The organism is Pseudomonas sp. BN606 (genome assembly GCF_029873115.1).
GTDB lineage: Bacteria > Pseudomonadota > Gammaproteobacteria > Pseudomonadales > Pseudomonadaceae > Metapseudomonas.
In genome coordinates this window covers 1-45,946 of sequence record NZ_SSOF01000056.1, presented here as the reverse complement: position 1 = coordinate 45,946, position 45,946 = coordinate 1, and the positions used below count along the sequence as shown (strand labels likewise).

At 63.7% G+C, this 45,946-nt stretch carries 36 protein-coding genes; 20 read left to right on the top strand and 16 right to left on the bottom strand.

What is annotated here, in order from left to right; all coding sequences use genetic code 11:
- Positions 1–1,325: L-serine ammonia-lyase (locus E8E75_RS09390; RefSeq protein ID WP_280358601.1), on the bottom strand; the 1,325-nt coding region annotated here is incomplete at its 3' end.
- 514 nt (positions 1,326–1,839) lie between these two features.
- Here E8E75_RS09390 and E8E75_RS09385 point away from each other — a divergent pair.
- The 3 genes from E8E75_RS09385 to E8E75_RS09375 are packed head-to-tail and all read left to right on the top strand — an operon-like array spanning position 1,840 to position 3,574.
- Positions 1,840–2,238 (top strand): thioesterase family protein, encoded by a 399-nt coding sequence (locus E8E75_RS09385; protein ID WP_120653455.1) that lies wholly within the window; start codon positions 1,840–1,842, stop codon positions 2,236–2,238.
- A gap of 12 nt (positions 2,239–2,250) precedes the next feature.
- On the top strand, positions 2,251–3,153 hold the full coding sequence (locus tag E8E75_RS09380) for an alpha/beta hydrolase (RefSeq protein WP_153917535.1): 903 nt from the start codon (positions 2,251–2,253) through the stop codon (positions 3,151–3,153).
- A 1-nt stretch (position 3,154) separates the two neighbouring features.
- A complete protein-coding gene (locus E8E75_RS09375; RefSeq protein WP_120653457.1) occupies positions 3,155–3,574 on the top strand; it encodes a thioesterase family protein in 420 nt (139 codons plus the stop codon).
- A gap of 101 nt (positions 3,575–3,675) precedes the next feature.
- Here the strand turns inward: E8E75_RS09375 and E8E75_RS09370 are convergent, their stop codons facing one another.
- Entirely contained in the window at positions 3,676–3,978 is a 303-nt protein-coding gene (locus E8E75_RS09370) for a hypothetical protein (protein ID WP_120653458.1), read from the bottom strand.
- A 207-nt stretch (positions 3,979–4,185) separates the two neighbouring features.
- Here E8E75_RS09370 and E8E75_RS09365 point away from each other — a divergent pair, with 207 nt between their 5' ends.
- Together E8E75_RS09365 and fusA are read left to right on the top strand one after the other, a co-directional pair.
- Positions 4,186–5,226, top strand: coding sequence for a low specificity L-threonine aldolase (locus tag E8E75_RS09365; RefSeq protein ID WP_120653459.1), 1,041 nt, complete (start codon positions 4,186–4,188; stop codon positions 5,224–5,226).
- A gap of 877 nt (positions 5,227–6,103) precedes the next feature.
- Positions 6,104–8,149, top strand: a complete 2,046-nt coding sequence (fusA, locus tag E8E75_RS09360) for an elongation factor G (RefSeq protein ID WP_153917537.1) — start codon at positions 6,104–6,106, stop codon at positions 8,147–8,149.
- A gap of 119 nt (positions 8,150–8,268) precedes the next feature.
- On the opposite strand, the gene gstA is transcribed toward fusA, so the two are convergent.
- Positions 8,269–8,874: a glutathione transferase GstA gene (gene gstA, locus E8E75_RS09355; RefSeq protein WP_120653461.1), complete on the bottom strand. Its 606-nt coding sequence runs from the start codon at positions 8,872–8,874 to the stop codon at positions 8,269–8,271.
- A 293-nt stretch (positions 8,875–9,167) separates the two neighbouring features.
- Positions 9,168–10,271, bottom strand: coding sequence for a glycine-betaine demethylase subunit GbcB (gene gbcB / locus E8E75_RS09350; protein ID WP_153917539.1), 1,104 nt, complete (start codon positions 10,269–10,271; stop codon positions 9,168–9,170).
- 364 nt (positions 10,272–10,635) lie between these two features.
- On the opposite strand from gbcB, the gene gbcA reads away from it, so the two are divergent.
- The 5 genes from gbcA (at position 10,636) to E8E75_RS09325 (ending at position 17,295) form a co-directional block, all read left to right on the top strand.
- The gene (gbcA, locus tag E8E75_RS09345) at positions 10,636–11,925 is read left to right on the top strand and encodes a glycine-betaine demethylase subunit GbcA (protein ID WP_120653463.1); all 1,290 of its coding nucleotides are present in this window, start codon (positions 10,636–10,638) and stop codon (positions 11,923–11,925) included.
- Positions 11,926–12,416: 491 nt separating this feature from the next.
- A complete protein-coding gene (locus tag E8E75_RS09340; protein WP_120653464.1) occupies positions 12,417–12,737 on the top strand; it encodes a hypothetical protein in 321 nt (106 codons plus the stop codon).
- Positions 12,738–13,229: 492 nt separating this feature from the next.
- On the top strand, positions 13,230–13,799 hold the full coding sequence (locus tag E8E75_RS09335; RefSeq protein ID WP_120653465.1) for a fimbrial protein: 570 nt from the start codon (positions 13,230–13,232) through the stop codon (positions 13,797–13,799).
- 74 nt (positions 13,800–13,873) lie between these two features.
- On the top strand, positions 13,874–14,614 hold the full coding sequence (locus E8E75_RS09330; RefSeq protein WP_120653466.1) for a molecular chaperone: 741 nt from the start codon (positions 13,874–13,876) through the stop codon (positions 14,612–14,614).
- Positions 14,615–14,844: 230 nt separating this feature from the next.
- Positions 14,845–17,295 carry a fimbria/pilus outer membrane usher protein gene (locus E8E75_RS09325; RefSeq protein ID WP_256672594.1) on the top strand — a complete coding sequence of 817 codons (2,451 nt, stop codon included), beginning with the start codon at positions 14,845–14,847 and terminating at the stop codon, positions 17,293–17,295.
- Positions 17,296–17,306: 11 nt separating this feature from the next.
- Here the strand turns inward: E8E75_RS09325 and E8E75_RS09320 are convergent, their stop codons facing one another.
- A complete protein-coding gene (locus tag E8E75_RS09320; RefSeq protein WP_120653468.1) occupies positions 17,307–17,942 on the bottom strand; it encodes a response regulator transcription factor in 636 nt (211 codons plus the stop codon).
- Between the two features lie 163 nt (positions 17,943–18,105).
- On the opposite strand from E8E75_RS09320, the gene E8E75_RS09315 reads away from it, so the two are divergent.
- The gene (locus E8E75_RS09315) at positions 18,106–19,302 is read left to right on the top strand and encodes an EAL domain-containing response regulator (RefSeq protein WP_120653469.1); all 1,197 of its coding nucleotides are present in this window, start codon (positions 18,106–18,108) and stop codon (positions 19,300–19,302) included.
- Here E8E75_RS09315 and E8E75_RS09310 read toward each other — a convergent pair.
- Positions 19,296–22,949, bottom strand: a complete 3,654-nt coding sequence (locus E8E75_RS09310) for a transporter substrate-binding domain-containing protein (RefSeq protein WP_280358593.1) — start codon at positions 22,947–22,949, stop codon at positions 19,296–19,298. The two genes, E8E75_RS09315 and E8E75_RS09310, sit on opposite strands and share 7 nt — an antisense overlap.
- A 452-nt stretch (positions 22,950–23,401) precedes the next feature.
- Between E8E75_RS09310 and E8E75_RS09305 the strand changes: the two genes are divergently transcribed.
- On the top strand, positions 23,402–24,034 hold the full coding sequence (locus tag E8E75_RS09305; protein WP_120655299.1) for a response regulator transcription factor: 633 nt from the start codon (positions 23,402–23,404) through the stop codon (positions 24,032–24,034).
- Between the two features lie 30 nt (positions 24,035–24,064).
- On the opposite strand, the gene E8E75_RS09300 is transcribed toward E8E75_RS09305, so the two are convergent.
- The 4 genes from E8E75_RS09300 to choX form a co-directional block, all read right to left on the bottom strand.
- Positions 24,065–24,544, bottom strand: a complete 480-nt coding sequence (locus E8E75_RS09300; RefSeq protein WP_120653471.1) for a thioesterase family protein — start codon at positions 24,542–24,544, stop codon at positions 24,065–24,067.
- A 99-nt stretch (positions 24,545–24,643) separates the two neighbouring features.
- A complete protein-coding gene (locus E8E75_RS09295; protein ID WP_120653472.1) occupies positions 24,644–25,609 on the bottom strand; it encodes an L-carnitine dehydrogenase in 966 nt (321 codons plus the stop codon).
- A 123-nt stretch (positions 25,610–25,732) separates the two neighbouring features.
- Positions 25,733–26,617: a 3-keto-5-aminohexanoate cleavage protein gene (locus tag E8E75_RS09290; RefSeq protein ID WP_120653473.1), complete on the bottom strand. Its 885-nt coding sequence runs from the start codon at positions 26,615–26,617 to the stop codon at positions 25,733–25,735.
- Positions 26,618–26,690: 73 nt separating this feature from the next.
- Positions 26,691–27,629 (bottom strand): choline ABC transporter substrate-binding protein, encoded by a 939-nt coding sequence (gene choX / locus E8E75_RS09285; RefSeq protein WP_120653474.1) that lies wholly within the window; start codon positions 27,627–27,629, stop codon positions 26,691–26,693.
- Between the two features lie 225 nt (positions 27,630–27,854).
- On the opposite strand from choX, the gene E8E75_RS09280 reads away from it, so the two are divergent.
- Complete coding sequence (locus E8E75_RS09280; RefSeq protein WP_120653475.1) at positions 27,855–28,850, top strand: GlxA family transcriptional regulator; 996 nt, start codon at positions 27,855–27,857, stop codon at positions 28,848–28,850.
- 68 nt (positions 28,851–28,918) lie between these two features.
- On the opposite strand, the gene E8E75_RS09275 is transcribed toward E8E75_RS09280, so the two are convergent.
- Genes E8E75_RS09275 through E8E75_RS09260 form a run of 4 tightly spaced genes read right to left on the bottom strand, consistent with a single transcriptional unit; the run spans position 28,919 to position 34,045 of the window.
- Positions 28,919–29,140 carry a formate dehydrogenase subunit delta gene (locus tag E8E75_RS09275; RefSeq protein WP_120653476.1) on the bottom strand — a complete coding sequence of 74 codons (222 nt, stop codon included), beginning with the start codon at positions 29,138–29,140 and terminating at the stop codon, positions 28,919–28,921.
- Positions 29,137–32,013, bottom strand: coding sequence for a formate dehydrogenase subunit alpha (gene fdhF, locus E8E75_RS09270; RefSeq protein ID WP_153917545.1), 2,877 nt, complete (start codon positions 32,011–32,013; stop codon positions 29,137–29,139). The genes E8E75_RS09275 and fdhF overlap by 4 nt, the downstream gene beginning before the upstream one ends.
- Positions 32,010–33,569: an NADH-quinone oxidoreductase subunit NuoF gene (locus tag E8E75_RS09265; protein ID WP_153917547.1), complete on the bottom strand. Its 1,560-nt coding sequence runs from the start codon at positions 33,567–33,569 to the stop codon at positions 32,010–32,012. The genes fdhF and E8E75_RS09265 overlap by 4 nt, the downstream gene beginning before the upstream one ends.
- On the bottom strand, positions 33,563–34,045 hold the full coding sequence (locus tag E8E75_RS09260) for a formate dehydrogenase subunit gamma (RefSeq protein ID WP_153917549.1): 483 nt from the start codon (positions 34,043–34,045) through the stop codon (positions 33,563–33,565). Before E8E75_RS09260 ends, E8E75_RS09265 begins: the two co-directional genes overlap by 7 nt.
- A 599-nt stretch (positions 34,046–34,644) precedes the next feature.
- On the opposite strand from E8E75_RS09260, the gene E8E75_RS09255 reads away from it, so the two are divergent.
- The 7 genes from E8E75_RS09255 to E8E75_RS09225 all read left to right on the top strand — a co-directional run bounded on the left by E8E75_RS09255 (position 34,645) and on the right by E8E75_RS09225 (position 42,915).
- The gene (locus tag E8E75_RS09255; protein WP_120653481.1) at positions 34,645–35,622 is read left to right on the top strand and encodes a dipeptidase; all 978 of its coding nucleotides are present in this window, start codon (positions 34,645–34,647) and stop codon (positions 35,620–35,622) included.
- Between the two features lie 159 nt (positions 35,623–35,781).
- Complete coding sequence (locus tag E8E75_RS09250; protein WP_044871140.1) at positions 35,782–36,312, top strand: 4-vinyl reductase; 531 nt, start codon at positions 35,782–35,784, stop codon at positions 36,310–36,312.
- A 15-nt stretch (positions 36,313–36,327) separates the two neighbouring features.
- Positions 36,328–38,388 (top strand): dimethylglycine demethylation protein DgcA, encoded by a 2,061-nt coding sequence (dgcA, locus tag E8E75_RS09245; RefSeq protein ID WP_120653482.1) that lies wholly within the window; start codon positions 36,328–36,330, stop codon positions 38,386–38,388.
- Positions 38,389–38,546: 158 nt separating this feature from the next.
- The gene (gene dgcB / locus E8E75_RS09240; protein WP_153917551.1) at positions 38,547–40,505 is read left to right on the top strand and encodes a dimethylglycine demethylation protein DgcB; all 1,959 of its coding nucleotides are present in this window, start codon (positions 38,547–38,549) and stop codon (positions 40,503–40,505) included.
- A gap of 130 nt (positions 40,506–40,635) precedes the next feature.
- Positions 40,636–41,868: an electron transfer flavoprotein subunit alpha/FixB family protein gene (locus E8E75_RS09235; RefSeq protein ID WP_153917553.1), complete on the top strand. Its 1,233-nt coding sequence runs from the start codon at positions 40,636–40,638 to the stop codon at positions 41,866–41,868.
- On the top strand, positions 41,858–42,637 hold the full coding sequence (locus E8E75_RS09230; RefSeq protein ID WP_120653485.1) for an electron transfer flavoprotein subunit beta: 780 nt from the start codon (positions 41,858–41,860) through the stop codon (positions 42,635–42,637). Before E8E75_RS09235 ends, E8E75_RS09230 begins: the two co-directional genes overlap by 11 nt.
- 32 nt (positions 42,638–42,669) lie before the next feature.
- Positions 42,670–42,915, top strand: coding sequence for a hypothetical protein (locus E8E75_RS09225; RefSeq protein WP_120653486.1), 246 nt, complete (start codon positions 42,670–42,672; stop codon positions 42,913–42,915).
- Positions 42,916–43,070: 155 nt separating this feature from the next.
- On the opposite strand, the gene E8E75_RS09220 is transcribed toward E8E75_RS09225, so the two are convergent.
- Entirely contained in the window at positions 43,071–44,174 is a 1,104-nt protein-coding gene (locus tag E8E75_RS09220; RefSeq protein WP_120653487.1) for a GlxA family transcriptional regulator, read from the bottom strand.
- Between the two features lie 396 nt (positions 44,175–44,570).
- Positions 44,571–45,946: L-serine ammonia-lyase (locus E8E75_RS09215; protein WP_280358586.1), on the bottom strand; the 1,376-nt coding region annotated here is incomplete at its 5' end.

Genomic DNA, 45,946 nt, shown 5'->3' with positions numbered 1-45,946 from the left:
TTGTCGTGCATGTCGGCGCCGGTGTCGCGCATGGTGCGGATCACCCGGTCCAGCGAGATGAAGTGCTCGCCATCGCCGCGCAGCGCCATCTGCGCCGCGTTGATCGCCTTCACCGCGGCAATCGCGTTGCGCTCGATGCACGGCACCTGCACCAGCCCGCCCACCGGGTCGCAGGTCAGCCCGAGGTTGTGCTCCAGGCCGATCTCGGCGGCATTCTCCAGCTGCGCCGGGGTCGCCCCCAGCACTTCCGCCAGCCCCGCCGCCGCCATCGCGCAGGCCGAGCCGACTTCGCCCTGGCAGCCCACTTCGGCACCCGAGATGGACGCGTTCTTCTTGCACAGGATGCCCACCGCCGCCGCGCCGAGGAAGAAGTTCACCACGTCGTCCTCGGTGGCCTCGGGGTTGAAGCGCATGTAGTAGTGCAGCACCGCCGGGATGATCCCCGCCGCGCCGTTGGTGGGCGCGGTGACCATGCGCCCGCCGGCGGCGTTTTCCTCGTTCACCGCCAGGGCGTAGAGGTTCACCCATTCCATGGCGCTCATGGTGCTGCCGATCACGTTCGGCTTGCCCAGTTCCTGCAGGCTGCGGTGCAGCTTGGCGGCACGCCGGCGCACGTTCAGCCCGCCGGGCAGGATGCCTTCGTGGCCAAGACCATTGCTCACGCATTCCTGCATGGCGTCCCAGAGTTTCAGCAGTCCGGCGCGGATCTCCGCTTCGCTGCGCCAGGCCTTCTCGTTGGCCAGCATCAGCTCGGCGATACGCAGGTTGTGGCGCTGGCAGAGTTCCAGCAGCTCTTCGGCGCTGGAGAAGTCGTAAGGCAGCTCGGTGGTGTCCTGGTCGAGCTGGCCGGAGCGGGCCTGGGCCTCGTCGACCACGAAGCCGCCACCGATGGAGTAGTAGGTGTCGCGGTGCAGCTCACCCGCCTCGCCTTCGACGATCAGCGTCATGGCGTTGGGGTGGTACGGCAAGTTTTCCTCGAGCAGCAGCAGGTCGCGCTGCCAGTCGAAGGCCACCGGGTGGCTGCCGCCCAACAGCAGTTCGCAGGACGCCTGCAGCGCCTCGATGCGCGGGGCGATCTGCTTCGGGTCGACCCGATCCGGCCATTCGCCCATCAGCCCGACCAGGGTCGCGCGGTCGGTGCCGTGGCCGACGCCGGTGGCCGACAGCGAGCCGTACAGGCGCACCTCGACCCGCGTCACCTGCTCCAGCAGGCCGCGCTCGCGCAGCGCCGTGGCAAACAGCGCCGCCGCCCGCATCGGGCCCACGGTGTGCGAGCTGGAAGGGCCGATACCGATCTTGAACAGGTCGAACACGCTGATAGCCATGCCGGTTCCCCGAATACATCTGTGGGAGCGATTTCAATCGCGATTGCAGGCCGCAGGCCTGCCCTTCCCTACAGGATTCTCCCGATCCGGCATCAGCAGAATCTGTCCGTATCCGACCCGAAAATGTACGGGGGCACCGCCCTCGCCCACAGAAACCGGGGATCATGCTGTGGATAAGCTGTAGAGCCACCGCCCAGCCCCAGGCACTGCGCCACTTCCAGCCAAATGGTCAATTCTTGAACCATTTCAGCCACTTGTAGAAAGAGCTGCCCCCAGAATCTGTGCAGGGGCTTGTGGATAAGGTGTGAGCGTCCGGCCAGGGGCCCGGTGGCCGGGGCCTTTGCCGGAACTGATCAGTAAATGCACAGCCCAGGGAAAATTAAACGCACGCTTAAATTTTGTAACCCGCGCCACCCCCGGCTTTGGCTGCTGGTATAAAAGTTTCCGTTCAAATTATGAGCAGCCCGAGACCCAGGCTAACGTTCAAGTCACAAGAACAACGGAGAACCGCCCCATGAATCCCGGCACCCAGGTAGAGGCTGATTTCATCGTCCTGCCCAGCGACACCGCCAAGGCCCTGCCCCTCTCCCCTGACGACGATTTCCCCGAGGTGTTCGCCACCTCACGCATGATCGCCCTGATGGAGCTGGCCGCATCGCGCTGCATGCGTCCCCTGCTGCAGGACGGCCAGCTCTCGGTGGGCGTCGGTGTGGATATCCGCCACCTCGGCGCCACCCCGGTGGGCGTCCGCGTATCGGCCCGCGCCACCTTCCTCGGTCAGGAAGGCAAACTCTACCTGTTCAAGGTCGAAGCCTTTGACGAGGGCGGCCTGATTGGCGAGGGCCAGCACAGCCGCGCCATCGTCGCCACCGACCGGCTGCTTGCCGGGGCCCATGCCCGCAACCAACGCTGAACCGAATTCCCCATGACACGACCCGATGCCCGGCCCCGGCGCTTGCGGCTGCCAGACGGCCGCACCCTGGCCTACCAGCTCTACGGCGCCAGCGAAGGCCGCCCGCTCTACTACTTCCACGGTTTTCCCGGCAGCCGCCTGCAAGCCGCGCTGCACCATGAACAAGCCCTGGCGGCCGACGTCTGCCTGGTAGCGCCGGATCGGCCCGGTTTCGGCTGGTCCGACTACCAGGCTGGTCGCAGCATCCTCGACTGGGCCGACGACGTGGCCTTCATGGCCGATACCCTTAGCCATCGGCGCTTCGGCGTGGTCGGCGTGTCTTGCGGTGGCCCCTATGCGCTGGCCTGTGCCCATCAGATGGGTCAGCGCCTGGACTACGTCGGGCTGCTGGCCGGCATGGGACCAATGGACATCCCCGAACTGCGTACGGCGCAATTGCCGGCTCTCAAGGTGATGTTCGGCCTTGCCCGCCTCCATCCCCGCTTGGCCAGCCCGCTGCTGTCACTGGATCGACTGATGTTCCTGCACACCCCGGAGCGCGCACTGAAAGGCCTCGCTGGCCTTCTGGCAGAGCCGGATCGCCAGTTGCTGACAGATGATCCACTGGCTGCGCAAGACTTCGCGACCTTTCTGGCCGAGGCCTATCGCCAAGGCATTCGCGGTGCCTGCCTGGAAGCTGGGCTGATCGCCGCGCCCCGTCCCTACGCGCTGGAAGATATCCAGGCGCCCGTGCACCTCTACCAGAGCGGCCTCGACCGCCACGTACCGGAGGCCATGGGGCGCTATCTCCAGGCGCGCTTGCCCCGCGCGAGCCTGCGCCTTTACCCACAAGAGGGGCATCTTTCCATCGTGATCAACCAGTTCCCCCAGGTGCTGGCGGACTTTGAACATTCCCGGCAGAACGAGGCAGCCTGACATGAGTGATTCCCTGACCTACCGCGGTGCCGTCTATCCCTGGCATTGCGATCACATGGGTCACATGAACGTGATGTGGTACGTCGGCAAGTTCGACGAAGCGACCTGGCAGCTCTTCACGCTGTTGGGCCTGGCCCCTTCGCGCCTGCGCGGGGAGAACGCCGGGATGGCGGCGGTGGAACAGCGGATCGAGTACCGCCGCGAGCTGCATGCCGGGGATGTGGTGTCCATTCACTCGCGGGTGCTGGAAGTGAAGGACAAGTCGATCCGCTTCTGCCACGAGATGCGCAATGACGAGACCGGCGAGATCGCCGCCGTCACGACCCTGGTGGGCGTGCACCTGGACACCTTGGCACGCAAGGCCCGGGCATTTCCGGAAGATGTCCGCACGCGGGCGTTGGCCTGGCAGCCCGTCGACTGACGGCTATCCCCACAAAGCGTGGACGTTCCTGTGGACAAACTGTGGGAGCGGCCACGCAGCCCGCGAAATGCCTGGGCTGCAGCCGATCGATCAGATTGTGTTCAGCCGTTCAGCTGACTCAGGCAGGACTGGGACACCTTGATCAGGCGTTGGTGAGTCTGTTCGGGCAAGGGGGTTTTCTGGGTCTTCAACACTTCGAGTTCGGTGGTGCTGAACTCGCTGCTGACGCGGTCGGCGGCGCAACTGCAATAACGCTGTAGCTTGTCGCCGGGGACATTGGCCTGGGCACTGGTCTTGCACTCCTGAATGAAGTGGTCGCGCTCGCCGCTCGGCCATTCGGCGGCTACGGCCGGCAGGCCGACCAGCACGGGGATGAACAGGGCAATCAGGGTCGGGTAACGCATGTCGGTTCCTCCTTCCTGGGCAGGGCGTCGCCGTGAGGCGGGCTCTTGGTTTCTGAGGGTTGGATGGCCTCGGGAGTTCCCCTTGCCTGACCAGGCGCCAGCCATGGAAAAGGATGTCGCCTCTAACGAATCCCAAGCGTCCAACCTGGCGTAAAGTTAGGCCCCATACGCCTGTGCCTGCAGGCGAACGGACAGAAGGACCAGGACATGACCGACCAGACCCAGCAATTCGCCAGCGACAACTACTCCGGTATCTGCCCGGAAGCGTGGGCCGCGATGGCCGAGGCCAATCGTGGCCATGAACGCGCCTATGGCGATGACCAGTGGACCGCGCGGGCCGCCGACCATTTCCGGGACTTGTTCGAAACCGACTGCGAAGTCTTCTTCGCCTTCAACGGCACCGCGGCCAACTCCCTCGCCCTTGCCTCTCTGTGCCAGAGCTACCACAGCGTGATCTGCTCCGAGACCGCCCACGTCGAGACCGACGAATGCGGCGCGCCGGAATTCTTCTCCAACGGGTCCAAGCTGCTGCTGGCCAAGACCACCGACGGCAAGTTGACCCCCGAGGCAATCCGCGAGATCGCCCTGAAACGCCAGGATATCCACTACCCCAAACCCCGCGTGGTCACCCTCACTCAGGCCACCGAGGTGGGCACCGTCTACCGCCCTGAGGAAGTCCGCGCCATCAGCCAGGTGTGCAAGGAGCTTGGCCTGAACCTGCACATGGACGGAGCGCGCTTCTCCAATGCCTGTGCCTTCCTCGGCTGCTCGCCGGCTGACCTGACCTGGAAGGCCGGGGTGGACGTACTCTGCTTTGGCGGTACCAAGAACGGCATGGCAGTAGGCGAGGCCATCCTCTTCTTCAATCGCGAGCTGGCCGAAGATTTCGACTACCGCTGCAAACAGGCCGGCCAGCTGGCTTCGAAAATGCGCTTCCTCGCCGCTCCCTGGGTTGGCCTGCTGCAGGACGATGCCTGGCTGCACTACGGCAAGCACGCCAACGCCTGCGCCCAGCTGCTGGCCGAACTGGTTGCCGACGTACCGGGCGTGAGCCTGATGTTCCCGGTGGAAGCCAACGGCGTGTTCCTGCAGATGTCCGAGCCGGCGCTGGACTACCTGCGCGCCAAGGGCTGGCGTTTCTATACCTTCATTGGCGCCGGTGGTGCCCGCTTCATGTGCTCCTGGGACACCGAGATGGATCGCGTGCGTGAATTGGCCGCGGATATCCGTGCGGCGATGGGGGCCTGATCCACGCCTCCCGCTTCCTTCCCCTGTGGGGGCGAATTCATTCGCTAAGGGCCGCGCAGTTGCGCCCTTGTCGCTCCGGCGGGCAGGCCTGCGGCCTGCATAGCGATTGAAATCGCCCCCACAAGTTTCTCCCACAGACGTGCGCCCCGCCCTTTTCCCGCCTTACCCCCGTTTTCCGTGGATCACGCTGTGGACAATCTGTAGAGCCAAGGCTGCAGCCCGCGCCAGCCGTGGCATCCCAGTACTTGGATATTTTCTGATCTATTTCAAGAACTTGCGATTTATTCCACACAAAATCTGTGCAGCGAAAGGTACACAAACTGTGGAAAACTTCCTGAAGCCCTAGTCTCGCCTGCGATACACCGAATTGTTCATCTTTTGACCAAGCAACATCAGCGGGCCGATTACCCCCAGATCATGTGGATAAGACTGTGGAAAATCTGTTGATGCCGCTGTATAGCTAAAGCCCCGTCTTTTCTGGCCTTCAGCCTTTTTCACACAAAATAGATCCCGCTCGCCGAAAACTTTCACACAAAAGTCGTGAAGAACCCTGTGGAAAAACTCTTTGCAAGTCACCCAAAGCCAGCATTCGCGGGCTGTACAGCCTGTCGATCAATTACCGATCAGTCGAACTTTTTTGCTTCCGAACGCCCCTGATCGCACCTTGAACGGTGGAAAACCCTGCTCTTACTCACAAAGCCGGTGGAGCCTTCTGTGGACAAGCTGTACAGACACTTGCCGGGACCAGGAATGGCGCGGCCTGCAGTGATTCGTACATTTTTCAAGCAATATCAACAGGTTGCGGAAAGCGCCGGACATCCGGGGCAGGCATGGGGCGCCTGCCTATACTGGAAACACCCAGTGTGCGGAGGTACTCATGGCGAACTACTCGGTGGAATCCATTCGAACGGTCGCCCTGGTCGGCCATGGCGACAGCGGCAAGACCAGCCTGACCGAAGCCCTGCTGCAGAGCAGCGGCGCGATTGCCAGCGCCGGCAGTCTGGAGCGCGGCGACACGGTTTGTGACTTCGATCCACTGGAGCGTGAGTACCGCCACTCCCTCGCCTCGGCCCTGGCGCACTGCAGCCACGCGGGTGCCGAACTCAATCTGATCGACACGCCCGGCTACCCGGACTTCATCGGCCAGTCCATTGCCGCCCTGGCGGCGGTGGAAACCGCACTGGTGGTGGTCAATGCTCAGAGCGGCATCGAGCTGACCACGCGCCGCATGATGGCTATGGCCGCCGAACGCGGGCTGTGCCGGATGCTGGTGGTGAACAAGATCGACGCCGATCGGGTCGATCTCCCCGCCTTGCTGGCCAACCTGCGGGAAGTCTTCGGTAAGGAGGTGCTGCCGCTGAACCTGCCAGCAGACAATGCGAGCCGCGTGGTGGATTGCTTCTTCGAGCCGGCCGGCGATGCCGACTTTTCCTCGGTGGCCGAAGCGCACCAGGCCCTGGTCGACCAGGTCGTGGAAGTAGACGAGGAACTGATGGCGCGCTACCTGGAGCAGGGCGAGATCGCTCCGGCGGAACTGCACGAACCCTTCGAGCGGGCACTGCGCGAAGGGCACCTGATTCCCCTGTGCTTCACCTCTGCACGCACCGGTGCGGGAGTGGCCGAGTTGTTGGATATCCTTGCGCGCCTGGCTCCCAACCCAACTGAGGGCAACCCCCCGCTCTTTCTCAAGGGCGAGGGAGCGGATGCCAAAACCTTCCGTTCCCGGCCTGACCCACAGCAACACGTACTGGCCCACGTCTTCAAGGTGGTGATCGACCCCTTCGTGGGCAAGCTGGGCATTTTCCGTGTACACCAGGGCACCCTGATGCGCGACATGCAGTTGTTCGTCGGCGATGGGCGCAAGCCTTTCAAGCTCGGTCATCTTCTGCGCCTGCAAGGCAAGCGCCATGAGGAAGTGACCCGACTGGTCCCCGGTGATTTCGGTGCCCTGACCAAGGTGGACGAAGTGGAATTCGATTCGGTCCTGCACGACTCCCACGACGAGGACCAGATTCATCTCAAGCCCCTGGATTTCCCAGCGCCCATGCAAGGCCTCGCAATCGAGGCCAAACGCCGCGGCGATGAACAGCGCATCGCCGAGGTGCTAAGCCGGCTGCAGGCAGAGGACCCGTGCGTGAAGCTGGACTACCAGGCTTCCACCCAGGAGACCGTGTTGCGCGGCATGGGCGAGCTGCACTTGCGCTACCTGCTGGATCGCATCACCGGCACCTACAAGCTGGAAGTGGAAACCCGTCCGCCCAAGGTCCCTTATCGCGAAGCCATTACCCGCCCCGCCGAGGGGCACAGCCGACACAAGAAGCAGACCGGCGGCGCCGGCCAGTTCGGCGAGGTGTTCCTGCGCATCGAGCCATTGCCGCGCGGCAGCGGGTTCGCCTTCACCGATGAGGTGAAGGGCGGCGTGATTCCGTCGCAGTTCATACTCTCGGTGGAGAAGGGCGTGCGCTCGGTACTCGCCTGCGGGCCGCTGGCGGGCCTTCCGGTAGAGGACCTCAAGGTCACTGTCTATGACGGCAAGCACCACCCGGTGGACTCGAAGGACATCGCTTTCCAGGCTGCCGGACGCAAGGCCATGCTCGATGCCCTGCGCGCCGCCTCCGAAGTGGTGCTCGAACCAGTGGTGGCGGTAGAAGTAACCGCGCCTGAAGCCAATCTTGGGGATATCACGACGGACCTCATCGGCCGTCGCGGCCAGGTCACCGGCACCGAGTCGCTGTCCCAAGGCCTCGCGCTGGTATTCGGCCAGGTTCCCCTGGCAGAGCTGGACGGCTACGCCGGTCGCCTCAAGGCAATCACTCAGGGCCATGGCGCCTTCAGCATGATCCTCAGCCACTACAGCGCCGCGCCGCAGGACGTGCAGCAGAAACTTGCCGGGAGCTACAAGGCGGTGCAGGAGGAGGATTGAAGCGGGCGCAACTGCGGTGTTGTCTTCTGTAGGAGCGAATTCATTCGCGGAAGCGGACCGAAAGTTCGCCGTGAACCTTTCACGATTGAAATCGCTCCCACAGCCGGTTTGCTACTCACTCAGACCAACCCCTCCGCCTTCAACGCCGCCTGCACGGCCGGGAGTGCTGCTACGCGCCCCTGGAAGGCCTGGAGATCGGGGCAGTCGGAGATATCCATGTTCACGAAACCGGTCCAGTTGGTCACCGTGAAGAGATAAGCATCCGCCGCAGTGAAGGCATCGCCGGTGAGGAACTGGCGACCATGCAGCTGTTGCGAAATCCACAGCAGGCGCCGGTGAGCCATGCCGGCGTAGGTGGCCTTGGCCTTTTCATCCAGTGCCGAGTTGAACAGGGCACCCAGTGTCTTGTGCACTTCGCTGTTGATGAACGCCTGCCACTCCATGACGCGATAGCGCAGCAAGTCGCCATGTTGCGGCATCAGGTCGGTGCGCCCGGCCTCGTCGCACAGGTACTGGCAGATCACCGGCCCTTCGGTCAGCGTCTGGCCGTTGTCCAGCTCCAGCAGTGGCACATAACCCTTGGGATTGCTGCGGTAGTAGTCCCAGTTGTCCGCCGTCTTGTGTGTAGCCAGGTCGACCTTCTCCAGGGTGAAGGGCTTGCCGATATCGCACAGGACGATATGCACAGCGAGGGAACAGGCTCCGGGGGAGTAATAGAGTTTCATGGCATGGGCACCTCAGGCAGGTCGCAAGGGACCGGCGCAGGCAGCGCGCCGGCGGAAAAAGGCCCGGACAAGCATAGCGGGGGTTACCCCCACGAACAGTGGACCAGGCTGTGGACAAGCTGTTCGTGCCTGGCGCTTGCCCGCAAGCTGCGCCTTCTGCCGAAGTTTGGTGGTTTTTTCAGCGAATTCAGCAAGTTGCACACAACAGCTGTGCAACGCTGCGTCCACAAGCTGTGGATAGATGGCGCCAGCCCTCGACCGACGCGGGCTGGCAGGAACTGCTCAGAAAACCATCAGTAGTCGATGGACACATCGCCCTTGGGAACGCTGCAGCAGGAAAGGATGTAACCCTCGGCGACGTCTTCGTCGGTGATGCCACCGTTGTGTTCCATCTCCACCTCGCCAGCAGTCTTCATCACCTTGCAGGTTCCGCAGATGCCCATGCCGCAGGCCTTCGGGATGTGCAGGCCGACCTTGGCGGCAGCCGAGTGCACGGTTTCGCCCGGCGCCACGCGGATGCTCTTGCCGGTGCTGGTGAACTCCACCAGGTTCATATCGCCCGCCGGCACTTCGGCAGCGGCTTCGGCCGCCTCGGCAGCATGTTCATTAACTTCCGCGCGAATTTCTGGCGGCGTCGGGCCGAAGGCTTCTTCGTGATAGCGCTTCATGTCGAAGCCGGCAGCTTCCAGCAGGCGCTTGATCGCCGCCATGTAAGGCGTCGGGCCACAGCAGAAGATCTCGCGCTCCATGAAGTCGCCAGCGATGAGGTCGAGCATCGCGCGGCTCAGGTAGCCGCGATAACCGGACCAGGTTTCGCCGATTTCGTACTTCTCGCAGATCAGGTGCAGCTTGAAGTTCTCGATGCGCGAAGCCATGTGGCGCAGTTCGCGGTGATAGATGATGTCCTTCGGCGTCCGCGCGCTATGGACGAAGATCATGTCCACCGCGCCATTGGTGTCGAAGAACCAGCGCGCCATGGACATCACCGGGGTGATGCCGACACCACCGGAGAGGAACAGCACCTTTTCCGCCGGGAAGTCGATGGCATTGAACAGGCCGACCGGGCCGTGCACTGGAATCACGTCGCCTTCTTTTAGGTTGTCGTGCAGCCAGTTGGAGACCTTGCCGCCGGGCACGCGCTTGATGGTCAGGGAGAAGCTGTAGGGCACCGACGGCGAGCTGGAGATGGTGTAGGAGCGCATGATCGGCTGGCCGTCGATCTCCAGCTCCAGGGTCACGAATTGCCCCGGCTTGAAGAAGAACACCATCGGTTGGTCGGCCATGAAGCAGAAGGTGCGCACATCCCAGGTTTCCTGGATCGCCTTGACGCAGCGAACCATGTGCCGGCCGTTGGTCCAGGTCTGGGTCGTGATCGGATTGAGGAAGTTGTTGGTCATGGACGCTGCTCCGCGCGTGGCCGGATATCGGCCTAATGTGGCGGATTGTGAATAACGCAAAAACGGCCCATTTACCTGTCCGCGACATTCACATGCTCATCGCGACCTGCCAGCAACCACCGGGGCTTGCGCGTCGGAAACGGATGTTCCCATGTCGCCCGTAGACAAGGTCGTACCTCCCAGCGCCAGCACACTCATTCCCAGCCGAACCATAAGGCTTCCGAGCGAACCACCCTCGCACCCGCAGCAGGGCAGCCAATCGGCAGGCGAGAAACGAGGGCAGGTCACGCCGCCTTGCGTGACAACCGAACCAGCCACTTATTTGCGGCGGTCGCCGGCGCGACCTGCCATTGAGGAGTTACCGATGGACGTCACTTCCACCCTGAGCCTGGGCGATCCGCTTGAACCCGCACGCAAGGCCACGGCCGAAATGCTCCGCGAACGCGATCACAGCTTCTCCCTGCCGCAGCCGTTCTACAACGATGAGCGCCTGTTCCAGATCGACATGCAGGAGATCTTCCACAAGGAGTGGCTGATCGCCGGCATGACCTGCGAAATCCCCGCCAAGGGCAACTACCTGACCCTGCAGATCGGCGACAACCCGATCATCGTCATTCGTGGCGCCGAGGGCCAGGTTCATGCCTTCCACAACGTCTGCCGCCACCGTGGCTCGCGCCTTTGCGTCAGTGAAAAGGGCAAGGTCGCCAAGCTGGTCTGCCCCTACCACCAGTGGACCTACGAGATTGACGGTCGCCTGCTGTTCGCCGGCACCGAGATGGGCGCCGACTTCGACATGAAGGAATACGGCCTGAAACCGGTGAACGTGAAGACCGCCGGCGGCTATATCTTCATCTCCCTGGCCGAGAACCCGCCGGCCATCGACGATTTCCTCGCCACCCTGGCTCACTACATGGAGCCGTACGACATGGAGAACACCAAGGTGGCCGTGCAGACCACCTTGAAGGAAGCGGCCAACTGGAAGCTGGTGCTCGAGAACAACCGCGAGTGCTACCACTGCAACGGTTCGCACCCGGAGCTGTTGAAGACCCTGCTGGAATGGGACGACGTCACCGACCCGCGCGCCAGCCAGGCCTTCAAGGACCAGGTCGCCGCCTGCACCAAGGCCTGGGACGAGGAGAAGATCCCCTACGCCCACGCCAGCTTCGGCCTGCGCAACCGTATCGTGCGCATGCCCCTGCTCGACGGCACCGTTTCCATGACCATGGACGGCAAACAGGGCAGCAAGAAGCTCATGGGCCGCATCAAGAACCCGGACCTGGGCTCCATGCGCATCCTCCACCTGCCGCATTCCTGGAACCACTGCATGGGCGATCACATGATCGTGTTCACCGTGTGGCCCATCAGTGCCCAGGAAACCGTTGTCACCACCAAATGGCTGGTACACAAGGACGCGGTAGAAGGTGTGGACTACGACGTGCAGCGCCTGCGTGAAGTCTGGGATGCCACCAACGACCAGGACCGCCGCCTGGCCGAAGAGAACCAGCGCGGCATCAACTCCACGGCCTACCAGCCCGGCCCGTACTCCAAGACCTACGAGTTCGGCGTGATCAACTTCCTCGACTGGTACAGCGAACGCATGCTCAACAACCTGGGCGATACCCCGGCCACCAAGCTGCGCCAGGTCAACGAGTAATTCATCCAGAGAGCTCCGCGAGGCGACCTCGGTCGTCCTCCTGGAGCCGGAGGAACAGCCATGTCCGTATGCCTGGGCTTCGCTATTCTCCTGACGTTTTACGGACTGGCCTCGAGCCTGCTCAAGGCCTGGTCCGAACGATCACACTGAGGTCCCCAAGGACCACCCTCGCCCTCGTCGGGATGTCGGCCCTGACGGGGGCTTTTTTTGCCGGCCATTCCTGATCGCTGCGAGCCAGCGCCCTTCCTGACACACCGTCAACCAAGAAAAACCTTCAATGATCTCCAGATACTCAGAGAGATTGGTTGTGTGAAGTTTCCCATTCCAGACGAATTGAGGATAAACACACACTCCTTATAGGAAATCTCCGAAGGATGCGAAGCGACTTCAGACGGACCGCGAATTCCTACAGAAAAATCGGAAACCTCAAGATCTAGTACGTCAGAGCCGTCTGATCTTTACTGACCCTACGTCAGACAGAGGGTAATGCCATGAAGAAAATCCTTATCTCCGTAGCGCTGCTGCTGACCGTAATTTCAGCGGTTTCTCACGCAAGCGACGGTAAGACGACTCATGGAGTCATTCACTTCGTAGGAAGCATTGAGAGGGGGCCATGTGAGTATTCCACAGCCACCTGGCACCGGCATGCGGGTCGCGCCAACGGCATCAGCCCAAACGGCGCCGGAGCAGTCCCCGCCGCGAGCGGGCTGTGCGCAGGAGTGGCTGACACGTCCTCCATCAGCACCTTTGAAGTCGCCAGCACCTCCAGCTCGACGATCCGCGGCAAGGTGGTGGTAGTCACGTTCAACTGAATGCACCAGGCCCCCACCGGACCTTGTCAGGCCCCGGTGGAGGCAGCGCCCCACCGCACGCTCTATCGCAGAACAGAGGGTGTTTAATCACGAAATGTCGGGTCTTCCATCAGGTGATCCGAGATACGGATCGACTACGCCCTCGCGCAGAATCCATTCCAACCCGGGCAGGCACACAAGCTCCTGAACGTCGGGCTGCACCCGGGTGTGAAACCGACGCCTCGCCTGACTTCCTTTCTTTGCACGCTTCGCCACAAAGCACCAAGAGACTCGCGAAAGCCATGCAACAGGGCCGCTGACAAGTTTCACGACGTTTTCCAGTCCCGCCGAAAGTGGCCTTGAGAAATCGGCGAGAAACGAGCTACCGACGTCGTCGTAAATTCCTTACAGAGCCAAGAACCCCATCCGACATACCCAAAACTCAACAGGGATTATCGTGGCCCGGCATTTCGATGCAGCACTTTTCGTGATCAATTTATCTTGGAGTAAAGAATGAAAAAGCTCTCCCTCGCGTTCCTCGCCACGTCCGTCATCGCCGCCAGCGGCTCCGCCTTCGCCGCCACCGATGCTGGTCATGGCCAGATCAACTTCACCGGCATGATCAACAACGACGCCTGCTCGGTCGAAGGCGCCGCCGGCAAGGACAAATCCGTTTCCGTACCTATGGGCACCGTCTCCATCAAGGACATGGGCAGCGACACCGCACCAACCGGTGGCCGCCTGGCAGCCGCTGACTTCAACCTGAAGATCAACTGCAACGAAGGCACCAAGGTTGCCATGCTGTTCGACGCCAAGTCCGGCTCCGGCGTCGTTGCCGGTAAAAAGGTCCTGGCCCTGAACCCCGGCACCGAGTCCGCCAAGAACGTCGGCATCGCCATCATGGACAGCAATGGCCAGATCGTCGACCTGAGCGCCCCGGCTACCGCCAAGATCGAGAGCGAGCTGAACGGTGCCGACGCCACCCTCACCTTCTCGGCCGCCTACGTCACCACCGCTGACCCGAAGTCCGCCACTGCGGGTAAAGGTGACGCGACCCTGCCGTTCACCCTGCAGTACGAATAAGCCGGTACTGCGTCCCTGAAGATGGGCGAGGCCACCCGGCCTCGCCACCTCCCTGGTACCTGGTGGTAAAACCTATGCTCCGTCGTACGATCTCTGCCTGCCTGGGCGCACTGAGCCTGGTGCTGGCGTCCCAAACTTTCGCGGGAATATCCCTCAGCTCCACCCGCATCATTCTCAACAGCGCCGACAAAGAGGCCAGCGTCACCGTCCGAAATGGCGGCCAAGATGTCCTGGTCCAGTCATGGATCGATAGCGCAAATGACACGGACGCCCCCCCACCTTTTGCCGTGACCCCACCCCTGGCACGCGTCCCGGCGAACGAGCAGCAGTTACTTCGCGTCCTGTTCGAGGGTAGCGGCATGCCCGGCGACAGGGAGTCGGTGGTGTGGCTGAACGTCCAGGAAATCCCCCAGGCCACGGCTGCCGAGAACACGCTGCAACTGGCGGTACGCCAGCGGATCAAGGTGTTCTTCCGCCCGGCGGGCCTGAACGGTGAAGCCAGCAAGGCCCCCGAGCAACTGCAGTGGCAGTTGGTGTCCAAGGCCGGCAAGACAGAGCTCAAAGTGCGCAACCCCGGCAACTATCACGTGTCCATGAGCGACGTGAAGCTGGGAAGCGAAGTGGCCGTCGAATCCGTGATGGTCGCACCTGGCGACGAGAAGACGTTCAGCATCCCGCGTCCGATCTCCGCGGGCTCCGTCGAGCTGTCGTTCTCCAGCATCAATGACTACGGCGCACAGGTGCCTTACTCCGCACGGCTCTCGACCGGCAGCTCCGCGGGCACCTCGGCAAAACGCTCCGACCGGGCGTCGTAACGGCCCCTTCCCTAATCCTCTGGTTCACCTCTGGCGGGCGTCACAGGCTCCTGCCTGGCACCGCTCATTCACCGGGGGTGAACCAGGCTTTTCGCAGGCATTGAGAAATGAGCAATTGGCCCAGTCACCCATCGGAGCAGAACGCGAAGTTGGCGGCAGCCAACCGGCAGCCCCCGCCGATGATACGCCCCAGCAGACTCGCGCTAGCCATTGCCCTGGCTCTTCCCTCGATGGTATTCGGCGCCGAGCATCCCGAACCGCTGCCGGTGGAAGATCCACAGATCGAATCGTTCAACACCACCTTTCTGAAAGGCGCGCCTTCCGCAGTCGATCTGCAGAACCTTCTGCAGGCTAACAGCGTCCTGCCCGGCAACTATCGGGTTGACCTTTACACCAATGGAATACTGGTCGGCCGCCGGGACATCGACTTCCTGCGCAACCCGCAAACCAGTGTCGTCGAGCCCTGCCTGAACTTCGACCTGCTGCAGTTGTTGGGCATCGACATGGCCAAGCTGATAGAGCAAGGCAGGCTCAGCCCCGAGGCGGACGATACCTGTCTTGATCTGGCGACGCTGATCGACCAGGCCGTACTGCGTTTCGACTCGACCCGCCTGCGCCTGAACGCCAGCATCCCCCAGGTTGCCATGCTTCGGGGCCGTCGTGGCTACGTTGATCCGGCGCTCTGGGACAACGGCGTCAACGCGGCTTTCGTCAACTACCAGTTCAATGCCAACCGGAGCCGGGATGACTACGGCCGGCAGACTGCCAACAACATGGGCCTGCGAAGTGGCATCAACCTCGGTTCCTGGCGCCTGCGCAACGAATCCAACTATCGGACCGGTACTGGCCGGCCGAGTACCTTCAAGAGCAACCGCACCTATCTGCAGCACGATGTCACCCGCCTCAAGGGGCAGTTCACCCTGGGCGAGATCTACTCCGATGCCGACCTGTTCGACAGCGTGCGCTATCGCGGCATCAAGCTGGCGTCCGACGAAGCCATGCGCGCAGACAGCGAGCGCGGATACGCGCCGGTCATTCGCGGCGTGGCGGAAACCAACGCAACGGTGGAAATCCGCCAGAACGATTACATCCTCTACTCCACGACCGTTTCACCGGGTCCGTTCGAGATCAGCGACATCTACCCCACCGGCTCCAATGGCGACCTGGAAGTCACCATCATCGAGGCTGATGGCCGCCGCCGAGTGAGCCGGCAGGCCTTCTCCAGCCTGCCGACCATGGTCCGCGAAGGTCAATTGAAGTACAGCGTTTCAGCCGGTGAGTTCAACAGCAACAGTGATGACCAGCAGACGCCTGGGTTTGTCAGCGGTACTGCAGCCTATGGCGTGAGCAGCAACCTCACCAGCATTGTCGGCGCCCAGGCGACCCAGGATTTCAACGCCGTTTCGGTCGGTGCCGGCCGCAACACGTCGCTTGGCGCTGTGTCAGTCGACCTGACCCACTCAGCCAGCAAGGTGCGCGGACTTTCCGCGCGTGGTAACAGCTTGCGGGCGCTGTACGCCAAAACCTTCACCGGAACCGATACCAGCTTCACCCTGGCGGCCTACCGCTATTCCACCGAGGGCTACCGGACGCTCTCCGATCATGTCCAGGAGCTCAGCAGCGGCATGCCGGCTACCAGTGGCCGCTCGAAAATCCGTACCGACCTGACCGTCAACCAGACCCTGGGGCAGCGCCAATACGGCAACCTCTACATCAACGCCAGCGACGAGCGCTACTGGAATCGTGGAGGATCGCGCAGCTATTCCGCCGGCTACTCCAATGGCTGGCGCGACGTCAGCTACAGCTTCAGCGTGAGCCAGACGCGAAACATCGGCTCCTCCGGCCAGTCGAACGACGACACCCAGTTCAACCTGTCCGTCTCCTTCCCGCTGGGGTCGAGACCACGCGCGCCACGTGCCTATGTCTCGACCACCAGCCAGAAGCACAGCGACAGCACCCAGGTAGGGGTTAACGGCTACCTGTCCGATGACAACGATACTTCCTACTCGGTGCAGGGCAGCAAGAACAGCGGCAGTGGCAGCTCAGCATCGGCCAGCCTGAACAGCCGCACGTCGATGGCGGACATAACCCTGGGTTACAGCAAAGGCAGCGGCTATACGGCAGAGAGCCTCACCCTGGCCGGCTCCGTTGTCGCCCATGCCGGCGGGATCAACCTGGGCCAGCCAGTGGGCGAGACGTTCGCCCTGGTGGAAGTCCCCGATATCCCAGGCGTTGGCCTCAGCAACTACAGCGGTGTGAAAACCGGTTACAACGGCTATGCGGTAATGCCCAACGCCCAACCCTACCGGGTCAACTGGATCACTCTAGACACTCGCAACCTTGGCGGCGGTATCGAAATCGAAAACGCCACGCAGCAGGTGGTACCACGCCGCGGAGCTATAGTCCGGGCCCGGTACGAAGGGAAAAAGGGTCGCCGCGTCCAGTTCCAGCTGTTCGACAACCTGGGCGAGCCTATTCCGTTCGGCGCCTCGCTGGAGGATGCCAGTGGCAAGCAGCTCGCCATCTCGGACCCGAGCGGACGGGCTCTGGCTATGGTCGAAGAAGAGCAGGCCACGCTGACCATCAAGTGGAGCGGCAAGCAGTGCTCCGCCGCCTACGCGCTACCGCCGCAGGACAAATCCAGCAACTACCAGCGCTATCGGCTCAACTGCCAGGGCTGACGGACGAAAAGTCAGCCTTCGGGTCGTTCTGCAAGGTCATTGCGACGGGCGAATTCGATCAGCTCCAGCAAAGACCCGAGGTTGAGCTTCTGCTGAATGCGAGTCTTGTAGGTGCTGATGGTCTTGTTGCTAAGCAGCATGCGCTCGCCAATTTCCTTGTTCGACAGGCCGGTCGCCAGGTACTGCAAAACCATCAGTTCCTGGTTGGACAACCGCTCCACTAGCTCACTTTCGCTCAGCACGGGTGTCTGGCTGCCATTCAGCGAAGTGGACGGAAAGACCGTGAATCCAGCGTTGATGGCGTTGATGGCCGTCAGCAGGTTCTGCAAGTCCTCTTCCTTGCTGACAAAGCCCTTTGCCCCTGCCTGGAAGCAGCGCTGGGCGAAGCCCTCCGCCGATTGCGAGGTCAGCACCAGCACATGACTGTCCAGTCCCAGCGCCTGGATTCGCGAGATGACATTCAGGCCATCGAGACGTGGAATGCCGATATCCAGAATGACGATATCCGGCTCATGCTGGCGGATCAGCTGCAAGGCATCGACGCCATTGTCAGCCTCACCGACGACTTCCATCCCATTGCGCTCCAGCAACATGCGGACGGCCATGCGAATCACTGGATGATCGTCGACGATCAGGGCACTTCTCATTGCAACCTCGAAAAAGGGGCCAGACATCCATGACGCTGCACCCAAATTTGGCCGAAGCCGACCACCGATGAAATTTCCTACAGCCGCCTAGGAAGCATCGCCTAGCTGGAGGCGTGCATCGCTATGTAACTTGGCCGTTATCCCAAATTATGTCGAGCCCGCCATGAAGAACCTGAGCATTCTGGTCCTGGAAGACGAACCGTTCCAGCGCCTGATCGCTGTGACCGCCCTTCGGCAGCTGGGGCTCGTGAATATCCACGAAGCGGAGGACGGTGCCAGCGCCTTGTCCCTGCTCAAATCCTGCGGCGGGGTCGACATCGCGTTCTGCGACCTGCGCATGGCCGGCATGGATGGAGCAGCCTTCCTCCGCCATGCCAGCCAGGCCGGCGTCATCCGTTCGGTGATCCTCAGCAGCGAAGTGGAACCCGAGCTGCGTCAAGCAACAATAGCCATGATCCGCTGCCTTGGATTGGACTTCCTCGGTGACCTCGGCAAGCCCTTCGACATGCAGCGCGCAGCCGGCCTGCTGGAACGCCACGCCGCACTTCCGGCAAGGATAGAAGCCTTCACCACGACGAGCGCGCCACCCACTCTGGAGGAGATCCTCGAGGGCCTGGCGCAAGGTGAATTCGAGCCGTTCTTCCAGCCGAAGGTGTGCATGGAAAGCGGTGAACTGCACGGCGCCGAAGTTCTCGCGCGCTGGCGCCACCCACAGCGGGGCCTGTTGTCGCCGGGCCATTTCCTGCCCGTCATGGAACGCCATGGCCTGATCGATCGCCTGTTCTGGCAGCTCGTCGAACAAGGCCTCGAACTGCAACAGGAACTCGCCCGCAGCGGCCGTCAGGTGAACCTCGCCTTCAATATCCATCCCCGGCAACTGGGCAACCTCGACATCGCCGAGCGCGTTGGCCTGGCCTTGGAATCGGCTGGGCTGCCAGGCTCCGGACTGACCTTCGAGCTCACGGAAACCGGCCTGGTAGAAGCGCCAGCAGCCAGCCTGGAAAGCCTCGTTCGCCTGCGCCTGATGGGTTGTGGACTGGCCATGGATGACTTCGGTGCCGGCTACTCATCACTGGATCGCCTGTGTGAACTGCCCTTCAGCCAGGTCAAGCTGGATGCCGCCTTCGTCCGCAAGCTGAACAACCAGCCACGCAGCCGGGCGATCATCAGCAGCGCCGTCGCCATGGCCGATGCCATGGACCTGACCCTGGTGGTGGAAGGTGTGGAAACCAACGAGCAGCGTGACCGTCTGCTGTCACTCGGTTGCAAGGTGGCGCAGGGGTTTCTCTTCGCGCGGCCACTGGATCGCAGTAGCTTCCGTAACCTGCTGGCCAATCATCCGCAGCCCGGAATTCACTGATCCCCCTGGGCCATCTCTGCCAACAACGCGCTTTCCAGCTCCAGCATCGCCCCGCGCAGTCTGTCCGCACCCGCGCGCAGGTCGGAGGGTTGTGGCGCTGGTAGCTTGCACGCCTGTTCGAGACTGTTGCAGGCGGCGATCAGCGTCTCCGCCCGGATCACGCGTGCGGCACCCTTGAGTCGGTGGGCGAGTTCCGCCAGTGCCGGCGCATCGCTCTTCCCGGCCAACTCGACCAAGGGCGCCAGATCCCGGCGATTGGTCTCCAGCAACTCGTTCACCAGATTGCGGATCAGCACGCTATCACCGCCGGTTAGCGGTGCCAGTGGCGACAGGTCGAACAGCGCGGTACCCGTCGATGCTGGCGTCGAGTTCGTATCGGCCACGGGCACGCCTCCAGACGCCCCCCAAAGCTTTTCTTCCAGCAGGTCGAGGCCGATTGGTTTGATCAGGCAGTCGTCCATGCCAGCCTGCAGTCCCCGCTCGACTTCTTCCGGCTGGGCATCGGCCGTAAGCCCGAGAATAAGCGTCGGCGGACGCAGCCCCTGGCGCTCTTCGGCGCGAACAGCGCGGGCAAGGTCGGCGCCACTCATCCGAGGCATGTGGCAATCGGTGGCAATCACATCGAACGGATACGCCCGCCAGGCAGCGAGGGCCTCCACGCCATTCTCGACCGCAACCACTTCGTGTCCCAGGTAACCCAGTTGCTGGGCGAGGATCTGCCGATTCACCGGGTGATCATCGACCACCAGCACGCGCAACCTGCGGCGTTGCAGTACGCCATCGGACGAGGGCAGCGCCGGCTCGTCGACAGACTCGAGACGATGCAGGCGCAGCTCCACGTCGATCCGCGTGCCCTGGCCGGGCGTGCTGGTCAGGTTCAGCCGGCCACCCATCATTTCGCAGAGCGACCGGCTGATGACCAGCCCCAGGCCTGCGCCTTCTGTCTGGTGATTGCCACGCTCCACCTGGGCGAAGGGGCGGAACAGCCGCCCTTGCTCCTCCTGCGAGATACCGATGCCGGTGTCTTCGACAGCCAGATGGACACGCAGCAGTTCGCCTTCCAGTTCCTCACCGTGGATGTGCACACGAACATTGCCTTCGCGGGTGAATTTGATGGCGTTGCTGATCAGGTTGGAGAGGATCTGCTTGAAGCGCAGGGCGTCCACCAGCACGTCGCCCTGGATACTGGAATCGATATCCAGCAACAGGCTCAAGCGTTTCTGCCGCGCCAGCCCGTCGAACACCCTTGCCACCGACTCCACCAGCTCGCGCAGGCTGGCCCGTTGTGGCGCCAGGCTGAGCCGGCCCGACTCGATACGGGCGATATCGAGGATGTCGCCGAGCAGCGCCAGCAAGCTTCGCGCCGAGCCGTAGGCGACTTCGATGCTGGAGCGGTCGATGGGCTGATCGGCAGCGCGCTTCAATGCCAGCTCGAGGATTCCGATCACGGCGTTCATCGGCGTACGGATCTCGTGGCTCATGGTCGCGAGGAACGTAGTCTTGGCCCGGCTGGCTTCATCGGCCAGGTTCTTGGCCGACTCCAGCTCCTGCACCAGATGACGATGCTCCGTGATGTCGAGCCACCCGCAGATCACGCCCTTCACCTTGCCGGTGGAGTCCTGGAAGGGCTGGATCCAGTGATCGATCCACAGGCTCTTGCCGCCGAGTCGAACGTGGTGGACGCCCTTGATCATCCGCCCTTCCGCCATGGCCTGGAGGTACAGGCGGTGGAATTCCGGTGCTGCCTCGAAAACATCCGCGGGCAGCTCCATCGCGGTGAGGCCACGCCCCTGTTCCGGAGCCAGTCCGAGGCTGGTCGAATAGCTGCGGTTGCACGATAGCAGCCGCCCCTCGTTATCCCGCACATAGAGCGGTGGCGGCATGCTGTCGGTCAGGGTTTCGATGAAGCGCAGCTCGTCGCTGAGCTGGCGCTCGGCCGTCTGTCGGCGACGCACCTCGCGCCGCAGGTGCAGGACCCAGGCCAGAACGAGCAGCAACAACAGGGCCGAACCGATGAGGATGCGCTGAATCAGCGTGCTGTAGTCGCGCCAGGTCTGCGGGCTCATGCCCTGGCTTCCGCGCCAGCGATTGGAGGCTGCGTTCAGCTCGTCCGGCGAAATGCTGGCCAGGGCTTTCTCGATGATCGAGTACAACTCGGTATCGGCGCGGCGCACGGCGAAATTGGCAAGCGCCGGTTCGATGGGTACCAGGGTCGCGATCTTCAAACTGTTCTCGAACAGGGGCACGGTGTAGTACTGCGCCACCGGCATTGCCACCAACGCATAGTCAGCCTCGCCGGACCGGACCATGTTCATGGCATCCAGAGAGGAAACGGCGTCGACCAGTTGCATCTCCGGGTAGACCCGGTGGACCTCTTCCCGGGCCACGTTACCCCGGCTGACGGCCAGGCGCTGACCGCTCCTCCCGATCGGCTCGGCCTGCCCGCCTGCGTCCATGCGCGCCACCAGCACAAAGGGGCTGCTGGCGATAGGCCGGGTGAAGCGCAGCTGGCCTTCGCGCTCCTTGCTGGGGGTCAGGATGGCCAGGTCCGCATCGCCGCTTTGCAGGTTTTCGAGTTGGCGTGCCGGCCCCCCGGCATGACTGACTGCCTCGAAGCGCAGCCCGGTGCGTACCGAGACCATTTCCAACAGGTCCGCCACAACGCCACGCAACTGCCCGCTGTCGTCGAAGTACGCCAGCGGTGCCTTGTCGTCGTCTATCACCAGCCGCACGACTGGATGGGATTGCGTCCAGCGTGCTTCCTCGGGGGTTAGCGGCTGCAGGTCGCGCACTGGAATCACACCAATGCCCATCCAGCGCCGGGATATCTCGTCGAGCCGCGCCCGGCCAACCGCCCGCAGTGTGGCATCGAGGCTACGCAACAGGCGCTGGTCCTGCTCCCGAACGATGAATGCGATACCGACATCCGGCTGGTCGACAAAGCGGTCGAACCTGGCCATGCCGTAGAAGTTGCGGTTGAGCTGGTAATAGACCGGAAGCAGGTCGCCAAGCAGCAAGTCAGCCTCGCCGAACGCCACCGCCGCCAGACCATCCTCCACCGATCGGGCAACAACCTGCCGCGCGCCGGGATAACGCTGGCCGAGGGCCTGGTCGTGCCCAGGCACCAGGGCTACGGTGATGCCGGCAAGGTCCTGCGGGAAGTCGCGCTTATCGTCATAGCGGCGAAACAGCGCCAGGCGATCGGTCGCAATGGGCAGACTGCGAACGACCGGCAGGCCGGCACCGTCCTGCCCGTCGCCAACCAGCAGGTCAATCTCGCCGGCGACCAGGGCCTGCAGCAGGGCCGGCCGGTCAGCATAACGACGCAGCCGGACCTGCATGCCGAGCAATTGCTGGACCAGTGCCATAGCGTCGGCCGCGATGCCCTCGTAGCCACCAGCACGTCCGATGATTTCCATGGGCGCGAACTCGCCACCCGCAACCCCCAGCACCAGCTCGCGCTTTTGCCGTAGCCAGTGCCAGTCTTCCTCGCTGATCAGCAGTTCCTGCTGGTCGACCACCAGTTGGCTGGAAAGGACTAGTGGGCGGGCATCCTCCCAAGCGTAGGCAGCTGTCCCGGCCAGAAATAGCCAGCAGAGGAACAGGACAGGCAGCAGCCGTGCTCTGGAAATGAAATTACAGGTCACCTGGCCAGTCCGCCTCGAAGAATTGAATGAACAGAACATTAGTTGAGATAGGGCACTTTAATCGGGCTGGGGAACACTCCAGGAAGCTTGCCTACAGGCGCTGTAGGAAACTTCCTAAACGTCAAATCAAAAGGCAAACCGCCAATATACTTCCGGCCCTGAACATTCACCCGCTACTTGAGATACCCAAAAACAGTGCTGGCAAGCCTCAAGGGCAGGTGAAAGTTAGTACGAAGTTATCGGATCAGTCTGAACGACAAGTTGCTTAGATTCTGAATAGGATTTCAGTTAATGCCAACTTGACTCATCTCGGCGCTGAGCGAAACGAACCCAAACCTCAATGGGCCGGCGTGGCCATCCGCATCTTCGATAGCCCCCCGTTTTCAACGGCAATTTCAGAAGGCCTGTGAGCGCTCCGTACTCATTGGAAACCTGACATGGAGAACCAACAGATGAACAAGGTACTGCTGATCGACAATCAGTCCATGATCCGATTTGCAACTCGTGTACTGCTGGAGCGAGAAGACTACGAAGTGGTCGGTGAGACCGAGAGCGGCGTAGAAGGCCTGAGCATGGCGCGTGCGCTTCGCCCCGACCTGGTGATTCTGGATATCGCCATTCCCAAGCTCGATGGCCTGGAAGTGCTGGGCCGGCTCAGCAGCATGGACGCCAACCTCAAGCTGCTGGTGCTGACATCGCTGCCGGCCTCGCTGTATGCCAACCGCTGCTTGCAGGCGGGCGCCACCGGCTACATGTCCAAGCAGGAACAGGCGGTCAGCCTGATCTCGGCCGTGCGATCGGTATTGTCCGGGTACAGCCTGTTCCCCAGCACCGTGCACCTGCCGGATTCCTCGCAGCGCGGAGAATGCAGCGATAGCCATCTGCTGGATACGCTGTCCGACCGCGAGCTGGCGGTCCTGCAGAATCTGGCTAATGGCAAGAACAACCAGGAAATCGCCAAGCAGCTGTTCATCAGCCACAAGACAGTAAGTACCTACAAATCCCGTTTGATGGACAAGCTGAAGACCCGCAACCAGGTCGACCTGATCGACTTCGCCCGCCGTTACGTGGTGCCCACCCCCTGAGCGCACACGCCAGCCTGGTTTGACGCCGCCTCAGCGAGGCGGCGGCAGACCGATCACACAACCCACGTGCCGAGGCCGTGGCAGCTCGCAATGAGCCGCAGCGATTACCTCGACCTTCGCCGCCACAGGGGCAGCGAAAACCGCCGACCGCGAGGCCTCGGCATCCACGTTCATCAGCATCTGCTCGCTGGCCGCCAGCAACTCATCTCCCCCCTTCAGATACAGCCCGTGGTGGATTTGCAGCCGCTTGGCGTCATGGCCGAGCAGTTGCGTGCGCACCTCCACTTCGGCACCCAACTTCACCTCGGCCAGGTAATTGAGATGGCATTCCAGCGTGAATAGCGTGTGCCCCGTGACGGCACGTCCCTTTTCGTCAAGGCCGATTTCGTCCATCAAGGCATCGGTGGCGTAGCTGAAGATCAGCAGGTAGAACGCATCCCGCAGGTGACCGTTGTAGTCCACCCAGTCTGGAAGGACGGCGGTGCGGTAGGTAGTCAGGGCTGTGGGCATGCTATGGCTCCGATACAGGATGTTGGGCTGCGCTCCGCTCAGCACCAACCTACCGCATTCCCGTAGGTTGGTGCTGGCCTGCGAGGTCCAACGAATGGATCACTCGGCGAAGGCGAAACCGTGTGCCGACTTCGTTTCGCGGACGGCGCCAAGGACCGCCAGCAGGCAGTCGTCACGGTAGCGCTCCAGCTCGGCGATGCTGCGCGACCCCTGTTGCTCGGACGTGCCCTCCACCACCCGGTCGATCAGGGCGTCGGTCAGTTCCGGCGCCGGCAGGTAGGTCCACGGCAGTTGCAACGCCGGGCCGAACTGGGCCATGAAATGCCGCATGCCGGCATTGCCACCTGCCAGGGTGTAGGTCAGGAAAGTCCCCATGAACGACCAGCGCAAGCCGGCGCCGAAACGGATGGCATCGTCGATCTCGCCGGTGCTGGCCACGCCGTCATTCACCAGGTGCAGCGCCTCGCGCCAGAGGGCTTCGAGCAGGCGGTCAGCGATGAAGCCGGGCACTTCCTTGCGTACGTGCAGTGGACGCATGCCCAGTGCGGTGTAGATTTCGATCGCGGCCTGGACAGCCTCCGGCGCGGTCTTCTCACCGCCTACCACTTCCACCAGCGGCAGCAGGTAGACGGGGTTGAACGGGTGGCCAACCACACAGCGCTCCGGATGAACCGCGTCAGCGTAGAACTCGCTGGGCAGCAAGCCCGAGGTGCTCGAGCCGATGATCACATCCGGACGTGCTGCAGCGCTGATCTTCGCGTGCAGGTCGAGTTTCAGATCAAGACGTTCGGGAGCGCTTTCCTGGATGAAATCGGCATTGCGCACACACTCCTCGATGGTCTCGACAAAGCGCAGGCGCTCCTGCGAAGCACCGGGCGCCAGGCCCTGTTTCTGCAGCGCAGGCCAGGCATTGGCGATGCGCGAACGCAGGGCGGCCTCGGCACCGGGAGCCGGGTCCCAGGCGATGACGTCGAGGCCGTGAGCCAGGGCGCGGGCGATCCAGCCGCTGCCGATGACGCCGCTGCCGAGGGCGGCAAAGGTCTTGATCTGAGTGACGAAGGACATAGTGGCTCCTGGACGGGCAAATCGAATTGGGTTTCCGGGGAAACAGTCCGTAGGAGCGAGCTTGCTCGCGTAGCTGCTGGAAGCGTCATTCGCGAGCGAGCTCGCTCCTACACGTGCGTACGGTCAGCGGCGCTTGAGCTTCATCTTTTCGCGCCCTTCAGCCGGAGTCAGGGCACGGCCGCCAAGGCGCTGGATGATCTCGATGGCCCGTTCCACCAACTGGCCATTGCTGGCGTGCACACCACGATCCAGCCAGATGTTGTCTTCCAGGCCTACGCGGACGTTACCGCCCAGCAGCATTGCCTGGGCCACCATCGGCATCTGCGAGCGACCGATGCCAAAGCCTGCCCAGGTGATGCCCGGCGGCAGGTTGTCGGCCATGGCCTTCATGGTGGTGGTGTCGGCCGGTGCGCCCCACGGGATGCCCAGGCAGATCTGGATCAGTGGATCTTCCAACAGGCCTTCCTTGAGCATCTGCTTGGCGAACCAGAGATGGCCGGTGTCGAAGATTTCCAGCTCGGCCTTCACGCCGAGCTCGGTAATGCGCTTGGCGCCGGCACGCAGTTGTGCCGGGGTGGAGACGTAAATGAAGTCGCCATCACCGAAGTTCAGGGTGCCGCAATCAAGGGTGCAGATTTCCGGCAGCAACTCCTCCACGTGGGCCAATCGCTCCAGTGGGCCGACCAGGTCGGTGCCGGTGCCGAACTCCAGGGGCTGCTCGCCCTTGCCGATTTCCAGGTCGCCGCCCATGCCGGCGGTGAGGTTGATGATGATGTCGGTGTCGCTCTCGCGGATGCGCTCCACCAGCTCGCGGTACAAGGCCACATCGCGGCTCGGCTTGCCGGTCTTCGGGTCGCGCACATGGCAGTGCGCGACGGTGGCGCCGGCCTTGGCGGCTTCGATGGCGGCGGCAGCGATTTCCTTCGGAGTGACGGGAATGGCCGGATGCTTGCCGACGGTATCGCCGGCGCCGGTGACGGCACAGGTGACGATGACTTCGTAGTTCACGGTTGTTTCATCCTTCTGCGAGGCGATCAGAAACGGTGCGCGGGCTGGCCCGCGCACTGGGCGGTGCGTTGAGTTACTTCAGCGAAGCGAGGGCGCTATCGATGCCACTCTTACCGTCGAAGGTGGTGATCCCGGCGAGCCAGCCCTTGACCACTTCAGGGTTGGCCTTGAGCCATTGGCGGGCGACCTTGGCCGGGTCCTGCCGCTCCATGATCGGCTGCATCAGCTCCGCCTCCTGCGCGCTTGTGAAGCGCAGGTTGGTCAGCAGGCGATCTGCGTTGGGGCAGCGTTGGGCGAAGTCCGGAGCGGTGACAGTGGAGACCGTGGCGGCGCCATCATTGGGGCCGAACACGTCCTCACTACCGGTGAGGTAGGTGATGGGCATCTGAATGTTCATCGGATGCGGCTTCCAGCCGAAGAAGACTACCGGCTTGTTGTTCTTCACCGCGCGCTTGACCGCCGTGAGCATGGCCGCCTCGCTGGACTCCACCAGCTTGAAGCCGCCCAGGCCGAACTGGTTGGTGTCGATCATCTTCTGGATCGCGGTATTAGCGCCGGAACCGGACTCGATACCGTAGATCTTGCCGTCGAGCTGGTCCTTGAACTTCGCGATATCGGCAAAGGTGCGCAGGCCCGACTCAGCGGTGTAGGTGGGTACGGCGAGTACGGCGATGGCATCGCTCAGCGAAGGCTCTGCGGCGACCTTCACCGACTTGGCTTCGAGGAAGGGCTTGATGTTGTCGTCCATGATCGGCTTCCAGTAGCCGAGGAATACGTCGACCTGTTTCTTCTGGATGCCGGCGAAGATGATCTGCTGCGAGGCCTGGGTCTGGCTGGTCTGGTAGCCCAGGCTGCCAAGCAGTTCGTTGGCAACGGCGGTGGTGGCGACAACGTCGGTCCAGCCGACCACGCCTACGCGGATCTTCTGGCAACTGGCGTCTTCGGCGGCGAATGCGGCGGAACTGGAGAGGGCGAACAAACAGCAACCAGCGAATGCAGTAAGACGTTTCATTGATGCTCCCCTTGCGGCCAAACGGTTCATGTATTTGTTGTGCAGGAGCCGGGGGCGACTCCTTCCGTTTTCGGGCGCCACTACAACCCGATGGACACAAATTACGCAGCGTTGCGCCCAACGATTCGAACTAAAACGACCACCTGTTGAACAGGAACGACCACCTTTCTTGCTCTCTCCTGGCCATTCCCTTTTAGTGGGTTATCCCACCCGTGGAAACCGATCATGTCCCAGACTTTCAGCTTCCTTCTGCTGCCTGGCTTCTCGATGATGGGACTGATGTCGGCGGTGGAACCCTTGCGGGTGGCCAACCGATTTCGCGGCGAGCTTTACCGCTGGCACCTGCTCAGCCTGGACGGCGGCCCGGTAGCGGGCAGCAATGGCATGTCGCTAAATGTCGACGGCGGGCTGGAGACTCCACCGGACGGGGATTGCCTGTTCGTGGTCGCCGGCTTCGACCCGCTCGCCAGCTTCGGCCCACGTCTGGCCCACTGGCTAAACCGAGCCGAGCACGAGGGGTTGCTGCTGGGGGGGATCGATACCGGCAGCTTCGTGCTGGCCGAAGCCGAGCTGTTCAGCCGGCAGCGCCTGACCCTGCACTGGGAAGCCATCGAGGCTTTCCAGGAGCGCTACCCGGCGCTGAGCGTCACCCAGGAACTCTTCGAGATCGATGGACGGCGCATCACCAGTGCCGGCGGTACCGCCAGCCTCGACCTGATGCTCACCCTGATCGCCCGCAGCCACGGCGAAGCCCTGGCGCTGCAGGTATCCGAGCAGTTCGTGCTGGGTCGCATCCGCACCCAGCAGGACCACCAGCGCATGCAGGTCGCCAGCCGCTTCCATGTGCACAACAAGAAGCTGGTGCAGGTGATTGGCGAAATGGAGCGGCACAGCGAGACACCGCTGACTTCGCGGGAGCTGGCTGAACTGGTGAGCGTCACGCCGCGCCAGCTGGAGCGGTTGTTCCGTCTGCACCTGAAGGAGACGCCGTCGAACTTCTACCTCGGCCTGCGCCTGGAGAAGGCCAGGCAGCTACTGCGCCAGACCGACATGAGCGTGCTGGAGGTAGCGCTGGCCTGCGGCTTCGAGTCCTCGTCCTACTTCTCCCGCGCCTACCGCGCGCGCTTCAACACCTGCCCGAGCCAGGACCGGCATGAGCATCCGGATCAGGAGCCTGTGGGGGCGAATTCATTCGCCAAGCAGGCCGCAGGTCTGCCCTGAAACCTTGCAGGGGGCAGCCAGGCCACCCTTGGCGAATGAACACGCCCCTGCAAGGAACAAACCGCTGGCTACGCCACCCTCCCCTGCTCCGCCAGCGCCTGCTGGACCAGGGGATGCAGGCTTTCACCGTGGTGTTCCACTTGCCAAGCCATCAGTTCGATACGCATGGCCGGCGTCCAGAAGCTCTGCAGGTGTGTACGCACCCCCTTCACAGCCTGCTCCTTGTCCGGTTCGGAGGCGAAGAACTGGGCGATCTGGTTGGCCATCTTGATCAGGTTGTCGGTGCTCATCGGCGTACCTCGACTTTTTCGGTCCTGCGGCGTTCCTTCAGCAGGCGCCGCTGTTCGTCACTGAACTGCTGATACCGTTTCTGCCATTCGGAGGGCTGGTAGACCCTTGAGACCTCCACCGCCGTCACCTTGTATTCCGGGCAATTGGTGGCCCAGTCGGAGTTATCGGTGGTGATCACGTTGGCCCCCGATTCGGGGAAGTGGAAGGTGGTGTACACCACGCCCGGCGCCACCCGCTCGGACACCTTGGCACGCAGTACCGTCTGCCCGGCGCGACTGCCCACGCCCACCCAGTCGCCTTCGTTGATACCCCGGCTTTCGGCATCGCTCGGGTGGATTTCCAGGCGATCCTCCTCATGCCAGGCAACGTTGTCGGTACGTCGGGTCTGGGCGCCGACGTTGTACTGGCTGAGAATGCGGCCGGTGGTCAGCAGCAGCGGGTAGCGGCTGTTGACCTTTTCTTCGGTGGGCACATAGCCGGTGAGCATGAAGCGCCCTTTGCCGCGTACGAACTCCTCGATGTGCATGGTCGGGGTGCCGTCCGGGGCGGCGTCGTTGCACGGCCACTGCAGGCTGCCATGGCGATCCAGCTCGGCGTAGCTGACGCGCGTAAAGGTCGGCGTCAGGCGCGCGATCTCGTCCATGATCTCGGAGGGATGCTTGTAGTCCATGCGATAGCCCAGCGCATTGGCCAGGGCCACTGTGGCTTCCCAGTCGGCCTTGCCGCCCAGCGGGTCCATTACCTTGCGCACCCGCGAGATGCGCCGCTCGGCATTGGTGAAGGTGCCGTCCTTCTCCAGGAACGAGCTGCCCGGCAGGAACACATGGGCGAACTTGGCGGTTTCGTTGAGGAAGATGTCCTGCACCACCACGCACTCCATCGCCGACAGAGCGGCAGTGACGTGCTGGGTGTTGGGGTCGCTCTGGGCGATGTCCTCGCCCTGGCAGTAGAGGGCTTTGAAGGTACCGCCGAGGGCCGCCTCGAACATGTTGGGAATGCGAAGGCCCGGATCGGGCTGCAGGGTTACGCCCCAGGCCTGTTCGAACTGGTGGCGCACCGCGTCGTTGGAGACGTGACGGTAGCCCGGCAGCTCGTGGGGGAAGGAACCCATGTCGCAGGAACCCTGGACGTTGTTCTGCCCGCGCAGCGGGTTCACGCCGACGCCCTCGCGGCCGATGTTGCCGGTGACCATGGCGAGGTTGGCGATACCCATGACCGCGGTGCTGCCCTGGCTGTGCTCGGTAACGCCGAGGCCATAGTAGATGGCCGCGTTGCCGCCGGTGGCGTAGAGGCGGGCGGCGGCGCGGATGTCGTCAGGCGACACGCCGCAGATCGGCCCCAAGGCTTCAGGCGAGTTTTCCGGCTTGCTGACGAAGTCGCGCCAGCGGGTGAAATCCGTTGCCTCGCAACGGGCGTCGACGAAGCTCTGGTTGACCAGGCCCTCGGTGACTATCACGTGGGCCAGGGCGTTGAGCATGGCCACGTTGGTGCCCGGACGCAGCGCCAGGTGCAGCTCGGCGCGGGCGTGGGGGGAATCCACCAGGTCGATGCGCCGTGGGTCGATGACGATCAGTCGCGCGCCCTCACGCAAGCGCCGCTTGAGCTGGGAACCGAACACCGGGTGGGCATCCGTGGGGTTGGCGCCGATCACCAGCACCACGTCGGCCTGCATCACCGAGTCGAAGCTCTGGGTGCCGGCGGACTCGCCCAGGGTCTGCTTGAGGCCATAGCCAGTGGGCGAGTGGCAGACGCGGGCGCAGGTATCGACGTTGTTGTTGCCGAAGCCGGCGCGCACCAGCTTCTGTACCAGGTAGGTTTCCTCGTTGGTGCAGCGGCTGGAGGTGATGCCGCCGATGGAATCGCGCCCGTACTTGAGCTGGATTCGCCGGAACTCGCTGGCTGCATAGGTAACCGCCTCGTCCCAGCTGACTTCCTGCCAGGGGTCGTCGATGTGCTTGCGGATCATCGGTTTGGTGATGCGGTCCGGATGGGTGGCGTAGCCGAAGGCAAAGCGGCCTTTGACGCAGGAGTGGCCGTGGTTGGCCTGGCCATTCTTGTCCGGGACCATGCGCACCAACTGGTCGCCCTTCATCTCGGCGCGGAAGGAACAGCCCACGCCGCAGTAAGCGCAGGTGGTGATGACGCTGCGCTCCGGCTGGCCCATCTCGACCACGCTCTTTTCCATCAGCGTGGCGGTCGGGCAAGCCTGTACGCAGGCGCCGCAGGAAACACACTCGGAGTCGAGAAAATTGTCGCCGCCCGCGGCAGCGACGCGAGACTCGAAGCCACGGCCGCTGATGGTCAGGGCGAAGGTGCCCTGGGTTTCCTCGCAAGCACGCACGCAGCGGTTACAGACGATGCACTTGCTCGGGTCGTAGTCGAAATAGGGGTTGGAGACGTCCTTCTGCTCATCCAGGTGATTGGCGCCGTCGTAGCCGTAGCGCACCTCGCGCAGGCCCACCTGGCCGGCGACCGTCTGCAGCTCGCAGTTGCCGTTGGCCGAGCAGGTCAGGCAGTCCAGCGGGTGATCGGAGATGTACAGCTCCATCACATTGCGGCGCAGGGTGGCGAGCTTGGGCGTCTGGGTATGGACCACCATGCCTTCGCTCACCGGCGTGGTGCACGAGGCCGGATAGCCGCGCATGCCGTCGATCTCCACCAGGCACATACGGCAGGAGCCGAACGCTTCCAGGCTGTCGGTGGCGCACAGCTTGGGGATGGTGGTGCCAAGCAGCGCCGCGGCACGCATGACCGAGGTGCCGGCCGGCACGCTGATCTCGCGGCCGTCGATGCTCAGGCTGACCTGCACGTCGCTTTCGCGGGCCGGAGTGCCCAGGTCGATGTCGCTGGCAGGATCGAAGATATTGATCATTGGTCGGCCTCCACTGGCTCAAGACCGAAGTCGGCAGGGAAATGCTTGAGAGCGCTGGTCACCGGGTAGGCGGTCATGCCGCCAAGAGCGCAGAGCGAGCCGTAGGTCAGGGTGTCGCAGAGGTCCTTGAGGAGAATCACCTGCTCGTCCCGCGCGGCGGCATTGGGAGCCGCCAGCAGGCGGTCCACCACTTCCACGCCCCGGGTGGAGCCGATACGGCACGGCGTGCACTTGCCACAGGACTCCTCGGCGCAGAACTGCAGGGCGAAGCGGGCCATGTGGGCCATGTCCAGGCTGTCGTCAGCGACCACCACACCACCGTGACCGAGCATCGCGCCCATGGCGGCGAAGGCCTCGTAGTCCAGCGGCGTATCGAATTGCGACGGCGGCACCCAGGCGCCCAGCGGGCCGCCCACCTGCGCGGCCTTCAGCGGGCGGCCACTGGCAGTGCCGGCGCCATAGTCTTCCACCAGCTCGCGCAGGGTCAGGCCGAAGGCGCGCTCCACCAGGCCGCCGTGACGGATGTTGCCGGCCAGCTGGAAGGGCATGGTGCCCAGCGAGCGGCCCATGCCGAAGTCCCGGTAGAACTGCGCGCCACGGGCGAGGATGACCGGCACCGACGCCAGGGTTAGCACGTTGTGCACCAGGGTCGGCTGGCCGAACAGGCCTTGCAGCGCCGGCAGCGGCGGCTTGGCACGGACCACGCCGCGCTTGCCTTCGAGCGAGTCCAGCAGAGCGGTCTCTTCACCGCAGATGTAGGCACCGGCGCCTACGCGCACTTCCAGGTCGAAGGCCAGGCCACTGCCGCCCACGTCTTGGCCAAGGAAGCCTGCGTCACGAGCAATGGCCAGCGCGGCGTTCAAGTTGTCCACAGCCTGCGGGTATTCGGAGCGGACGTAGATGTAGCCCTTGGTTGCGCCGACAGCGAGGCCGGCGATGGCCATGCCTTCGATCAGCAGGAAGGGGTCGCCTTCCATCAGCATGCGGTCGGCGAAGGTGCCGGAGTCGCCCTCGTCAGCGTTGCACACCACGTACTTCTGCTCGGCCACGGCCCCGCGCACGGTGCGCCACTTGATGCCAGCCGGGAAGGCTGCGCCGCCCCGGCCACGCAGGCCGGAATCCAGCACAGCGGCGACGATATCGTCGCCCTTTTGGTTGATCGCGCGGCTCAGGCCCTCGAAGCCGTCGTGGGCGCGATAGTCATCCAGTGACAGCGGCCGGGTGATGCCGGCCCGGGCAAAGAGCAAGCGCTGCTGACTCTTCAGGTAGGGGATTTCCTCCACCGGCCCCAAGGCCAATGGATGGGCGCCCGCATTGCCTTGCAACGCGTCCAGTAACGACGGCACGTCTTCAGGTGCCACCGGACCGAACCCCAACCGACCCTCGGCGCTGTCCAGCTCCACTAGCGGCTCCAGCCAGTACAGGCCTCGGGAGCTCGTGCGCTTGATCTCCAGCGGCAGATTGCGCTGTTCGGCCTCGTGGGCGAACACAGCTGCCACGTCGTCTGACCCGACAGCGCGGGCGACGGAATCACAGGGAATGCACAGCCTCAGCATGAACCGTCCTCCAGGCAACCGTTCACCAGGGAACGCAAGCGCTCGGGCGTGAGCCGTGCATGCACGCGACCATCCAGTTCGAGGGCCGGCGAACAGGCGCAGGCGCCCAGACAGTAGACCGGTCGCAAACTGATCTGGCCATCGGCACTCGTACCGTGGTCGTCCAGCTCAAGTTGCTCGCGCAGCTGCGCAGCCAACTGTTCGGCACCCATGCTCTGGCAGGACTCGGCGCGGCACAGGCGCAGGGTATGGCGCGCCGGCGGCGTGGTGCGGAAGTCGTGGTAGAAGCTGACCACACCGCGCACTTCGGCGAGGCTGAGGTTGAGTGCATGAGCGATTTCGGGAATAGCGACGTCGGGGATGTACCCGACACCACTCTGGATGGCATGCAGGATCGGCAACAGGGCACCGGGGGCGCTCTTCTCGCGCTCCAGCACACTGTGGATCAGAGGCAGGTGAAGCGTCTCATCGGGCATACAGCGTTCCTCTGCTTCGCGGACGACAGGTCAATGCCATTCGTCGTCCGGAGGTATCGGCTGCGGCTCACCTGCCACGTCACGGAGCGTGGCCTTGCGGCGGCCGTCCTTGCGCCCTGTCCGGGCGTCTTTGCGCACTAGTCCAGAGCATTCGGGGAGCTTGCCATTCCCGCCATTCGGGAATTTCACCCCTGCGACCCTGCGCATCCTGAAACCGACCTTGGGGGAAATCGGCGCTCTTACCTTCTTTATAGGTGCTTCGCGCGCGTACTTGGGGCGAGGCGGACCTGTGGTGCTTCCGGGGATCAACTGATGCACTCCTGCAGGAGCGAATTCATTCGCGAAAGGGCTGCGCAGCAGCCCTTGTTGCTCCAAGGGCACGCCTTCGACGTGCAATCGCGAATGAATTCGCTCACACAGGCCGGTGCCAGCGCCTTGGAAACCCCCCCATCCGAACCCCGCTTGCCCATTCGCGACCGGCTTGACGCTTTCGGCAATACCCCGGTCGCTTTTGCGCGATAGCGCCGGATTCCCCAGGGATATGCTCCCCTCAAAGCGCCGGCAGAAGATTCGGCGCATGGATAACAGGGGACAGCCTGATGAGCCCAGCCGAACTGCACGCCGACAGCATCGTCATCGACGGTCTGATCATCGCCAAGTGGAACCGTGAACTCTTCGAAGACATGCGCAAGGGCGGCCTGACCGCAGCCAACTGCACCGTGTCGGTCTGGGAGGGCTTCCAGGCGACGGTGAACAACATCACCGCGAGCAACAAGCTGATCCGCGAGAACGGCGACCTGGTGATTCCGGTGCGAACCACCGCCGACATCCGCAAGGCCAAGGAGCAAGGCAAGACCGGCATTCTCTACGGCTTCCAGAATGCCCATGCGTTCGAGGACCAGATCGGCTACGTCGAGGTGTTCAAGCAGCTGGGCGTGGGCATCGTGCAGATGTGCTACAACACCCAGAACCTGGTCGGCACCGGCTGCTATGAGCGCGACGGCGGTCTCTCCGGCTTCGGTCGCGAGATCGTCGCCGAGATGAACCGTGTCGGTGTCATGTGCGACCTCTCCCACGTGGGTTCCAAGACTTCCGAAGAAGTCATCCTCGAATCCAAGAAGCCTGTCTGCTACTCCCACTGCCTGCCGTCCGGCCTGAAAGAACATCCACGCAACAAGTCCGACGAAGAGCTGAAGTTCATCGCCGATCACGGCGGTTTCGTCGGCGTGACCATGTTCGCTCCCTTCCTCGCCAAGGGCATCGATTCGACCATCGACGATTACGCCGAAGCCATCGAGTACGTGATGAACATCGTTGGCGAAGACGCCATCGGCATCGGTACCGACTTCACCCAGGGCCATGGCAAGGAATTCTTCGAGTGGCTGACCCACGACAAGGGTTACGCCCGCCGCCTGACCAACTTCGGGAAAATCGTCAACCCGCTGGGCATCCGCACCGTGGGCGAGTTCCCCAACCTCACCGAAACCCTGCTCAAGCGCGGCATGCCCGAGCGCGTCGTGCGCAAGGTCATGGGCGAGAACTGGGTCCGCGTGCTGAAGGACGTCTGGGGCGAATAAGCGCTCTTCGCCCCTCTCCCTCTGGGAGTGGGGCCGGGGGTGAGGGATGTCGAATCCCGCTCGCCCCCCCTTAAACCCTCACCCCAACCCTCTCCCAGAGGGAGAGGGGGTTAATTCGGCCCGCAGCCGGGCCCAATCGAATTCCGGAGCTAGAACAACATGGCCAAACACGCCCCCGAACTGCCCATCGAAGTCGACAGCGAAACCGGTGTCTGGACCACCGACGCCCTGCCGATGCTGTACGTGCCCCGTCACTTCTTCGTGAACAACCACATGGGCATCGAGGCCGAACTGGGCCCGGAGCGCTACGCCGAGATCCTCTACAAAGCCGGCTACAAGTCCGCCTGGCACTGGTGTGAGAAGGAAGCCGAATGCCATGGCCTGGAAGGCGTGGCGGTGTTCGAGCACTACATGAAGCGTCTGTCCCAGCGCGGCTGGGGCCTGTTCCAGATCGAATCCATCGACCTCGACAAGGGCACCGCCGAGGTGCGCCTGAAGCACTCTGCTTTCGTCTACGTGTACGGCAAGGTCGGTCGCAAGGTCGACTACATGTTCACCGGCTGGTTCGCCGGCGCCATGGACCAGATCCTCCAGGCCCGTGGCAGCAGCATCCGCACTGTCGCCGAACAGGTGTACAGCGGCTCCGAAGAAGGCCACGACGACGGCCTGTTCATCGTCAAACCTCTGTAAGGCGAGGAAAGGGCAATGGCATTCGAAGCAATGTTCCAGCCGATTCAGATCGGCAAACTCACCATCCGCAACCGTGTGCTGTCCACCGCCCACGCAGAGGTCTACGCCACCGACGGCGGCATGACCACCGACCGCTATGTGAAGTACTACGAAGAGAAGGCCAAGGGCGGCATCGGCCTGGCCATCTGCGGCGGTTCCTCGGTAGTGGCCATCGACAGCCCCCAGGAGTGGTGGAGCTCGGTGAACCTGTCCACCGACCGCATCATCCCGCACTTCCAGAATCTGGCCGACGCCATGCACAAGCACGGCGCCAAGATCATGATCCAGATTACCCACATGGGGCGTCGTTCCCGTTGGGATGGTTTCAACTGGCCGACCCTGATGTCGCCGTCCGGCGTCCGCGAACCGGTGCACCGCGCTACCTGCAAGACCATCGAGGTAGAAGAGATCTGGCGCGTGATCGGCAACTACGCCCAGGCCGCGCGCCGGGCCAAGGAAGGCGGCCTGGACGGCGTCGAGCTGTCCGCCGTGCACCAGCACATGATCGACCAGTTCTGGAGCCCGCGCGTCAACAAGCGTACCGACGAGTGGGGCGGCACCTTCGAAGGCCGCATGAAGTTCGGTCTGGAAGTGCTCAAGGCCGTACGCGCTGAAGTCGGCGACGACTTCTGCGTCGGCATGCGTATCTGCGGTGACGAATTCCACCCGGACGGCCTGTCCCACGACGACATGAAGCAGATCGCCAAGTACTACAGCGACACCGGCATGATCGACTTCATCGGCGTAGTTGGCTCGGGTTGCGACACCCACAACACCCTGGCCAACGTGATCCCGAACATGAGCTTCCCGCCGGAGCCCTTCCTGCACCTGGCGGCCGGCATCAAGGAAGTGGTCAACGTCCCGGTCCTGCATGCGCAGAACATCAAGGACCCGAACCAGGCCACCCGCATCCTGGAAGGCGGCTACGTGGACATGGTGGGCATGACCCGCGCCCACATCGCCGACCCGCACCTGATCGCCAAGATCAAGATGGGCCAGGTTGACCAGATCAAGCAGTGCGTTGGCGCCAACTACTGCATCGACCGCCAGTACCAGGGCCTGGACGTGCTCTGCATCCAGAATGCCGCCACTTCCCGCGAATACATGGGCGTACCGCACATCATCGAGAAGACCACCGGCGTGAAGCGCAAGGTGGTCGTCGTCGGCGGCGGCCCGGCTGGCATGGAAGCGGCGCGTGTGGCGGCCGAGCGTGGCCACGACGTGACGCTGTTCGAGAAGAAGGATCAGCTCGGCGGCCAGATCACCATCGCTTCCAAGGCGCCGCAGCGTGACCAGATCGCCGGTATCACCCGCTGGTACCAACTGGAGATCGCGCGCCTGGGCGTCGACCTGCGCCTGGGCACCGCGGCCGATCCGGACACCATTCTCGACCTCAAGCCGGACATCGTCGTCCTGGCCAACGGTGGCCATCCGTTCCTGGAGCAGAACGAGCACTGGGGCGCGGCGGAAGGCCTGGTGGTCAGCAGCTGGGACGTGCTCAACGGCACCGTGGCGCCGGGCAAGAATGTGCTTGTCTACGACACCATCTGCGAGTTTGGCGGCATGTCGGCAGCGGACTATCTCGCCGAGAAAGGTGCCCAGGTTGAAATCGTCACCGACGACATCAAGCCGGGTATCGCCATGGGCGGCACCACCTTCCCGACCTACTACCGCAGCATGTACCCCAAGGAAGTGATCATGACCGGCGACCTGATGCTGGAGAAGGTCTACCGCGAGGGTGACAAGGTGGTGGCGGTACTGGAGAACGAGTACACCGGCGCCCGCGAAGAGCGCGTGGTGGACCAGATCGTCATCGAGAACGGCGTGCGTCCGGACGAGGGCCTGTACTACGCGCTCAAGGAAGGTTCGCGCAACAAGGGCCAGATCGACGTGGAGGCACTGTTCGCCATCAAGCCGCAGCCCTGCCTGAGCCAGCCCGGCGACGGCTACCTGCTGTTCCGGATCGGCGACTGCGTGGCCCAGCGCAACACCCACGCGGCGATCTACGACGCTTTGCGTCTGTGCAAGGACTTCTGATGAGCGCTCCCCTCTCCCTCTGGGAGAGGGGCCGAGGGTGAGGGGTGGCAAGGGCCGGTACGGACTCCCAGTAACGCCAAGCTTCCCTCACCCCGACCTTCTCCCAGAGGGAGAGGGAGCCATCCGTGCCGCTTCCAGGTCCCGGTAGGAGACCAACAATGCTGAACACCCTTCTTCCCATCCTGCTCTTCGCCGCCCTCGGCCTTGCCGTGCTTGGCGCCGCGAAGCGCTTTTTCATGTGGCGCCGGGGTAGACCCGCGAAGGTCGACTGGATCGGCGGCCTCATGAAGATGCCACGCCGCTACCTGGTGGACCTGCACCATGTGGTCGAGCGCGACAAATACATGTCCAAGACCCACGTGGCGACTGCCGGCGGTTTCGTGCTGTCGGCCCTGTTGGCGATCGTGGTGCATGGCTTTGGCCTGCACAGCCGGATCCTCGGCTTCGCCCTGCTCGCCGCCACCGTACTGATGTTCGTAGGCGCCCTCTTCGTCGCCAAGCGCCGCAGCAATCCGCCGTCCCGCCTGTCGAAGGGGCCATGGATGCGCCTGCCGAAGAGCCTGCTGATGTTCTCGGCGAGCTTCTTCATCGCCACCTTGCCGGTGGCCGGCATCCTGCCGGAAGGCTTCGGCGGCTGGTTCCTCGCCGGTATCCTCGCCATTGGCGTCGCCTGGGGTGTTTCCGAGCTGTTCTTCGGCATGACCTGGGGCGGCCCCATGAAGCACGCCTTCGCCGGTGCGCTGCACCTGGCTTGGCACCGCCGCGCCGAGCGCTTCGGCGGCGGCCGTTCCACCGGCCTCAAGGCGCTGAACCTGAACGACCCCCAGGCGCCCCTGGGCGTCGAAAAGCCTACCGACTTCACCTGGAACCAGTTGCTCGGCTTCGATGCCTGCGTGCAATGCGGCAAGTGTGAGGCTGTGTGCCCCGCCTTCGCCGCCGGCCAGCCGCTGAACCCGAAGAAGCTGATCCAGGACATGGTCATCGGTCTCGCTGGCGGTAATGACGCCAAGTTCGCCGGCAGCCCGTATCCGGGTATCCCGCTGGGCGAACACGCCGGTGGCCCGCACCAGCCGATCGTGGTCCAGGGCGGCAAGGGTCTGGTGGAAGCGGACACCCTCTGGTCCTGCACCACCTGCCGGGCCTGCGTCGAGGAATGCCCGATGATGATCGAGCACGTCGATGCCATCGTCGACATGCGCCGTCACCTCACCCTGGAAAAGGGCGCCACTCCGAACAAGGGCGCCGAGGTGCTGGAAAACCTGATCGCCACCGACAACCCCGGCGGCTTCGCCCCTGGCGGTCGCCTGAACTGGGCCGCTGACCTGAACCTGCCGCTGATGAGCGAGAAGAAGCAGGCCGACGTGCTGTTCTGGGTCGGCGACGGTGCCTTCGACATGCGCAATCAGCGCACCCTGCGAGCCTTCGTCAAAGTGCTGAAGGCCGCCAACGTCGACTTCGCCGTGCTCGGCCTGGAAGAACGCGACAGCGGTGACGTGGCACGGCGCCTGGGTGACGAGGCCACCTTCCAGCAACTGGCCAAGCGCAACATCGCCACCCTCAACCAGTACCGTTTCAAGAAGATCGTTTCCTGCGATCCGCACAGCTTCCATGTGCTGAAGAACGAGTACGGCGCCCTCGGTGGCAGCTACGAAGTCCTGCACCACAGCACCTACATCAACGAACTGGTGCAAGGTGGCAGCCTCAGCCTCGGCCAGCACAAGGGCGGCAGCGTGACTTACCACGACCCGTGCTACCTGGGCCGCTACAACGGCGAGTACGAAGCTCCGCGCGCCGTGCTCAAGGCCATCGGTATCGAAGTGAAGGAAATGGAACGTTCCGGATTCCGTTCCCGTTGCTGCGGCGGTGGTGGCGGCGCGCCGATCACCGACATTCCCGGCAAGCAGCGGATTCCGGACATGCGCATGGTGGACATCAAGGAAACCGGCGCCGAGCTGGTGGCCGTGGGCTGTCCGCAGTGCACCGCGATGCTCGAAGGCGTGGTAGCGCCCCGCCCGGAGATCAAGGACATCGCCGAACTGGTAGCCGACGTGCTGATCGAGGCGCCGGTGGAAGCAAAAAAGCCTTCGGCGGTTAAAGCTGCCGTGGAGGTGGCGTGATGGTAGGCACAGCACTGGCAGCACGTGGAGGAGCGAGCTTGCTCGCGAACCGCCACGGCGCCGACGTGATCCCCTTCGAGAGCAAGCTCGCTCCTACGATGCATTCCGACTCGCTATTGGAGACCCGCCCATGAGCGACATCATCCGCCGCGACCCGCGTGCCGAGTGGATCGCCCGCAACCGCCTGCACCCCCTGCATGCCGCCATGCAAAACCAGGGGCAGACGAGCTGGATGGGCCCCAACGGCCTGATCCGCAAGAATCCCCACGCCGCGGCTGCCGGATTCATCGGCCCCAACGGCGTAAAACGCATTGACCGCAGCGGTGCCCAGCAGGGCACTGCCGGCAAACGCAGCGCCGCCAGCGAGGTGATACAGCTGCCGCTGCACGTGATCGAACAACCGGCCTTCCACATCTGCGTCGTACCGGACATGGTCGGTGGCCGTCTGTCCAGCCACGACAAGGACCTCCTCGGCCTGGCCAACAAGCTGGCCGGCAGCGAGGGTGCGGTGGTTGCCGTGCTCTTCGGCGAGGACAAGGAATCGGCCTTCGACACCGCAGGCGTTGACCGCATCCTGCGTATCGAAGGCAGCGAGTTCGATGGTTACTCACCGGAAGCCCGCGTGTTGGCGTTGAGCGCCGTGGAAAGCCAGTTGGCCCCACGTCACTGGCTGCTGCCCGATAGCCGCACCGGTGGCGGCGAACTGGGTCGTCGGCTGGCCGCGAAGCTGGGTGAGCGCCCGGCCACCCGCGTCTGGCAGGTCGCCAATGAACAGGCCACCGGACGCGCAGGTGCGGGTCGCGAAGACCTGGTACGCAGCGTGCCCCGTCTGATCCTCGCTGCGGCCGAGTGCGCAGAACCGGTCAGCGAAACCCGTCATGAAGCCCGTGAGCTGGACCTGACAGCGAACATTGCCCACAGCCTGCCACGCATCGAGGATCTCGGCCCGGTAGCCGTGGACCCGGCGCAGATCCCCATGGCCGAAGCGGAGTTCATTCTCTCCGGCGGCAACGGGGTGAAGGATTGGGCACTGTTCCACGAGGCCGCCGGGGCCCTGGGCGCTACCGAAGGTGCTTCCCGCGTGGCGGTGGACGACGGCTTCATGCCGCGCAACCGCCAGGTCGGCGCCACCGGTACCTGGGTCACCGCACGGGTCTACCTGGCCGTGGGCATCTCCGGCGCCATCCAGCACCTGCAGGGCATCGGCGCCTGCGACAAGGTGGTGGCGGTGAACATGGACCCGGGCTGCGACATGATCAAACGCGCCGATCTCTCGGTGATCGGCGACTCCGGCGCCATCCTCGCCGCGCTGATCCAGCTGGCCACCGAATACCGTCAGGGAGGGGCACGCGATGCCGCATGACGCACTGAAGATCGTCAGCCTGGTCTCGATCGGCGCGCATCCCACCTCGGGCCGTGCGCGCCGCGCCGACCAGGATGCCCGCGCGGTGGAACTCGGCCTGCGCCTGGCGGGCCCACGCCTGCGCGTGTTGCATGCCGGCAACCCCCATGAAGAAGCCTTGCGCGCCTACCTGGGTATGGGTCTGGATGAACTGATCGTCCTCGAGCAGGGACCGCAGGACGACGCCCTGCATTCGCTGGGGGACTTCCTCCGCGAGAGCGGCGCCCAGCTGGTGCTCACCGGCAGCCAGGCGGAAACCGGCGAAGGCTCGGGGCTGCTGCCCTACCTGCTGGCCGAACGCCTGGGCTGGCCGCTGGTAGTAGGTCTTGCCGAGGTGGAGAAAGTCGAAAATGGCGTGGCCCAGGTGCTGCAAGCCCTGCCTCGTGGCCAGCGCCGCCGGCTGAAGGTGCGCCTGCCCTTCCTCGCCAGTGTCGACAACGCCGCACCCACTGCGCGGCAGAGCGCGTTCGGCCCGGCCCGGCGGGGTCGCATCGAAGCGGAAGACGTCGAGCTGGTGGAGGATGTACTGTTCGCCGAGGCCCAGCTGCAACCGGCCCGCCCACGGCCCAAGCGGCTCAAGGTGATCAAGGCCAAGACCGGCGCCGAGCGGATGAAGGCGGCGACCGCCAAGGCATCAGGCGGTGGCGGCCAGGTACTCAAGGATGTCTCGCCGCAGGCGGGCGCCGAAGCTATCTTCAAACTGTTGCTGGAAGAGGGCGTGCTGCGCTGATCGCGCAGCACCTGATGCGGAGGAATAGCGCGATGATGCATGCCGATCTGATCGACCAGGAAGACTTTCGCGAGCGCCTGGTGGCGCTGGGAATCAGCATACCGCCAGGGGTGAGCGCCGAGCAGGCCTGCGAGCAGGCCGTGAGCGGTCTCAGCCCGGAGCGCGCGGTCGCCCTGCGGCGCCTGGTGGAAGAGTTGCTGGGGGGCAGCGCCACGCTGTTGCCGAACGTGCGCGAAGCCATTTCGCGCACCCTGCTGCCGGCACTGGTGCCACGCTGACACGCTGAATCCGGGAAACGAGAAAGGGCGCCAATGGCGCCCTTCTTCATTCCCGTAGGGTGCGCCATGCGCACCGCGGGGATTACGTGGTGCGCACGGCGCACCCTACCCACTCGTCGCGGGAGCGAATTCATTCGCTCCCGCGGGCCGAGACTTCACACCACCCGCACGCTGGCGAAGGTGGACTCGCCCTGGGCGCGGCTCAGTGCGACGCCGGCGGTGGACGGCGCGTTACGCACCAACTCGTCGGGCACCGGCATCAGGGCCACCACGTTGGCGTTCTGGCCGGCACGTTCGTCGCGTGGCGGAATGCCGAAGTACTCGCGGTAGCACTTGGAGAAGTGCGGCGTGGAGACGAAGCCGCAAACCGAGGCCACTTCGATGATCGACATGGCAGTTTGCTTGAGCAGCTGACGCGCGCGGATCAGGCGCAGCTTCAAGTAGTAGCGCGACGGCGAGCAGTGCAGGTACTTCTGGAACAGGCGCTCCAGCTGGCGGCGCGAGACGTCGACGTAGCAGGCCAGTTCGTCGAGGTCGATGGGCTCTTCCAGGTTGGCCTCCATCAGCGCGACGATTTCCTGCAGCTTCGGCTGGTTGGTACCGAGCATGTGCTTGAGCGGCACGCGCTGGTGGTCCTGTTCGTTACGGATGCGCTCGTAGATGAACATCTCGGAGATCGCTGCTGCCAGTTCACGACCGTGCTCGCGGGCGATCAGGTGCAGCATCATGTCCATGGGCGCAGTGCCGCCGGACGAGGTGTAGCGATTGCGGTCGATGGAGAACAGGCGGGTACTGATGCCGGCACGCGGGAAAGCTTCCTGCATCGCCGCCAGGCATTCCCAGTGCACGCTGCATTCGAAGCCATCGAGCAGCCCGGCCTTGGCCAGCGCCCAACTGCCGGTGCACACGGCACCCAGTTGACGGCCCTGCCGAGCCTGGGACTGCAGCCATTGCACATGCTCGCGACAGACGCTGTGCTGGATATCGACGCCGCCGCAGACGATCACGGCATCCAGGGCCGGAGCATTGTCCAGGCCGCTGTCGGGGGTGATTTGCAGGCCGTCACTGGCGCTGACCGGGCGGGCGCCCTGGCTGAGGGTGTACCAACGGTAGAGTTCGCGACCGGAAAGGTGGTTGGCCATACGCAGCGGTTCCACCGCGGACGCCAGGGAAATCAGGGTGAAGTTGTCCAGCAGGAGAAAACCGATGGACTGGGGAACACGGTTCTGGGGTTGAGCCCCTTGGTTGAACTGTGACATTAGCGAAACCCTCAGACTAGGCACGGGCGGAGCCCCGTTTCGGGGCTTTTTGTTATGTCCTGGTACGGCTAAACCAGGTGATACCAAATCTAGGCAAAGGTCGTGCCTATCTTGATTGGTCATTCAATTAAAAATGGCGAGTTTCATCCAAGGCCCGTGCCACTGGGCCTAGGTGAGAGCGACAGAATCATTCTGTTTACGACTGCCCCGGCCCGTGCATTCCGGGGCCTGGGGCCTTAGGTAGCACTGGAGGTGTCAGCAAATGTCACCCCGCGCCGTAGGACACAATCGTCAGTAACAGACGAATGGTTCACACCGTGACCATTCGGTCTTACTCATTGCCACCGCTTTGCGCACCAGGACGGGGCAGCGGCGGGCAGGCTGGTCGATGAAGGCTCAACACTCGATCGCGCTGACAGCCAGACCACCGCGTGAGGTTTCCTTGTACTTGTCGTGCATGTCGGCGCCGGTGTCGCGCATGGTGCGGATCACCCGGTCCAGCGAGATGAAGTGCTCGCCATCGCCGCGCAGCGCCATCTGCGCCGCGTTGATCGCCTTCACCGCGGCAATCGCGTTGCGCTCGATGCACGGCACCTGCACCAGCCCGCCCACCGGGTCGCAGGTCAGCCCGAGGTTGTGCTCCAGGCCGATCTCGGCGGCATTCTCCAGCTGCGCCGGGGTCGCCCCCAGCACTTCCGCCAGCCCCGCCGCCGCCATCGCGCAGGCCGAGCCGACTTCGCCCTGGCAGCCCACTTCGGCACCCGAGATGGACGCGTTCTTCTTGCACAGGATGCCCACCGCCGCCGCGCCGAGGAAGAAGTTCACCACGTCGTCCTCGGTGGCCTCGGGGTTGAAGCGCATGTAGTAGTGCAGCACCGCCGGGATGATCCCCGCCGCGCCGTTGGTGGGCGCGGTGACCATGCGCCCGCCGGCGGCGTTTTCCTCGTTCACCGCCAGGGCGTAGAGGTTCACCCATTCCATGGCGCTCATGGTGCTGCCGATCACGTTCGGCTTGCCCAGTTCCTGCAGGCTGCGGTGCAGCTTGGCGGCACGCCGGCGCACGTTCAGCCCGCCGGGCAGGATGCCTTCGTGGCCAAGACCATTGCTCACGCATTCCTGCATGGCGTCCCAGAGTTTCAGCAGTCCGGCGCGGATCTCCGCTTCGCTGCGCCAGGCCTTCTCGTTGGCCAGCATCAGCTCGGCGATACGCAGGTTGTGGCGCTGGCAGAGTTCCAGCAGCTCTTCGGCGCTGGAGAAGTCGTAAGGCAGCTCGGTGGTGTCCTGGTCGAGCTGGCCGGAGCGGGCCTGGGCCTCGTCGACCACGAAGCCGCCACCGATGGAGTAGTAGGTGTCGCGGTGCAGCTCACCCGCCTCGCCTTCGACGATCAGCGTCATGGCGTTGGGGTGGTACGGCAAGTTTTCCTCGAGCAGCAGCAGGTCGCGCTGCCAGTCGAAGGCCACCGGGTGGCTGCCGCCCAACAGCAGTTCGCAGGACGCCTGCAGCGCCTCGATGCGCGGGGCGATCTGCTTCGGGTCGACCCGATCCGGCCATTCGCCCATCAGCCCGACCAGGGTCGCGCGGTCGGTGCCGTGGCCGACGCCGGTGGCCGACAGCGAGCCGTACAGGCGCACCTCGACCCGCGTCACCTGCTCCAGCAGGCCGCGCTCGCGCAGCGCCGTGGCAAACAGCGCCGCCGCCCGCATCGGGCCCACGGTGTGCGAGCTGGAAGGGCCGATACCGATCTTGAACAGGTCGAACACGCTGATAGCCA

Coding starts and splice junctions, on each gene's coding strand:
- E8E75_RS09385 (WP_120653455.1), top strand. CDS start 1,840: ATGAATCCCGGCACCCAGGTAGAGGCTGATTTCATCGTCCTGCCCAGC.
- E8E75_RS09380 (WP_153917535.1), top strand. CDS start 2,251: ATGACACGACCCGATGCCCGGCCCCGGCGCTTGCGGCTGCCAGACGGC.
- E8E75_RS09375 (WP_120653457.1), top strand. CDS start 3,155: ATGAGTGATTCCCTGACCTACCGCGGTGCCGTCTATCCCTGGCATTGC.
- E8E75_RS09370 (WP_120653458.1), bottom strand. CDS start 3,978: ATGCGTTACCCGACCCTGATTGCCCTGTTCATCCCCGTGCTGGTCGGC.
- E8E75_RS09365 (WP_120653459.1), top strand. CDS start 4,186: ATGACCGACCAGACCCAGCAATTCGCCAGCGACAACTACTCCGGTATC.
- fusA (WP_153917537.1), top strand. CDS start 6,104: ATGGCGAACTACTCGGTGGAATCCATTCGAACGGTCGCCCTGGTCGGC.
- gstA (WP_120653461.1), bottom strand. CDS start 8,874: ATGAAACTCTATTACTCCCCCGGAGCCTGTTCCCTCGCTGTGCATATC.
- gbcB (WP_153917539.1), bottom strand. CDS start 10,271: ATGACCAACAACTTCCTCAATCCGATCACGACCCAGACCTGGACCAAC.
- gbcA (WP_120653463.1), top strand. CDS start 10,636: ATGGACGTCACTTCCACCCTGAGCCTGGGCGATCCGCTTGAACCCGCA.
- E8E75_RS09340 (WP_120653464.1), top strand. CDS start 12,417: ATGAAGAAAATCCTTATCTCCGTAGCGCTGCTGCTGACCGTAATTTCA.
- E8E75_RS09335 (WP_120653465.1), top strand. CDS start 13,230: ATGAAAAAGCTCTCCCTCGCGTTCCTCGCCACGTCCGTCATCGCCGCC.
- E8E75_RS09330 (WP_120653466.1), top strand. CDS start 13,874: ATGCTCCGTCGTACGATCTCTGCCTGCCTGGGCGCACTGAGCCTGGTG.
- E8E75_RS09325 (WP_256672594.1), top strand. CDS start 14,845: ATGGTATTCGGCGCCGAGCATCCCGAACCGCTGCCGGTGGAAGATCCA.
- E8E75_RS09320 (WP_120653468.1), bottom strand. CDS start 17,942: ATGAGAAGTGCCCTGATCGTCGACGATCATCCAGTGATTCGCATGGCC.
- E8E75_RS09315 (WP_120653469.1), top strand. CDS start 18,106: ATGAAGAACCTGAGCATTCTGGTCCTGGAAGACGAACCGTTCCAGCGC.
- E8E75_RS09305 (WP_120655299.1), top strand. CDS start 23,402: ATGAACAAGGTACTGCTGATCGACAATCAGTCCATGATCCGATTTGCA.
- E8E75_RS09300 (WP_120653471.1), bottom strand. CDS start 24,544: ATGCCCACAGCCCTGACTACCTACCGCACCGCCGTCCTTCCAGACTGG.
- E8E75_RS09295 (WP_120653472.1), bottom strand. CDS start 25,609: ATGTCCTTCGTCACTCAGATCAAGACCTTTGCCGCCCTCGGCAGCGGC.
- choX (WP_120653474.1), bottom strand. CDS start 27,629: ATGAAACGTCTTACTGCATTCGCTGGTTGCTGTTTGTTCGCCCTCTCC.
- E8E75_RS09280 (WP_120653475.1), top strand. CDS start 27,855: ATGTCCCAGACTTTCAGCTTCCTTCTGCTGCCTGGCTTCTCGATGATG.
- E8E75_RS09275 (WP_120653476.1), bottom strand. CDS start 29,140: ATGAGCACCGACAACCTGATCAAGATGGCCAACCAGATCGCCCAGTTC.
- fdhF (WP_153917545.1), bottom strand. CDS start 32,013: ATGATCAATATCTTCGATCCTGCCAGCGACATCGACCTGGGCACTCCG.
- E8E75_RS09265 (WP_153917547.1), bottom strand. CDS start 33,569: ATGCTGAGGCTGTGCATTCCCTGTGATTCCGTCGCCCGCGCTGTCGGG.
- E8E75_RS09260 (WP_153917549.1), bottom strand. CDS start 34,045: ATGCCCGATGAGACGCTTCACCTGCCTCTGATCCACAGTGTGCTGGAG.
- E8E75_RS09255 (WP_120653481.1), top strand. CDS start 34,645: ATGAGCCCAGCCGAACTGCACGCCGACAGCATCGTCATCGACGGTCTG.
- E8E75_RS09250 (WP_044871140.1), top strand. CDS start 35,782: ATGGCCAAACACGCCCCCGAACTGCCCATCGAAGTCGACAGCGAAACC.
- dgcA (WP_120653482.1), top strand. CDS start 36,328: ATGGCATTCGAAGCAATGTTCCAGCCGATTCAGATCGGCAAACTCACC.
- dgcB (WP_153917551.1), top strand. CDS start 38,547: ATGCTGAACACCCTTCTTCCCATCCTGCTCTTCGCCGCCCTCGGCCTT.
- E8E75_RS09235 (WP_153917553.1), top strand. CDS start 40,636: ATGAGCGACATCATCCGCCGCGACCCGCGTGCCGAGTGGATCGCCCGC.
- E8E75_RS09230 (WP_120653485.1), top strand. CDS start 41,858: ATGCCGCATGACGCACTGAAGATCGTCAGCCTGGTCTCGATCGGCGCG.
- E8E75_RS09225 (WP_120653486.1), top strand. CDS start 42,670: ATGATGCATGCCGATCTGATCGACCAGGAAGACTTTCGCGAGCGCCTG.
- E8E75_RS09220 (WP_120653487.1), bottom strand. CDS start 44,174: ATGTCACAGTTCAACCAAGGGGCTCAACCCCAGAACCGTGTTCCCCAG.